This window comes from Bradyrhizobium sp. 139 (assembly GCF_023074175.1).
GTDB lineage: Bacteria > Pseudomonadota > Alphaproteobacteria > Rhizobiales > Xanthobacteraceae > Bradyrhizobium.
The window spans coordinates 1-57,671 of sequence record NZ_JADPKS010000038.1; the positions used below are offsets into that span (position 1 = coordinate 1).

The 57,671-nt window shown below is 58.8% G+C and carries 48 protein-coding genes and 6 pseudogenes (1 of these 54 running past the window's edge); 23 read left to right on the plus strand and 31 right to left on the minus strand.

Going from position 1 to position 57,671, the window contains the following annotated elements; translation table 11 throughout:
• Positions 1-310: 310 nt before the first annotated feature.
• On the plus strand, positions 311-571 hold the full coding sequence (locus IVA80_RS10215) for a helix-turn-helix domain-containing protein (RefSeq protein WP_247428761.1): 261 nt from the start codon (positions 311-313) through the stop codon (positions 569-571).
• Positions 572-625: 54 nt separating this feature from the next.
• On the opposite strand, the gene IVA80_RS10220 is transcribed toward IVA80_RS10215, so the two are convergent.
• Positions 626-1,009, minus strand: a complete 384-nt coding sequence (locus IVA80_RS10220; protein WP_247428763.1) for a hypothetical protein — start codon at positions 1,007-1,009, stop codon at positions 626-628.
• Between the two features lie 59 nt (positions 1,010-1,068).
• Here IVA80_RS10220 and IVA80_RS10225 point away from each other — a divergent pair, with 59 nt between their 5' ends.
• Together IVA80_RS10225 and IVA80_RS10230 are read left to right on the plus strand one after the other, a co-directional pair.
• On the plus strand, positions 1,069-1,557 hold the full coding sequence (locus tag IVA80_RS10225; protein WP_256467360.1) for an IS3 family transposase: 489 nt from the start codon (positions 1,069-1,071) through the stop codon (positions 1,555-1,557).
• A gap of 622 nt (positions 1,558-2,179) precedes the next feature.
• The gene (locus IVA80_RS10230; RefSeq protein ID WP_247428767.1) at positions 2,180-4,297 is read left to right on the plus strand and encodes an MASE1 domain-containing protein; all 2,118 of its coding nucleotides are present in this window, start codon (positions 2,180-2,182) and stop codon (positions 4,295-4,297) included.
• Here IVA80_RS10230 and IVA80_RS10235 read toward each other — a convergent pair.
• On the minus strand, positions 4,292-4,948 hold the full coding sequence (locus tag IVA80_RS10235; protein WP_247428770.1) for a response regulator transcription factor: 657 nt from the start codon (positions 4,946-4,948) through the stop codon (positions 4,292-4,294). The two genes, IVA80_RS10230 and IVA80_RS10235, sit on opposite strands and share 6 nt — an antisense overlap.
• A 462-nt stretch (positions 4,949-5,410) precedes the next feature.
• Here IVA80_RS10235 and opgC point away from each other — a divergent pair, with 462 nt between their 5' ends.
• The 3 genes from opgC (at position 5,411) to IVA80_RS10250 (ending at position 8,331) form a co-directional block, all read left to right on the plus strand.
• Entirely contained in the window at positions 5,411-6,856 is a 1,446-nt protein-coding gene (opgC, locus tag IVA80_RS10240) for an OpgC domain-containing protein (protein WP_247428773.1), read from the plus strand.
• Positions 6,857-7,202: 346 nt separating this feature from the next.
• Entirely contained in the window at positions 7,203-7,463 is a 261-nt protein-coding gene (locus tag IVA80_RS10245) for a pyocin activator PrtN family protein (protein ID WP_247428775.1), read from the plus strand.
• Between the two features lie 592 nt (positions 7,464-8,055).
• A complete protein-coding gene (locus IVA80_RS10250) occupies positions 8,056-8,331 on the plus strand; it encodes a DUF5334 family protein (protein WP_247428960.1) in 276 nt (91 codons plus the stop codon).
• Between the two features lie 58 nt (positions 8,332-8,389).
• Here the strand turns inward: IVA80_RS10250 and IVA80_RS10255 are convergent, their stop codons facing one another.
• The 3 genes from IVA80_RS10255 to IVA80_RS10265 all read right to left on the minus strand — a co-directional run bounded on the left by IVA80_RS10255 (position 8,390) and on the right by IVA80_RS10265 (position 11,118).
• The gene (locus IVA80_RS10255) at positions 8,390-9,049 is read right to left on the minus strand and encodes a hypothetical protein (protein WP_247428778.1); all 660 of its coding nucleotides are present in this window, start codon (positions 9,047-9,049) and stop codon (positions 8,390-8,392) included.
• Positions 9,050-9,199: 150 nt separating this feature from the next.
• Entirely contained in the window at positions 9,200-10,825 is a 1,626-nt protein-coding gene (locus IVA80_RS10260) for a recombinase family protein (RefSeq protein ID WP_247428780.1), read from the minus strand.
• A 71-nt stretch (positions 10,826-10,896) separates the two neighbouring features.
• Entirely contained in the window at positions 10,897-11,118 is a 222-nt protein-coding gene (locus tag IVA80_RS10265; protein ID WP_247428782.1) for a hypothetical protein, read from the minus strand.
• A gap of 1,047 nt (positions 11,119-12,165) precedes the next feature.
• Between IVA80_RS10265 and IVA80_RS10275 the strand changes: the two genes are divergently transcribed.
• The 3 genes from IVA80_RS10275 (at position 12,166) to IVA80_RS10285 (ending at position 12,790) form a co-directional block, all read left to right on the plus strand.
• Positions 12,166-12,345, plus strand: a complete 180-nt coding sequence (locus tag IVA80_RS10275) for a hypothetical protein (protein WP_247428784.1) — start codon at positions 12,166-12,168, stop codon at positions 12,343-12,345.
• Between the two features lie 137 nt (positions 12,346-12,482).
• A complete protein-coding gene (locus IVA80_RS10280) occupies positions 12,483-12,638 on the plus strand; it encodes a hypothetical protein (protein ID WP_247428786.1) in 156 nt (51 codons plus the stop codon).
• Positions 12,635-12,790: a hypothetical protein gene (locus IVA80_RS10285; protein WP_247428788.1), complete on the plus strand. Its 156-nt coding sequence runs from the start codon at positions 12,635-12,637 to the stop codon at positions 12,788-12,790. The genes IVA80_RS10280 and IVA80_RS10285 overlap by 4 nt, the downstream gene beginning before the upstream one ends.
• A gap of 584 nt (positions 12,791-13,374) precedes the next feature.
• On the opposite strand, the gene IVA80_RS10290 is transcribed toward IVA80_RS10285, so the two are convergent.
• The 9 genes from IVA80_RS10290 to IVA80_RS10330 form a co-directional block, all read right to left on the minus strand.
• Positions 13,375-13,911: a hypothetical protein gene (locus IVA80_RS10290; protein ID WP_247428790.1), complete on the minus strand. Its 537-nt coding sequence runs from the start codon at positions 13,909-13,911 to the stop codon at positions 13,375-13,377.
• 88 nt (positions 13,912-13,999) lie between these two features.
• Entirely contained in the window at positions 14,000-14,581 is a 582-nt protein-coding gene (locus IVA80_RS10295) for a hypothetical protein (RefSeq protein WP_247428791.1), read from the minus strand.
• Between the two features lie 207 nt (positions 14,582-14,788).
• Positions 14,789-15,025 (minus strand): hypothetical protein, encoded by a 237-nt coding sequence (locus tag IVA80_RS10300; RefSeq protein WP_247428972.1) that lies wholly within the window; start codon positions 15,023-15,025, stop codon positions 14,789-14,791.
• 140 nt (positions 15,026-15,165) lie between these two features.
• A complete protein-coding gene (locus IVA80_RS10305) occupies positions 15,166-15,564 on the minus strand; it encodes a hypothetical protein (RefSeq protein ID WP_247428792.1) in 399 nt (132 codons plus the stop codon).
• Positions 15,565-16,281: 717 nt separating this feature from the next.
• On the minus strand, positions 16,282-17,646 hold the full coding sequence (locus tag IVA80_RS10310; protein ID WP_247428793.1) for an HlyD family type I secretion periplasmic adaptor subunit: 1,365 nt from the start codon (positions 17,644-17,646) through the stop codon (positions 16,282-16,284).
• A gap of 18 nt (positions 17,647-17,664) precedes the next feature.
• Entirely contained in the window at positions 17,665-19,485 is a 1,821-nt protein-coding gene (locus IVA80_RS10315; RefSeq protein WP_247428794.1) for a type I secretion system permease/ATPase, read from the minus strand.
• 12 nt (positions 19,486-19,497) lie between these two features.
• Positions 19,498-23,232: a hypothetical protein gene (locus tag IVA80_RS10320; protein WP_247428795.1), complete on the minus strand. Its 3,735-nt coding sequence runs from the start codon at positions 23,230-23,232 to the stop codon at positions 19,498-19,500.
• 73 nt (positions 23,233-23,305) lie between these two features.
• On the minus strand, positions 23,306-23,848 hold the full coding sequence (locus IVA80_RS10325; protein ID WP_247428796.1) for a hypothetical protein: 543 nt from the start codon (positions 23,846-23,848) through the stop codon (positions 23,306-23,308).
• Positions 23,849-23,975: 127 nt separating this feature from the next.
• The gene (locus IVA80_RS10330) at positions 23,976-24,593 is read right to left on the minus strand and encodes a sigma-70 family RNA polymerase sigma factor (protein WP_247428797.1); all 618 of its coding nucleotides are present in this window, start codon (positions 24,591-24,593) and stop codon (positions 23,976-23,978) included.
• An 871-nt stretch (positions 24,594-25,464) separates the two neighbouring features.
• Between IVA80_RS10330 and IVA80_RS10335 the strand changes: the two genes are divergently transcribed.
• The 5 genes and pseudogenes from IVA80_RS10335 (at position 25,465) to IVA80_RS10355 (ending at position 31,060) form a co-directional block, all read left to right on the plus strand.
• Entirely contained in the window at positions 25,465-25,665 is a 201-nt protein-coding gene (locus tag IVA80_RS10335; protein ID WP_247428798.1) for a hypothetical protein, read from the plus strand.
• A gap of 116 nt (positions 25,666-25,781) precedes the next feature.
• On the plus strand, positions 25,782-27,032 hold the full coding sequence (locus tag IVA80_RS10340) for an HlyD family efflux transporter periplasmic adaptor subunit (protein WP_247428799.1): 1,251 nt from the start codon (positions 25,782-25,784) through the stop codon (positions 27,030-27,032).
• 3 nt (positions 27,033-27,035) lie between these two features.
• Entirely contained in the window at positions 27,036-29,426 is a 2,391-nt protein-coding gene (locus IVA80_RS10345) for a peptidase domain-containing ABC transporter (RefSeq protein ID WP_247428800.1), read from the plus strand.
• Positions 29,427-29,983: 557 nt separating this feature from the next.
• Positions 29,984-30,181, plus strand: a pseudogene (locus IVA80_RS10350) (integrase); the annotation flags it as partial.
• A 423-nt stretch (positions 30,182-30,604) separates the two neighbouring features.
• A complete protein-coding gene (locus IVA80_RS10355) occupies positions 30,605-31,060 on the plus strand; it encodes a hypothetical protein (RefSeq protein ID WP_247428801.1) in 456 nt (151 codons plus the stop codon).
• Here the strand turns inward: IVA80_RS10355 and IVA80_RS10360 are convergent.
• The 3 genes from IVA80_RS10360 to IVA80_RS10370 form a co-directional block, all read right to left on the minus strand.
• Positions 31,023-32,084 (minus strand): type IIL restriction-modification enzyme MmeI, encoded by a 1,062-nt coding sequence (locus IVA80_RS10360; RefSeq protein ID WP_247428802.1) that lies wholly within the window; start codon positions 32,082-32,084, stop codon positions 31,023-31,025. The genes IVA80_RS10355 and IVA80_RS10360 overlap by 38 nt on opposite strands.
• A 420-nt stretch (positions 32,085-32,504) precedes the next feature.
• Positions 32,505-32,822: a DNA methyltransferase gene (locus IVA80_RS10365; protein ID WP_247428803.1), complete on the minus strand. Its 318-nt coding sequence runs from the start codon at positions 32,820-32,822 to the stop codon at positions 32,505-32,507.
• A gap of 41 nt (positions 32,823-32,863) precedes the next feature.
• Positions 32,864-33,211, minus strand: a complete 348-nt coding sequence (locus IVA80_RS10370) for a type IIL restriction-modification enzyme MmeI (protein WP_247428804.1) — start codon at positions 33,209-33,211, stop codon at positions 32,864-32,866.
• Positions 33,212-33,586: 375 nt separating this feature from the next.
• On the opposite strand from IVA80_RS10370, the gene tcmP reads away from it, so the two are divergent.
• Entirely contained in the window at positions 33,587-34,141 is a 555-nt protein-coding gene (gene tcmP, locus IVA80_RS10375; protein WP_247428805.1) for a three-Cys-motif partner protein TcmP, read from the plus strand.
• Here the strand turns inward: tcmP and IVA80_RS10380 are convergent.
• Positions 34,121-34,672 (minus strand): annotated as a pseudogene (locus IVA80_RS10380) (ATP-binding protein); the annotation flags it as partial. The gene tcmP and the pseudogene IVA80_RS10380 sit on opposite strands and share 21 nt — an antisense overlap.
• Positions 34,673-34,711: 39 nt before the next feature.
• Between IVA80_RS10380 and IVA80_RS10385 the strand changes: the two are divergent.
• Positions 34,712-35,494 (plus strand): tetratricopeptide repeat protein, encoded by a 783-nt coding sequence (locus IVA80_RS10385; RefSeq protein ID WP_247428807.1) that lies wholly within the window; start codon positions 34,712-34,714, stop codon positions 35,492-35,494.
• A gap of 396 nt (positions 35,495-35,890) precedes the next feature.
• Positions 35,891-36,208 carry an erythromycin esterase family protein gene (locus IVA80_RS10390; protein WP_256467361.1) on the plus strand — a complete coding sequence of 106 codons (318 nt, stop codon included), beginning with the start codon at positions 35,891-35,893 and terminating at the stop codon, positions 36,206-36,208.
• Between the two features lie 521 nt (positions 36,209-36,729).
• On the opposite strand, the gene IVA80_RS10395 is transcribed toward IVA80_RS10390, so the two are convergent.
• The 5 genes and pseudogenes from IVA80_RS10395 to IVA80_RS10415 all read right to left on the minus strand — a co-directional run.
• Positions 36,730-36,954: a hypothetical protein gene (locus tag IVA80_RS10395; protein WP_247428809.1), complete on the minus strand. Its 225-nt coding sequence runs from the start codon at positions 36,952-36,954 to the stop codon at positions 36,730-36,732.
• 226 nt (positions 36,955-37,180) lie between these two features.
• Positions 37,181-37,882: pseudogene (locus tag IVA80_RS10400) on the minus strand (response regulator); the annotation flags it as partial.
• A 117-nt stretch (positions 37,883-37,999) separates the two neighbouring features.
• Entirely contained in the window at positions 38,000-39,247 is a 1,248-nt protein-coding gene (locus IVA80_RS10405; protein ID WP_247428810.1) for a hypothetical protein, read from the minus strand.
• Positions 39,248-39,254: 7 nt separating this feature from the next.
• On the minus strand, positions 39,255-39,434 hold the full coding sequence (locus IVA80_RS10410) for a hypothetical protein (RefSeq protein ID WP_247428812.1): 180 nt from the start codon (positions 39,432-39,434) through the stop codon (positions 39,255-39,257).
• A 601-nt stretch (positions 39,435-40,035) separates the two neighbouring features.
• Positions 40,036-40,467: pseudogene (locus tag IVA80_RS10415) on the minus strand (hypothetical protein); the annotation flags it as partial.
• A gap of 164 nt (positions 40,468-40,631) precedes the next feature.
• Here IVA80_RS10415 and IVA80_RS10420 point away from each other — a divergent pair.
• From IVA80_RS10420 to IVA80_RS10430, 3 genes are read left to right on the plus strand one after another with little or no spacing between them, the layout of a single operon-like run.
• Positions 40,632-41,141, plus strand: coding sequence for a hypothetical protein (locus IVA80_RS10420; protein WP_247428815.1), 510 nt, complete (start codon positions 40,632-40,634; stop codon positions 41,139-41,141).
• 3 nt (positions 41,142-41,144) lie between these two features.
• A complete protein-coding gene (locus tag IVA80_RS10425; RefSeq protein ID WP_247428816.1) occupies positions 41,145-41,666 on the plus strand; it encodes a hypothetical protein in 522 nt (173 codons plus the stop codon).
• On the plus strand, positions 41,651-42,472 hold the full coding sequence (locus tag IVA80_RS10430) for a hypothetical protein (RefSeq protein WP_247428817.1): 822 nt from the start codon (positions 41,651-41,653) through the stop codon (positions 42,470-42,472). Before IVA80_RS10425 ends, IVA80_RS10430 begins: the two co-directional genes overlap by 16 nt.
• A 2,728-nt stretch (positions 42,473-45,200) precedes the next feature.
• On the opposite strand, the gene IVA80_RS10435 is transcribed toward IVA80_RS10430, so the two are convergent.
• The 5 genes from IVA80_RS10435 to IVA80_RS10455 are packed head-to-tail and all read right to left on the minus strand — an operon-like array spanning position 45,201 to position 52,665.
• Complete coding sequence (locus IVA80_RS10435; RefSeq protein WP_247428819.1) at positions 45,201-47,141, minus strand: alpha amylase C-terminal domain-containing protein; 1,941 nt, start codon at positions 47,139-47,141, stop codon at positions 45,201-45,203.
• Between the two features lie 8 nt (positions 47,142-47,149).
• Positions 47,150-48,451: a cupin domain-containing protein gene (locus IVA80_RS10440; RefSeq protein WP_247428821.1), complete on the minus strand. Its 1,302-nt coding sequence runs from the start codon at positions 48,449-48,451 to the stop codon at positions 47,150-47,152.
• A 15-nt stretch (positions 48,452-48,466) separates the two neighbouring features.
• Positions 48,467-49,699 carry a cupin domain-containing protein gene (locus tag IVA80_RS10445; RefSeq protein ID WP_247428823.1) on the minus strand — a complete coding sequence of 411 codons (1,233 nt, stop codon included), beginning with the start codon at positions 49,697-49,699 and terminating at the stop codon, positions 48,467-48,469.
• Positions 49,700-49,703: 4 nt separating this feature from the next.
• Entirely contained in the window at positions 49,704-51,554 is a 1,851-nt protein-coding gene (locus IVA80_RS10450) for a GMC family oxidoreductase (RefSeq protein WP_247428825.1), read from the minus strand.
• 37 nt (positions 51,555-51,591) lie between these two features.
• Positions 51,592-52,665 carry a gluconate 2-dehydrogenase subunit 3 family protein gene (locus IVA80_RS10455; protein WP_247428827.1) on the minus strand — a complete coding sequence of 358 codons (1,074 nt, stop codon included), beginning with the start codon at positions 52,663-52,665 and terminating at the stop codon, positions 51,592-51,594.
• Positions 52,666-53,058: 393 nt separating this feature from the next.
• On the opposite strand from IVA80_RS10455, the gene IVA80_RS10460 reads away from it, so the two are divergent.
• Positions 53,059-54,138 (plus strand): hypothetical protein, encoded by a 1,080-nt coding sequence (locus IVA80_RS10460; RefSeq protein ID WP_247428829.1) that lies wholly within the window; start codon positions 53,059-53,061, stop codon positions 54,136-54,138.
• A gap of 2 nt (positions 54,139-54,140) precedes the next feature.
• Positions 54,141-54,551: a hypothetical protein gene (locus tag IVA80_RS10465; protein ID WP_247428831.1), complete on the plus strand. Its 411-nt coding sequence runs from the start codon at positions 54,141-54,143 to the stop codon at positions 54,549-54,551.
• 439 nt (positions 54,552-54,990) lie between these two features.
• On the opposite strand, the pseudogene IVA80_RS10470 reads toward IVA80_RS10465, so the two are convergent.
• Positions 54,991-55,244 (minus strand): annotated as a pseudogene (locus IVA80_RS10470) (GDCCVxC domain-containing (seleno)protein).
• A 391-nt stretch (positions 55,245-55,635) separates the two neighbouring features.
• On the opposite strand from IVA80_RS10470, the pseudogene IVA80_RS10475 reads away from it, so the two are divergent.
• A pseudogene (locus IVA80_RS10475) lies at positions 55,636-56,265 on the plus strand (YihY/virulence factor BrkB family protein); the annotation flags it as partial.
• Between the two features lie 381 nt (positions 56,266-56,646).
• Here IVA80_RS10475 and IVA80_RS10480 read toward each other — a convergent pair.
• Positions 56,647-56,835: a hypothetical protein gene (locus tag IVA80_RS10480; protein ID WP_247428833.1), complete on the minus strand. Its 189-nt coding sequence runs from the start codon at positions 56,833-56,835 to the stop codon at positions 56,647-56,649.
• A gap of 519 nt (positions 56,836-57,354) precedes the next feature.
• Positions 57,355-57,671, minus strand: the 3' portion of a protein-coding gene (locus tag IVA80_RS10485; protein WP_247428835.1) for a hypothetical protein. The gene runs 199 nt beyond the window's last position; 317 of the gene's 516 nt are visible here — the last part of the coding sequence; its start codon lies off the right edge, out of view — the gene reads right to left on this strand; it ends in the stop codon at positions 57,355-57,357.

Here is a 57,671-nt window from a genome sequence, read left to right on the forward strand (position 1 = left end):
GCTCTGGACCGGATAGAACCGTTACCGTCGTCACGTTTGCTCATTTGTTTGCAAATTAATGAGCAAAGCATCTCACGCTTGAGCACGATCCGGGAAGGCGGCCTTCACCGGGGGCTTACGACGCAAATAATCACGGAGGTTACGAGAAGTCTAATTAGCAGATGTGCGGAAGATGTGAGTTCCGCTAATTAAAAAGTCGCCGGTAGTTTTACTGACATGACACAGACAATCAGATTGTAGGATTCCACGTCACTGGACTGCACCCCCGTAAGTGAGACACGGTAATTTCTGTGACAGGATATCCCTGGGGATGACCGATGACAGACAAGATGGCGATCCGAACGTTTCCGACGGCCTACAAACTGAAGGCGATCAAGGCGTTCTGCCTGTGGCCCACAAGCGTGGGATATCGCGCAAGCTTCTGCATGACTGGATCAAGGCGTGGAAGGCCGATGGGCCTGCTGGGTTGAATCGCAAACGCGGCCCCAAACCCGGCCCCCGCAAGTTACGTCCGCTGGCTGACGCGGCTGCAAAGGGCAGCAGCGGCGAACTGGCCAAAGGCGCGTGGTAAGATTGCCGAACTTGAACGCAAGATCGGGCAACAGGCGCTCGATATCGATCTTTTTCACAGAGCCGTGCGCGCCTTGGACGCAGCGGATCGGCAAGGCTCAATCGCGCGCGTCTCACGGAAGTCATCGAAGCCATGACTGCATCTGACGCCGGCAAAGTGGAGGTTCAACATCTCTGCAAGCTCGCAGGCGTTTCCCGCGCGAGTTATTATCGCCGCTTCGAGGCCCGCGCCCCGCGCGAAGCCGATGTCGAACTGACGAGCCATATCCAGTTGCTCTGCCTGCGCCACCGGTTCTATGACTACCGCCGGATCACGGCCCTGCTCAGGCGTTCGGGCGTGGTTGTAAATGCCAAGCGGGTTCAGCGGCTGATGCGCGAAGACAACCTCATCGGGATGCGCAGCAAGCCCTTTGCTCCACCTACCTCGGACAGCCGCCACGGCTTTCTCGTTGTGCCCGATCTGTTGCGTGGCCTGGTGCCTTCGGGACCGGACCAGATCTGGGTGGCGGATATCACTTACATTCGTCTGCGCGAGACCTTCGCCTATCTCGCGTCATTCTCGACGGCGTCTCGCGCAAGGTGGTGGGCTGGGCGTTGGCTCCCCATCTCGATGCCTCGCTTGCCGTGGAAGGGCTGGATCAGGCGCTTGCCGATCGCAAGCCCAAGCCCACCAGTCTCATTCATCATTCCGATCGTGGCGTGCAATATGCTTCGACCGAATATCGCCAGCGCCTCGCCGGCCATGTTATCACCGTCAGCATGAGCAGGCCCGGCAATCCTTACGACAATGCCAAAGTCGAGAGTTTCATGAAGACACTCAAAACCGAGGAGGTCGATGGCCGAAGCTTCAAGGGCATCGAAGATGCAAGACGCTCCATCGCGGTCTTCATCGAAATCGTCTATAACGCCGAGCGCCTCCACTCCGCCCTCAGTTACCGCCCGCCACTCGAATTCGAAACCAACTTCGCGCTAGCCCATAACTCCTAAACCCAACATGCAAAACGCCCTGTCACAGAAATTACCGTGTCTCACTTATGGGGTGCAGTCCAGTGCACTCAATGGCTTCAAAGTTGCAGACACGATCACCTAAAAGGCGAGTTCGAGCTGGCGATCGTTCGATTAGAGGAGAATTGTGCCGCTCATCGCAAATGCCACCGCCACCGCGACGGACTGATCGCCTCGTCGGTCATGGGGACGCTCCTGTTTTGAGCGAAGGTTGCGTTCCTCTCGTCCCACTGCAGAAAGCTATCGTGCAGGTCGTTTAGTCCGGAGACCCCAACGAGAGATAGGGCTTTTTTCGAACACTACGCGGCTGACCGGATTTAAATCCGGTCTTTCGGAGAGCCTATCTTCGTCGTACGATGCATCCTCTCGAAAGCTCTTGTGCGGCCAAACATCCGGTTCGCGGAGATGAAGAGCTGAACAGCAGGCGGCCTGATGCTCCATCGCACGCGCCGTCTCTTAGTTCGTCAGCAGACTACGGTAATAATCCGATCTGAGCGCATTGCCGTATCGACCGGTTGGTAAACGGGAACGTAGCGATCTCTGATTTTAGGAGATCAAAAGTCAGTCATTTGGACGATGCAATTGCCTGGTCCAGGCGTCGACAATGTCCCATCCACGATCAGTAGCTCCCGAGATAGATTTTTACCGCGGCGTTAGCTACGTCGGCGGTCTGGTCGCAATTGGAGCGATCTATTTCGCCTCGGCAAAGGGAGGCCTTGCTCTCGCTTCTATTCATCCCAGCGCAACGCCAATTTGGCCACCGACAGGTGTCGCGCTGGCGGCGGTGCTGTTGCGGGGATATTGGATTTGGCCCGCAATTTTTACGGCGGCGATGATCGCCAATGCGACGACGGCGGGGTCGGTTGCCAGCGCAATAGCGATTGCAACCGGGAACTCTCTCGAAGCGCTTGCTGGCGCATATCTCATCAATCGATGGTCGAGCGGATGCAGCACGTTTGCAAGGCCGAATTCCGTCGCAAAGTTTGCTCTGATTTGCGTCGTGATTGCGGCGCCGATCAGCGCCAGCATTGGACTGACCAGCCTGTCAATCTTCGGGTACATCGAACCCAGGAATTTCGCGGACGCGTGGGTCACCTGGTGGCTGGGAGATGTGACCGGCGCACTGGTCATTGCTCCCGTTATCGTGCTTTGGGCATCGGACCACCATCATGTTTTCAACCGCCATGAATTTTTGGAGACGGTCGGCGTCCTCGCGACAGCGGCGGCAGTGGGACTCATTGCTTTCAGCCCCCTGATCGAGCAAACGCCAGGCCGAGATCCACTGGGTTTTCTTGCGATCTTGCCAATGTTATGGGCGGCGCTGCGCCGCGGTCCACGCGATACCGCAACGGTTGCGCTCGTGCTTGCGGGCATTACGATTTGGGGGACGCTCACGGGCGGCGGCCCCTTCACGACCACGAATCCCAACGCTTCATTCCTGCCAGTGTTGATGTTCTTGATCAGTATTACCGTCCCAAGCTTGCTACTGAGCGCCGATGTGGCGGTACGTAAGAAAGCGGAGGAAAGCCTGCGCCGCGCGCAGATCGAACTCGAACGCAAGGTTGCAGAGCGCACGCAAGAACTGGAACTCGCCAACGCAGCAAAATCACGCTTTTTTGCCATGGCAAGCCATGATCTGCGGCAGCCATTACATGCACTGGGCCTGTTCGTTGCACAGTTGCGGATGCCCCTAAAAACGAGAGAAAGGACAAAGACTGTCGAGCGGATCGACGCAACGCGCAAAGAAATGGATGAAATGTTCAATTCGCTCCTGGATATTTCCAGACTCGATGCTGGGACGCTTATCCCCAAAATTACCGAATTCCCGATCGTGCGCCTGTTGCAAAAAGTCGAGACGACGTTTCGTCAGGCGACGCGAGAAAAAGGCCTACGGCTACGCGTTAGGCCAAGTAATGCCTGGGTGCGGAGCGACGCCATGCTGCTCGAGCGCATTCTAATCAATCTGGTATCGAATGCCGTACGCTATACGTTGCAGGGAGGGATCCTGGTCGGATGTCGCCGGCGCGGTGACATGCTGCGTATCGAAGTATGGGATAGCGGTCCCGGCATTCCAGAGGATCAAAAGCAGAATATCTTCGGCGAGTTTTTTCAAGTTTCTGCCCCAGTCCGGAACCGGACCGGCGGCCTGGGGCTTGGCCTGTTCATTGTCGAAAGGCTTCGCCTACTTCTCAACCATCAAATCGACTTGGCTTCGACTGTGGGTCGAGGCTCTCGATTCGCGATCCTGATTCCGACGGTCGATGAATGCGTCACGTCCACTCCGCCCGTTGACTCACCTCACCCCGGAGCCTTTGCGGTCGAAGGCAAGGTAATTCTTGTTATTGCCGATGCTGCAATCGTGCAGGAGGGAACGGGCGGATTGCTCGACAAATGGGGATGCTCCGTCCTTGCCGCCGGATCCGACGAAGCTGCACTTGTCCGACTTGCTAAGCGCGAACAACGCCCCGATCTAATAATCTCGGACTATCATCTCGCGAGCGGAAAGACCGGGATCCGAGCAATTGAACAAATTAATGCGGCGTTTGGCTCCTCAATTCCAGCTATTCTCATCAGCGGCGATACGGCAGCTGAACCATTGCGGGATGCGAGGGATAAAGGATACATTTTGCTGCACAAGCCTGTCGACCCAATGCGGCTCCGCGCTGTCATGCACGAGCTCTTTAGGGATCATGAGGGTAGAGATACCGGGAGGGCGTTATGATTCAGGCGGTAATTCCCACCCCATTTTTCCTACCTTTATTACCGCCTCGGTGCGCGTCGTTACGCTGAGCGCCTTGAGAACGACCGTGATGTGATTCTTCACTGTCGGCACTGCCATGTTGAGCGTCTTGGCAATGACCTTGTTGCTTTTTCCCTTCATCAGGAGCGCAAGTACGTCAATCTGCCGATCGGTCAACCCGAGATCCTTGAGAGAATCGCGCGCCACTGGCTCATTCGCAAGCCGCGGACACGCTGTTTCCTCCAGAATCTCCGAGGGAATGTAAACTCCGCCTGAGAACACCAACTTAATAGCGTTGATCATAACTTCACGTTCCGTGGTTTTCGGGATGAAACCCAAAGCACCAAGTTTGAAAGCGCGCCTGACTGTCTCTTGATCGTCCGATGACGAAAGAATGACGACAGCAATCGTCGCATAGCGGTCACGCAGTTCGCCAAGGACAGAGAAACCATCTCGATCAGGCAAATTGATATCAAGCAAGATGAGACTGATGTCGGGATGTTCCTCGACGATGCGCATTGCCTGACGGCTGTTCGAAGCTTCGAATATGACTGCTTCTCGGTTCAGTTGTTTCAGGACAGCGTGCAACGCTCCGCGAATCAATGTGTGATCGTCAACAACAAGCACCTTCATAAAGAGCTCTCCGTCATCCCGGAGATTCAATAAAAAGTCATACACCCACCTTCGGGTCTTGGCGACGAAGAAGCGGACGGAGGACTGGTTCCCGAAGCTGTCCATCCCCTATCGCTGGTCCACCAGCGGTTTGCCGTCAGGCACTCAAAAGTCGGAGCTGGACGTTGTTTTGTGCGATAGTTACAATCGCCACACAATTGATGCCGAGACCTGTACGGTACCTTAGTCATAGGACCTAGGAACCTCTCTATGTGGACCTCCGGCCGATTTACATGCTGTGGCGATTGAACAATGATGTCGACGGACGGCCTCTCCGCCGGCAGATTCTACGCCGCCATATGATCGTTGTCGCATTAGCCGGCGCAGCCGGGTCGGTGTGAAGCAGCTCTAGACTGCGGCGTTGTCACGGTCCCCAGTGTGGCCGAGCTTGCTGTCAAATTGGGTCCCTCTTGATCGTTCCTCTTGAAGCGTGCGCACACGCGGAACGCGGGCAACCAGATGCATGATCGAACCGCAACTCTGAAGCCATCAGTAGGCGCACTGCCGGAGCTGAAGGGCTACGGCCGCGATCTGCGCATTGATGCCTGCCGCGGCATCGCGCTCTGGTGCATCTTTCTTGATCATGTCCCCAACAACATTGGAAGTTGGCTGACGCTGCGGAACTACGGCTTCAGCGACGCGGCGGAAGTGTTCATGTTCGTCTCGGGTATAACCTGCGCACTGGCCTACGGAAAGATACGGCGCAGCGAGGGCTGGACCAGCGTGATCCGCCGGACGCTGCGGCGAAGCTGGGACATTTATGTCGCATTTCTGCTTCTCACGCTCGCCTGCGCCATCGTGGTTCACCTCGCAGGCGGGGACCGTCTTGCTGACGAGAGCAATACGCGCATTCTGTTGGACCAGCCGGGCGCGTCGCTCGCGCACGCGGCGATCCTGCAATACCGTCCGGTCAATACCGACGTGTTGCCGATCTTCGTGCTTCTCCATCTCTTGTTCGCGCCATTGCTGTGGTTGCTGCTGCGATTGCCGAACGTCACGCTTGGCGCCTCGCTGGCGCTTTATGCACTGGTGCATCTGTTCGGCTGGACTATTCCGGCGTGGCCGAACGGCCACTGGGCCTTCAATCCGCTGGCTTGGCAGCTGCTGGTGGTACTTGGCGCATGGTTGATGATCGAGGGCGAGAGAGTGCGACTCTGGGTGACATCACGCATGGTGCTTGTGCCTGCCGTTCTCTATCTGGTGTTCAGCCTCATCATCGCATTGAGCTTAAGGATCGAGTCGCTGGAAGCGCTGGTCCCGCAAGGTCTGCTGAAGCTATTTTACCCGATGGACAAATCGAATCTCGATCCATTGCGCCTATTGCATTTTCTGGCTCTTGCGGTTTTGACGGTATGGTTCGTCCCTCCCAATCGGCGAGGACTGACGACTGCGGTGATGCGCGGCGCCATTCTCTGTGGCAAGCACTCGTTACCAATCTACTGCCTCGGCGTTCTGCTTACGCTCGCTAGCCTCCTGGCTCTGCTCGACATCTCGGAAGGGCTGGCGATGCAGATCACGCTCAGCGTTGGTGGCGTCCTGATGATGATCATGGCGGCGACGCTGTTGAACTTGATCAAGATCAAACCCAGGCAGCAGCCGACCGTTGCATCGCCTATGGGTGTGCGGGCCCAGCAGGAAGCCCGGGGCGCCGTTGCCTGGTGCCTCGGACTGCGCGAGTTCGGACGGGCCGGCCGCCAGAATCCCGTCATCGATTGCCGGTTCGCGGAGGGGCAATCCCACCTGCTGCCCGGCCTGGCGGACGAATTCGTCCGACTCAAGGCGGATGCCGTCGCGGTGTCGCCGAAGCCGGCAGCTATGGCGGCCAAGAATGCAACCGCGACGGTTCCATCGTCGGAATACTGCTTTTGACATGTCGGCCCCGAAATTTCTGCACCAGTTTCGCACCAGAAACAGCCGGAACGAAACGCAATAAAGGCGATCGAATGTCGACGAAAATGCAGAAAAATCAACGAAGCCGACTTATCCTTCCGCTCACAACCGTCTGCTTGTAGATTCGAACTCAAAGAAGAAAACCTATTGAGTTGTCCAAGGTAGCCGCGTCATATACGGCACCTACTTGGCGGTGCACTGAGCCGCACGCGCCGAGCGCTCCCTTTACGCTAGGCAAGCCAAATTCCGCCGACGACGGAAATAGATCTCACAGGCCGGAAAATCTCAAGCTAGATAGAATAGCGATCGCTTGAGACCTGGACCAATGAACACTTCATTCCTTTTCATAGCGCAGTACGGAGGTAAGGCGATCATCCCGATTGAAGACGTGTGTCGGGATTACTTCTCACACCTCAATCCAACCAAGCTGGTGCAGAAGATCAGCGCAGGTGAAATAGCGATCCCTCTGGTGCGAATGGAAGCAAGCCAGAAATGCGCTAAAGGCATCCACCTTCTGGATCTAGCCAAATACCTTAATGCGAGAGTCGAGGCCGCCAGAAAAGAAATGGCAGCTTTGACGACCTAGGCGGCGAACCGCCTTTCTTTTTTGGCATCCGCAGGCGCGTTGCTTGAAACTCGCTGCGCGCCTTCGTCCACGCGCAGGCTAAAGCTCCGAGCAGAATGATCGCTGCAGAACGCTGCAAGCGGCGACGCAGGCGGATATCACGCGCTGGCGCGCGCAGCTACGCCGCGCTACGCTATAGCCGCGGGACGGGGCACGACAGCGCTTGCTTGTCGAGCTCCGAACCAGCGGCAGTACTACAACGAGCTCGTGCAGTACCGCGCTAGTTTCCGACCCTCTCTATCAATCCCGTTTGCCGCAGCCGCAAAGTAACCTGCTGCTTCGGCCAAGCCTAGGATCGAGAAAGTGCCATCGTAGCTCTGGCGGCGATAGAGCTAGGAAGCGTACGGCGGCAATCCCGAGGTTGCGTTTGCGCTATCAGAACCGCAGGTTTGCGAAAGCTTCGACCCGTATTGGGCTCAAGAATGAGCGCTGCCCTCCGAAGCCAAAGGTCACACGTTCGAATCGTGCGCCAGGGAAAACGAAGACTTACTGGATATTTCGTCCCGGGCGTATCCGTTGGGTAAGCGCTGGGTAAGCAGGAGATTGCCTCGTGATGCTTCGAAGCATGTTGCTCGTTGTTATGACCGCCTCTCTCGTCGGCACGCAAGCGCTCGCCTGGGACGGCACCAACACAACCAGCGGTTCGAGCATCGAGATCGAGCGAGGTCAACTCGTTCGATCCGGCCGGACCATAGAGGTGTACGACAGCGAGCGCGGCTACAAGGAATACGATGTGGACAGCATCCGCAGATACGGCCGATCTGTCGAGATCGAGGCAACGGATACTGAGACTGGTAAAAGCACCACGCTAGAGATGGATGGTGACTGAGTAAAAACTCGTGCGACTCGTCACCTAGGGCGAGAACATATCACCCCGGTGTCGCAGGCTACACGCGCGCAAACCTGAATTGCTGAGTGCCGCGCTCGGTAGGATCAGGGTTTCGCTCAGTGATGCGAAATCCCTCATGAGCCTGGATGAATGCTTGCTCGGAGATCCAATTTCGCTCGTACCTGACGAGCTTCTCCTTGGGAGTCAGCGACGACCCTGGGCCGTTGTCGCTTAGGTACGATGTCTGGACCTCTCGCCTGTTCGCCTCGCTCGTCGGAACTCGGTACCAAGCCAACTTTGCTGGCCGAACCGAGCACAGCGTTCTGACGGTTTCCAATGCGTCCGGGACGTACTGGATGGCACCATTCGAGTGGACCAGATCGACACTCCCGAGCCAGTCGGCGGCTTGCTCGATGCGCTCGAAAAACATCAGCCTATCGGTGCCAAGCTCCTTGGCGCGCTGCACCATTGCTGGCGTCTCAACCACCGCCCATCGAATGTCCGGGGATTGCTGGCGCGCCATCTTGTAGTGTAGGCCTGCACCCCCGCCGAAATCCAGAACCGTGTTTATGTCCGCGACCAACGGCCAGTCGCCGCCCGGGTTGTAGCTGATTGTCTTGAGGAAAATCGTCTCAACCAGGTCCGGGTTCTCGTACCCCTGAATAACCTCCTGCGGCGGCAACAGCTTACGCTTCACTCTCTGGACAAAGGTCAACACGGGCGGACTCGGCACACCTTTTGATACGTGCCGAGCGTCTACCACAATCACAAACATTTGGAAACAATAGCAACCCCGCATCCACCGCGGTGGCCGGGACAAGTCTTGCTTGTCGCGCTCCCGCCCCTCCAAAAGACGCAATGCGGTCAGTCAGACTTCCGCGAGCTGCGGACCGTCGAGAGTGATCCGCGCCTGCCTTGCCAAGCGGGTAAGATTGCTCAAGCGTCTTTTTATCGTTTCGATTATTCCGCCGGTGGTCCCATATCGCTGCAAGCCGAAGCGTTCGCGATTCCTCTCACTGAACCTCAGGTCCCTCCCAACTATCCCGGACGCAGGCATCACGAGATAGTCTCTGATCTCCCGATTGCCCTCCTTCAATCTGATTACGACAACAAGGCCCGGTGGAAGCTGCCGGCCACGTATAACAACCCAGCTGGGATTTTTTGTCCTGCAAGCACGCCGACTGCGTGCCACACGAAAGGATATTGCGATGGCGTGAACCCTGAGGATCTGATGAACTTGATCGACCCTGACATCCTCTCCGGACTTTGCAAGGGCTCCAGCCACCTTCAAGACCAGAGCCTTGATCATATCGCGGCGAACAGTACGAGACTCAACGTACTCGTACTTTCGTTTCGGAGTGTAGCCGATCAGCCGATAAGCGGCCCTCAGGCTGCCAAATCGCGTTAGGTAGGCTACTGAGCTGGGAATACCCTGCGTCTCGTTAATGACGTCCCTGCTCAGCCGCCCTCTACGGTGAAGCAAGACCCTCAGTCGCTTCAGCATTTCCTCGTCTGACACTCCCCAGCAGTGTCGTCGATCATCGAGTATCTGCTGTGCCTTCGCGAAAATTGTCTTGTCCACTATAGGCTCGAATGCCCCCTCCTTCTTGATCCAATCGGCCGGAGGATTTTCCTTTCGAACTGTTCGCAGCCTGCAACTGTGGCGGTTGTAACGATTGGTACCGATGTAGTTATCGTTTTGCAGCAGGTAATGGATTTTGCAGAACGTCCACGGCCGCCCCTGATTGAGAGCACCTCCAAGATTGAGCTCTCGCGCAATCTTGGTCTCGGTAAGATGACCTTTTACGAAACGGTCAAATATTGACCTCACGGTTTCGATTTCATGTTCCGGTCCTGGACGTAGGATAACGCGATCGGTTTGAAGTGACTTCCATTGTCCACTCTCCATTATTCCTCTGGATCGCCCGCTCTCATCAATCAGTTCTCTGCGAAGCCCGAAGCAAGGGTGCCCCCCTTGTCGAAAGCCAAGCCTCGACAGATGGCACGCGCCGGTGTGCACCTTGACCCCCAGCTCACGACTGTATTCGGCTGCCATCACTCGCTTGATGTTCTTCACGATGCCTGAGATCAGACTTCCATCGTTCTCGAATTGCTCCGCACAATAAGAAACGGCGATGCCTGCTTCCCGGCAGAGAAATTCATAGTGGGCACTTTCATCGATGTCCTGAAACCGCCCCCACCGGCTGACGTCATAAATGAGAATGTGATTGAAATTGACCCGGCCTTGGCGAACGTCGGCGATCAATCCGGTCAGACCCGGCCTGTTTTTTATCCCGAGACCACTCTCACCTTCGTCCCGATAGGTTCGAACAATTTCAAGCCCGCGTACTTGTGCGTAAGCGGCGATCACAGCAGCTTGGTTCTCGATCGAATACCGCTGGTGGTCGGTCGACATGCGGACGTATTGGGCAGCGCCGAGCGTCCGCTGCGCTTTGGGCAAAGAGATTTTGTGCGGAACGAGCGCATTGATCATCGGCCCGAGGCTCCAACGCATCGCGCTCGCACAATCTAAAACGGCTAGGCCAGATCAAGAAATTCACGTCTTCATGATGGGCTCCATGCCCACCCATACTTCTTCGCCATCCAGGTCAGAATGACTGTCGCAAAAGCCACGATCGATCTGCCCCAGTGGGACGCCCTCCGCGCTGCGCTAATCGATCGCAGATAAAGAATTGCGCCAAGCAATGCGCCGTAGTTCCTCTTGAAGTCTCCGTTGAGCTTGGCAATCTTCGTCAGTTCGGAAGACACCTCGGCTTCATCGTCCATAGCGCTGGTCCTCTTGTCACGTTGGAGCAGCACCTTATGAACCACTGTTTTGCCCGACGGGACAAGAGGAAACTTCGGTATATCGAAAGTTGAATCGAATTGAAATCAGGGAGCGTGATTTTCCACACCCACGACGCACAGTAGCTCACGCGCGTTCCGAGCCCCAAGGATTGATAATTTGTCAGCCTTCAGACTCGGCGGAATCCTCCACCATGAGCGCCAAGTCACGAGAGGTTATCTGGGCGGTCAGATAATGGGCGCGGCATCATGGCCCCGACGAGGCGAGCGCTACCGTCAAAACCCGCCGCTCAAAGGGTCAAAATTGACAAGTGAGGCCGCCTGGGTTGACGCCGCGCACTCGGCAGTTGGGCATCGGACAGGAACGACTCTTCAACCGACAGGTTGAAAAAACTGGTCTGTGGCGCGATCCTTGGAGCCGTCCCGGTTCGCGCCATCCACCCGGGAACGGCCCATGGTCCGACGCGCGTTTGGCGATGGCCCCGTTCTCGTAAGGCCGTCTCGCTCCAGCGGCTTACTCCGGGGATTGCAGACCAGGCGAGTTCAGCCAATCGCTCAGATGCGCGCCCGTCCCAGCTAAGCGCGCCTTCCTGAGAAGCCGCTCGCGCTCAGCACCAGGGGGAGCTGGGCAGCTTGTTCTTTGAGCTGAGTGGCGTGCTCTCCCAATCGTTCTTCAAGGGACCGGTTGTGCTTCACTCTGCGGCGTCGCTGAGACATGGAGCCATTCCTTGTGCCATTAACGACGACTCCAAAAACCGAAAAAGGTAAGTTCGGTTCCGGCCTGCGGCACGCGCGGGGCCGATATGCGGCCGGTCTTCAGTTGGCTATGACGGTCGCCCTACGGGGTATCGCGAGCGGGGCAAAGACGGCCCCGGCCAGGGGGCTTTTAAGGTGTGGGACCGGGGCCGCTGGAGGTGCTTAGATCTTGGGAAGTCGAAGCATCCTGAGCCTAGGAGAAATCGGCAATCAGCACTGTTCGCTTCCGCACGTTGGCTATAGGTTCCATCGGCGGGAACGGAAGTAGCTGCAATGAAAGACATGCAGGCTCAGTTGGAAAAGCTCCGCACGGAGGCGGCCGAGTGCGCGCTGATCCGGGATCTGGCGACCGATCCGAAGAAACGAGAGCTGTTCACGAGGCTGGCTGACCACTTGACGGTCCTTGCCTCAGAAGTTGAACGCGCAATCGCGGACAGTGTGAAGCGCACCTGACGAAGGCAGGCTGGCGGCCACCTTTCGAGGATCCAGTCAGGATTGGCGATCGCGCTCTGGCGACGCTGCTTGAAGCAGGCGAGTACATCGCCGCGCTCCCGAAGGAAGAGCACGCCGCGCCGGAGTGGCAAGTGGCGATGCAGGCGCTGATCCCGGTAGCGGAAGGCGGCGGCCCGACGATGTTCGCCCGGATCGGCATCATGCGAGCTGTGAACTGTCACCACGTCCCGGAGTTCAACCCAAAGGGAAAAGAGCCGCATTGGGGCCGGCGCAAGCTGAAGAGGGATCGATGACCGTCTTCGTCTACCTGAACACCGCCAAGCAGGTTGGCGACATCGATCACATCAGGGTCTTCGCCACGGTTGACGCCGCGGAAACGTGGTTCGAGGAGAACGATCGCGATGGAGTGGCGTTCGAGTACGACGTGATACGCCCGCCAGCTTGATCGATACGCGCTGGCGGAGGCACCGCGGTACACGCGCGATGAGCTATTCCTTCGAAGCGCCAGAAGGTAACCGAGTCAGTTGCTCCGCAACGAGCGCACGTCAAGCGCTCTTCGCCGAGCATGTAGCGTGCGCGATTTGCGGGTGAGGCGTTTTTGCAGGACGGGCAAACCAACAAAAACCTGCGCATATGCCAGCGCATCAGCAGATCACCCAAAGCACCCATGGGCCCCTTCGTGAATCAGGTATCTCGCAACGTGGAGCTTAGCCCAACCATGGGCCGCCTGAATGTTCGAATCCCGACAAAGGAAGCGTGTTTTTGGGCAATAGAGGCGAGCCACAAGCCGTGTGCCGTTGTCCGCAAGCAACAGTCGGCCCTGTTCCGTTAACGGAAACACAGCTTTTAATTTGAGTTGCCAATCCGTGGGGACGTAACCTTCGATGCACCGGGGCTGGCGAATATTTCACCTATTTTTTTGACCCGGTTTTTTTGATCAGCGGGGCCGCAGCGACGAAAGCCGCTGCGGCCTTCTTGCAATTTGCAGGCGCGCCAGTGTGAACCGGAGGGCCATCGCTGACGGTTAAACTAGGCGAATTGGTCCTGGAGCTGCTTCGCAGGCTCGCCGCCAACCATCTCGATCATTAGATCGCGCGCCATCCGTCTGTGCCAGTCCGTTGGTTCGTCGACAAGGCACCATTCGTTACCCATGATGCAGCTAAGAAGCACCAGAAACTTCGCCCGCCGGCCTTCCGCCGTCTGAGCCCGAATCGGCCAAAGCTCGCTAATCAAGGCCTCCACCTTGCGGTGATGGGGGTCGGTGAGTTTCACCAGGCGCGTCTGTTCGATGCTCTCAGGCAAGGCCTTTACTCGCTGCCAGATCTCGTCTCTCGTCAGACTGCTCATATCCGCGTCTAGTTCGTCGTGCAGCCTCTTCAGCTCTCCGGCGTACACGTTTTGCAACCTTATTATTTGCAACCTTATTATCTCCTCGTCGTGGGAGGTTGCCAGTTCATGCTCCTGAAAGATTTGCTCCTCAAGAGCGAGGATCCTACTGTCATCAACGATCTCGACGGCGGTGGCGGGGGCGGCAACAAGAGCCGCGGAACTAACAACGAAATTCATGATGGTCCTCCGGTTGATCTGTGCCCCGGTCGATCGAATCGCCTTGGAGCAGGAAGGTTCTGGCTCTTTTTTAGCTCCCTGACCCGCGTCAGCAGGGCTGGTCGGAATCAAATGAGGCAAGGAAAATCGATCGGCGCCGGGGGCGCTGATGCTGAGGCTCGTGATTTGCGAGTTGTCTACCGCGTTGCTCATGTCGTCTCTCGAATTTGTGGATTGATGGATTGACTGAGCACCGCCCGTGCTCTGTCTGGTGACGGCACGCAAGCTTATGGTTCTTCACCTCCCTTCGGGCTTGCCAGCCGAATAGTTGGGGCCAAAGGGGATCAAAGTGTTCGCAGAGCGCTTCGAATGCCGCGCGCGCTGCGCTTTCGACCAACTCGATATGCAGGCGCGGCCAAACCGATGTCGCCTGAACCTGAGGCGTCCAATGGCTCGAGTTGAAGCCCTTGCGAACGCCTTCAATGTTCTCGTGGAAGTAGCCTTCGCACTGCCCTATCGTCCCGAAGCCGAGAGTGATGACGCCAATTTCCCGCTGTTGCTCAGGCGACAGCCGGTCCCACGCTTTGCTGGTGTCGAACGAGGCGAGTTCGTGGAATGTGGGCAGGCGATCAGACAGCGGTATCTCGGCGCCCGCGTTTTCGTTCGTGGCAGTGTGGCTGTCAGGGCGCACGACATGATTGTCCCGGCGTTCCAGACCGCCACGCGGCCGAAATGGCCCTTGCTCAGGGAAACCTCGATCTTGCCGCGCGGCGTAGCAACGTCAGTGCTCACACCAAGGACGGTCTCGCCCGAGCTGGTGACGTCGCCGCTCATGAGGGCGCGGGCCGGTACGCGGACACGCTGGGCATTTGGGGTGATGGACAGCATGAGTTGCTCCTCAGAAGGCCGAGCGGCGCACGCCATCGCGGGCGGTGCCATAGGGGTGATGGTGGACATTGCGACGGGCAGGCCGTGGCGCTGGCGCCAAGCGCACTGCATCTCTGACCTTGCGGACCACCTTGCGCGATACGCCAAGCTCCCGGCAGATCGCCTTGATGGACCGACCATGAACAAAATAGGCGCGACGGATCTTCGCAATCGTCTCCACCACCAGCATCCCAACCTCGGCTTCCATGACTTGATGGAAGCCACTGTGGACCCTTGTCCCGGGGTCCCGATTAGATGCCGATTACCCCGAATACGGGATCCTTATTCCATGCCGAGACACAGTCAGGGTCTGGATGAACGAGCCAGCCACCGACGTGCCGCCATGAGCTACCATATCAACCTCGCAGAAGCCGGGCGGCGGCTGTTCCAGTCATTGAACGTGCGGATCGGGACCTCGCGCCGGATTGCCGAATAGAATCCGGCTCGGCGCCGCCTGCCGCCGCTCGCCGCGATCTTCACGTCGATGAGCAGGCGATCGATGATTGCGGCGCTGATGGCCAGAACACGATTACGGTCCGCCTGGCCAAGCCGCAATCGGCCATGTTGCTCGAGCGCCGGCAGCAAGGTCGGGACCATCACCTTGAGCCCCTTGCCGCACACCCGATCCGACGCCTCCCACAGCGCCGTCATCGCGTCCTTGATCGTCGCACCATATCTACGCTTGCGCTCTTGCGGTGCCTCGACCTCGCTCGGCCCAATCGTCGCGCGTCGCCGGAGCGCGCGCACCGCCAGCTTGCGATGCCAGCCCGTCGTCGCGCACAGCGCGTCGAGTATCCGCCCCCTTCTCCGCCCGTCTGGCCGACCGGTAACGCTCCATCACGGCCGACACCACCTCGCTCCGCGCGACCATGCTGATCTTTCCCGCGGAATGCATCTTGGCGAATGTTACCGCGCGGTGGCGTCACCAATGCATATTTCCCGGTAACCCGCCGTTGGGCTGCGTGGCAGTACAAGTTGAGGCGCCGTCGGAGACTGCGATGGTTCGCAAGCTATCCCATCCCGGTCGCGATCGTGGCACCTTCAATAGCCCGGCTCCCCTCGTCTCGCGGGTGCCAAGCCGACCAAGCGAGCAAAATCACAGTTTGGGGGCGGACGCCATATCTTTGAGCTTGTCGTCGCCGGCCAACGGCTCGACGCCAGAGCCCAAACGATGGCACGGGCACGGCAAAAGAAACGATTGCGGCCGCTAGGCGAAGCTTATTAGCGCGATCATGGCGCGCCGATACCGCACGGAAGCGACGCCGTAAGTCGCGCAGTCGCTGTTCAGGACCTGAGACCGGAACGAGTAGAATGGAGTTCGGGGCTATCCTGCTGCCGCCATGAAAAAGCGAACGCGAGAAGGGCTGAGCGAAGTAGCGCCGTTTTAGCAAACCTTAGACCGAAAGGCTTGAGCTCACCGTACTCGCGAGAGCTCAGCATTGACCTCCAAAATGCTCGCTTCCTTCAGGTTTCGCGGAACGCGCGGGAGAAGCTATCCAGGACAGGCTTCATGATGTACTCGAAAAACGTACGCTCTCCGGTCTTGATGTAAATGTCCGCGGGCATCCCGGGCGTCGGGATGAATTCAGGCATTCGCCTGAGAATATCGTCCTGGTCCAGGCGCACCCGAACGACATAGAATTCCCGACGCGTGTCACCATCGGGACGGGTTTCGGTCTTCCCCTGCACTTGCTCCGCCAAGGCGTCCGCTGACACGTAGATGACGCTCGCCCCGACCATGGGCGTGATGCGCTGGTTGAGTGCCGACAGTCGCACCAGCGCTTCCTGACCTACGCTCACATGCGAAATGTCCTTGGGATTTACATGTGCCTCGATGATGCGCTCGTCGCCAATCGGGAGGAGCTCTAGGATCACGGCACCAGGAGAGACGACGCCACCCGGCGTATGGAAGTTGTTCTTCACCACAATGCCGCGAACCGGCGAACGGACATCGATCCGGTCGACCACGTCCTGAGCGGCGCGAATCTGCTCCTCCCCGTCGTCCAGCTCCGCCTCGGTCTCGCGCAACTCCTTGATCCCGTCCCGGAGCGCCGTCGCGTGCAGCTGCGCTATTCTTTCGTTCGCCTGAGCGATCCGCTCCTTCGAATCGGCGATGCGGCCGAGATACTCGCCGAGGTCGCCCCCGACACTCGCCTCTGAGCGTCGCAAAGCTAGAACATCTGACTTGCGGACCAACTGCTGGCCAAGAAGGGAATTCTTGTCCTTCAGCTCTTCGGCGAACAAGGCAATACGCTCTTTGGTCGACTGAACTTGCGCCTGATATCCGCGGATGCTTTCCTCCAGCCCAGCGATTTGCTTCAAGAGCACGCTTTCCTCGGTCACAAGACTAGCCCGGCGCGCCTGAAGCTCGGCACGTTGCCGCTCAAGAATCGCTTTGATTTCTGGATCACGAGCGTTCTCGCTGAATTCGGCCGGAGTTTCGATTGCATCCGAAGAGCTCAGTTCAGCTTCTAGACGGGCCTTCATGGCGAGCAGTCGATACTTCTTCAAAACCAGCCGTTTCAGCTTGGCGTTGGCAGCGGTATCGTCCATGCGAACGAGGACCTGGTTGGCCTCGACGACATCCCCGTCCTTGACCGCAATCTCGCGGATGATGCCGCCCTCGAAGTGCTGGACTAACTTGTTCTGCCCCGTAGCCACGAACGTGCCTGAAGCCACGACCGCACTGTTGAGTGGAGCGACTGCGGCCCAAACGCCGAAACACCCGAGCCAAACAACCAGGATGGCGAGGCCGGTGAAGATGGGCCATTTGGCGCTCAACGGAACACCCCGGTACCACTCGCCGGTATCGTCCTTTACCGCTCTCATGCTGTCCTCCCGCGCTGGTCACCCGCCCGAGGATTCGATGCGTTGCGGCTGCTCCGGCTCATCACCGCCGGCCCTGCCGGGCGACCGAACCAGGCGATGCAACACCTCGCTCGGAGAGCCGAACGCTTCCGCGCGTCCGGCCCGCAGTATGAGCACTTTGTCAACACTGTTCAGTAGCGCCGGGCGCAGGGTTACGACGACCGCGGTGACCCCCCGCCTCTTGGCGCGCTGCAGGGTCTCGGTCAGAGCCTGCTCCCCCGCCGCGTCGAGATTCGAATTGGGCTCGTCGAGCACGACAAGGGACGGATTACCGAAGAAAGCCCGGGCGAGCGCGATGCGCTGCTTCTGTCCTCCCGAGAGCGGCCCGCCACTGCGGTCGAGCACGGTCTCGTATCCTTGCTTCAACTGGCAGACCATGTCGTGAATTCCCGACAACATCGCCGCCTCATAGATGCTCTCGTCGGGCAAGTCGTCGCGCATGCGGCAGATGTTCTGCTTGATGGTCCCGGGAAATAACTCGACCTCCTGGGGCAGGTAACCGCTATATTCCCCGAACTGGCGGCGATCCCAGTTGCGCAGCTCCGTTCCGTCCAGCCTGACCTTGCCGGCTGTCGGCACCAGACAACCCACCAGAATGCGCGCGAGAGTCGACTTGCCCGATCCGGACGGTCCGACAATGGCCAAAGACTCTCCGGGCGCGAGCTCGAGCGACACACCATTGAGCACCGGCTCCTTCGAGCCGGGCGGCAGATACAAGACCCGATCAACGCTCAGGCGCCCTTGCGGTCTGGGCAAGCGCAGCTTGGGCGCCTCGCGCTGGAATGACTCGACCGCCTGCTTTACGCGGGCATAGGCCGATCGCGCCTGAACGCAGCTGCGCCATCCCTCAATCAAGCCCTCGAGCGGCTGCAGGGCGCGGCCGGCAATGATCGAAGCCGCGATCATCATGCCGCCCGTGATCTCGGCGTGGAGGGCCAGATAGGCCCCGGTGCCGAGGATCGTGATCTGGGCCACGAGCCGGACGAACTTCGACGCACCGCTGATCCAGAAATTCCGGTCAAGGGCCTGGCTCTGCACCGTCAGTGCCGGCGCCTGCCGGCGCCCCCAGTGGAGAATGCTTTCGCTCAGCATTCCCATCGCATTGATCACCTGCGAATTTCGCGCCAGCGACTCGGCCGCCGCATCGGCCTCCGCGGCATGCAGGCCTGCCTCGCTCAGACGCTCCGAGGTCGCTTTCTGGTTGATCAGCGCAATCAGTGCGAGGACCAAGCCCGATACGACTGCGATCCAGCCCAGATGTCGGTGAACGAGGAATATGACTGCGAAGTAGAGGGGCGAGAGTGGCGCGTCCATCAGTAGAAGCATGATAGGGCTCGAGATGAAGCCCCGCACCTGGTGAAGGCTGCGGATCGCCTGGATGGTTCCTCCCTCGCCGGCCCTGGCGTTGTTGATGCTGCTCGCCAACACTGCGCCGCCAAGCACCGCTTCCATCTTGGTCGCAAGACGCCCCAGTACCTGCCGACGCAGAATGTCCACGATCGAGAGGATACCGATGAACGTCAGCGCGAGAGCCGAGAGCATCAGCAGTGTCTCGAGACTACGGCTCGTCAGCACGCGATCGGATATTTGAAAGAGGTAGATCGGCAACGTGAGCATCAGCAGATTCACGACGACCGAAAATGCTGCGACCGCTATGAGGTTGGTGCGCGCGACCGAACGCCAGGCGGCCAGCGCGTTGACAGGTCCGACATAGTCGCGGGCCTCGCCGCCGCGTGCGACGCGAAGTTGAACTCCGGAGTGGTTGCGCGGCGGAGCGTCCAGTGTCTCGACAGCTGCCATGTTTGCCTCCCACTAGAGGATGGCATCTTGAGTTCCAACATGATCGATCGGAATATTATCCACAATGTCGGGAGGCGGCGGCGCGGGTTTTTGGACGTCGGCAGCCACCGGCGCCGAAACGTCTTGAGCCGATGCAGCGTCCGCCTGAGACACGGCAGTCTGGGAGGGCGCGATGTCGCTGCTGAGCGTGACGCCATAGTCTGTATACTGGGTTCCGTTGAACAGCGAATCTGCCGGAGGCGGTGGCGCATCGTTCAACGCGATCACATCGCCCGCGACAGCGGTCGTCGCCGCGGCATTTGATGTGTCCGCCACGACGTTCTCCGGGGCAGTGGTCGCGGATCCCGAACTCTCGATCGGTGCGTCAGCGGTGGTGGCGAGCGCAAGAAGCGTGTCGGCCGATCCAGGAGTTTGAGCGCTGCTGGTGTCCGGCACGGCCGGCTCTACCGGTTCGATCGCCGGGTTGCTGAGCGAGTCTCCGGCGCTGGTGAGCACCAGCTCGGTCGTGTCAGCGACGGGTGCCGCACTCGCCAAAGCATCGCCAGCCACGCTGCCCGTGTCGGCCGGTTGCGACACGTCGCTCGACGCATCGGTCGGAGCCGTAGCTGTTGTGGTGAGCACCGGCTCGCTCGTGTCCGCCACCGGCGCCGCACTTGCCAAAGCATCGCCAGCCACGCTGCCCGTGTCGGCCGGTTGCGACACGTCGCTCGGCGCATCGCTCGGAGCCGTAGCTGTTGTGGTGAGCACCGGCTCGCTCGTGTCCGCGACCGGCGCCGCACTTGCCAAAGCATCGCCAGCCACGCTGCCCGTATCGGTCGGTTGCGACATGTCGCTCGGCGCATCGGTCGGAGCCGCAGCCGTTGTGGTGAGCACCGGCTCGCTCGTGTCCGCGACCGGCGCCGCACTGGCCAAAGCATCGCCAGCCACACTGCCCGTGTCGGCCGGTTGCGACATGTCGCTCGGCGCATCGGTCAGAGCGGCAGCCGTTGTGGTGAGCACCGGCTCGCTCGTGTCCAGGACCGGTGCCGCACTCGCCAGAGCGTCGCTTGCGACATTCTCAGTGTCGGCCGGCTGCGACAGCTCGCTCGGCGGATCGGTCGAAGCGGCAGCTGTTGAGGTGAGCACAGGCTCCCTTGTGTCCAGGACCGACGCGGCACTCGCAAGACCATCGCCAGCAACATCGGTGGGCTGTGATACATCACCAGGCGCACCGTTACCCATGGTCAGTGCCGACCCCGCGATCTCAAGGGGGGGTGCTGAACTATCAAAGGTGTGAGTTCCCGTGCTGTCCCATGCAACCGTTTGCGACAACGCGGTCGACTGAGCGTCGGGACCCGTCGTCTGGCCAACCACCTCGTTGCTCACCGTGCTCACGGTGTCGGTAGCCGTCGCGAGCGCCGGAGGCACCGTCGCCGCGACCGGCGCAATTGCGCCAACCACGTCGTTGGGTAGCGTGCTCACGGTATCGGTCGCCGTAGCGAGTGCCGGAATCACGGCCGCCTCGACTGGCGCAATCGTACCAACCACATCGTTGGGCAGCGTGCCCGCGGTGTCGGCCAGAGTCGATAGCGTCGGCTGCGCCGCCGCGTCGACCGGCGCAATCCCGCCAACCACGTCGTTAGGTAGCGCGCTGACGGTGTCGTTCGCCGTGGTGAGTGCCGGCATCACCGCCGCCTCGAGCGGCGCAATCGCGCCAACCACGTCGTTGGGCAGCGCGCTGACGATGTCGGTCGCCGTAGCGAGTGCCGGCATCACGGCCGCCTCGACTGGCGCAATCGTACCAACCACATCGTTGGGCAGCGTGCCCGCGGTGTCGGCCAGAGTCGATAGCGTCGGCTGCGCCGCCGCGTCGACCGGCGCAATCCCGCCAACCACGTCGTTGGGCAGCGTGCTGACGGTGTCGCTCGCTGGCGCGAGTGCCGGCGGCACCGCCGTCTCGACCGGCGCAATCGCGCCAACCACGTCGTTGGATAGCGTGCCCGCAGTGTCGGCCAGGGTCGTGAGCGTCGGCTGCGCCGCCGCCTCGAGCGGCGCGATCGCGCTGGCCACGTCGTTGGGCAGCACGCTGACGGTGTCGCTCGCCGTCGCGAGTGCTGGCGGCACTGCCGCCTCGACCGGCACAATTGCGCCAACCACGTCGTTAGGTAGCGCGCTGACGGTGTCGTTCGCCGTGGCGAGTGCCGGCATCACAGCCGCATCGACCGGCGCAATTGCGCCAACCACGTCGTTGGGTAGCGTGCCCGCAGTGTCGGCCAGGGTCGTGAGCGTCGGCTGCGCGGTTGCCTCGAGCGGCACGATCGCGCCGGCCACGCCGTTGGGCAGCACGCTGACGGTGTCGCTCGCCGTGGCGAGTGCCGGCATCACAGCCGCATCGACCGGCGCAATTGCGCCAACCACGTCGTTGGGTAGCGTGCCCGCGGCGTCGGCCAGAGTCGATAGCGTCGGCTGCGCCGCCGCCTCGAGCGGCGCAATTGCGCCAACCACGTCGTTGGATAGCGTGCTCACTGTGTCGGGCAGAGTCGATAGCGTCGGCTGCGCCGCCGCCTCGAGCGGCGCGATCGCGCCAGCCACGTCGTTGGGCAGCATGCTGACGGTGTCGCTCGACGTCGCGAGTGCCGGCGGCACTGCCGCCTCAACCGCCGCAATTGCGCCAACCACGTCGTTGGATAGCGTGCTGACGGTGTCGGTCGCCGTGGCGAATGCCGGCTTCACTGCCGCCTCGACCGGTGCAATCGTGCCGGTCACGCCATGGCTCAACATGCTGAGGGTGTCAGTCGTCGTCGCGAGCGCCGGCACCATCGTCTCGACCGGCGCGATCGCGCCAACCACGTCGTTGGGCAGCGTGCCCGCGGTGTCGGCCAGGGTCGTGAGCGTCGGCTGCGCCGTTGCCTCGAGCGGCACGATCGCGCCGGCCTCGTCATCGCATAGCGTGCTGACGGAGTCGCTCGTCGTCGGGAGCGCCGGCGGCACCATCGCCGGGACCGACGCAATCGTGCCGGCCACGTCGTTGGGCACCGTGATGACGGTGTCGCTCGCCGTCGCGAGCGTCGGCGGCACCGCCGCCTCGACCGGCGCAATCCCTACCACCGCGTCATTGCTCAGATCGCTGAGCATTCCAAGCGGGGGAAAGGAGCTGACGATCGACGGGCTGAACGAGTCGCAAAGCACATTAGACCGAACGGATTCGAGCGTTGACTCACCGGGCAATTGAGGACTTCCGAGGTCGGAATCCGCTAACAGCGAGTTGACGCAACTGACGCAACTAACGTCGGCTGAGGTGTGAGCATGGTGCTTGCAAAAATCGACCTCGTCGCCACTCCCACGCCCACCCACAGAGCTCGCAGTAGCGACTGCTTCGCCACGAGCGGTGCTCGGTCTGGGCGCGTCTTCATGCGGCTCCGCCAGGAGCCCGGTCGGATCGAGCTGAGCCACATGCGTGTCCGGCAAGGCGGCCGGCCCTTTGGGCCTCTCATCCTCCGCGCCCGGTTTCGCGGGATCGCTCGCAGGCAGCTCGTCGTTTGTCCCTTGCGGCCCCGCACCTGCCTGAGCGGCTGTCGCGTCTTCTTGCTTGGCCAGCGCGGATTTGAACGGGGCGGCAAGAAACTCCTCGCAGGCAACTAGCTGGGCAATAAAGAACGACCGGGTCAAGAAACTGAAAGAGCCGGATCGCTTGTCGGCACGCTGCACTCCGGCTTCGAAAATCTTCCGCTCTTGTTCGAACAATTCGCGCTTTTCCACCTGGTGCATGACCGCCGCCTTTCTTGTTCAAAAACCACCCTCGCCCGGCAGCATTCACCGCCAGGCGAGTCTCTTCGGCATGTCAGGCGTCCGTGTCGTGCGACGTATCCGTCGCCGTGCCGAAATGCCCTACGTCGAAGTGATCCATTGGGCCCATCAAACCGATGGCGTATTCGAGCGCATCATCGGAAGACATCGAAGCGAGCGCGCCATGTATGTCACCCGAATGATCTGGACCGTGCGAGCTGAAATCACCCGCGAACTCACCATGGGAGAAGTCGAACTTGGCCAGCGCGTCACCCGGACTGCGATCGGTCTCGCCCCTGCTGCCATCGTCAGCCGGTTCGTGATCGCAATGGTCCTTGGGCTGGTATTCGCCGTCCTTGGCGTCCTTCCAGCCCCCATCGTGCACTGGGTAGTCGCCCCTGGGGTAGGCGCCGCTAAGCTTGGAATAATTGTCCTCGCCGTCACCGTTCTTCGAGCAGTCGTCATAAGCGCTGTGATCGTCGTTCCATTTTGACTGCCTGCCGTCGCCACAGTCGTCGGGCTTGGTTGACGTGCATTGCTCGGGTGGGGCGCTCTTTATCAGCCCGAGAATGCTCGTAACACTGCTCAGGATAGACATGGCTTTGCTCCTCGCTTCAGCTTTGCGACGGGCACGTGCGCGTGCCCTGCCCGGATCACCGCGCCGTCACTCCTACTGTCGCCGAAGCACGCCTATGGATGCAGCGGCGAAAAAATAAACTCACGCCTCATTCGAGCTGCCGGCGCATGGCCACGAGCTCTCTCCGGATCCACGCCTTGACGGTTCCGACAGGAACCCGGAGGTATTCGGAAATCTCCTCGTGCGTGCGCCCGTCGACGATCGCCAGAAGCAGGCTCGCGCGGCGCTGTGGCTCGAGTTGATCGAGCATGGTTCGCAGCGTCATGCTGTCTGGGATACAAGCCGCAGGGTTCGGAGCGGTCTGTTCCCGCGCACAGATGGCATTCAATGCATCGTCCTCGAGCGCGAATTCGCGCCTGGCGTTCTGCCGCATCTTGAGCGCCGTGTTGCGGACAATCGTGTAGATCCAGCCCCGGGCGGATCCGCGCGCAGGATCGAAGTTCTTCGCATATCGGAGAATCTGCGCGAATGCGTCGTGGATGACGTCTTCCGAACGCGATCTGTCGTGCACGATACGGTGTGCCATCGCGCGCAACTGCTCCTTCTCCCGCGCGTAGATCTTGCCGACGGCGGACTGCGATCCGGAGGCGCACTCAAGCAGAGCTGTTTCGTAATTAAGAGCCGTCTCGCCAGTGAGATAGCTGTCATGGCGCGCTGCGCCTGAGCGAGACTTTGCCTTCGTTAAATCGAGGCACTGATGGGGCATGGTCGAAGTCACCCCTCATAAGGCAGAGCAGATGCGTGACTGCTTTCACGCACAGGGCCATCTGCGGCATTTAATGCCGCTCATTTAATTTTATTTAAATGATCTATTTTAAAACGATATGAAATCGGCTGTCGGCGAACTCAAGTCAGCAAGCATCGACTTCGTTCCCGGAAGTTTTCAAAAATGTTTTTCCCCAATCCCCAAAGGGCGACGTCGTCGTCGGTGTGCAGGCGGACCATAGCGCGTCGTGCTCGCCGGCCAGGTGAGCCGCTGCGAGCAGCAACGTAAGTCCTCGGGCCAACTTCGAAAGTGGGCAGCGTCAACATCGTCGCTAGTCGCGTTTATAACTTCAGAGCACGCATCGGATCCGACTACCGTGTAACACCATCGAGGGTCTTTCGAAGTACCTTCAAGAAAACTATGTCCCAATCCGTCACATTCACGCCTCTATCCAATCTGCCTGCAACGCGATCAGCTGCGACGGCTCTGAGCCTTGTCGTGCCCAACGGGCGCTGCGACTTGCGCAGCTGTCGCGATGAGTGCCGCCATCGAAACAAGCAGGCGCTTCTCGGGCCGAGCGCGCCACATGGCGCGTTAACGCGCTTTCCTGCGGAAGGCGCGATGTCGCATCTCAGCCGCGCAGAACATCCAGCAGACCAGAACGCCAAACTCACTGTGACGAAGCCGCCACTGACTCCCACTTTAAAGCGCCTTGCATACGACGTTGCAAAAATCACGATACAACAAGTGTCAAACACGTGCCGCTCACAAAATTTGCGGGACCGTGCATCCAGATTGGCGTCTCGCACCTAGTGATGACGTGGCAACAGTTACATCAATGTTCCGCCACTTAAATCGAAAGGAGACCAACATGCTAGAGATGACCAATCTTGCTCACCCCGTCGAACTGTCTGATGAAGAGCTCGACCTCGTGGCCGCCGGCACCGGCGGCTGTGGCTGCCATGATGGCGGATCACTGATCCGCACTGGCGACATCAATGTTCTCAGCGGAAACCAAGTTCAGGTTGGCGTGCTGTCCAAGCAGTACCAGTCCCAAATCTTTGTTGGGTAAAGCCAGGATGCGTCGGCGAACCGCTTCTCCATAAGGGGAAGCGGTTCTCCGGTATCCATCTGCAGTCTTGCTATGGCGGAAAGATGCTCCGCGGAGCGCTTCAGCAAGGTGCGTCCATGTCGACTCGGCCGGCTCTATTTCGCAAGGAAGCTGTCGATTTTTTGCATCAGCGCCACACCTGGGGTGAGGTCGTATTGCTGCAGCCGCTGTCGAGCACGCTCCTTAGCTGGAGCCTTGCGGCGCTCGTTGCACTCATTTTGTGTTTTCTCTCCATCGCGCAATACGCGCGCAAGGAGACCGTCTCCGGGTATCTGACGCCGACCTCCGGCACAGCTAAGATTTTCGTACCACAACAGGGCTTCATCAAAGCGATACACGTGAAGGAGGGGCAAGAGGTTGCGGAGGGTGACCTGCTCCTGACCGTAGTCACTTCCCAAATCACCGCCAATGGCGATGACGTCAATGCCACCGTGCTTGCGGTGCTGACGCAGCAACGCAATGTGGTCGAGCGACAGATCGATTCGGAGGATCGCCGAACCGTCTCGGAACAGGATCGCCTGGGTTCCACGATCAAGGGGATTGAAGGAGAGATTGCCCAACTCGAGGACCAGCGGAACATCCAAAACGAGCGACTGAAGCTTTCCGAGAGCTTCGTATCAACGGGCGCTAAGCTAACCGCGAGCGGCGCATTGCCAACGATTGAGCTCAAGCGCCGCGAGCAGGCCGCACTTGAGCAAAAGCAGAGCGTGGTGTCGCTCGATCAGCAGATCACCGCCCGACGCACCCAGTTGACAGACGCTCGGCATACACTCGAGCAACTCCCAACGATCGCCGCAGAGAGGATCCGAGGACTGCGTAATGAACTCTCCTCGATCGAACAGCGCGTGGCCGAGGTGAACGGGCGGCAGGCTTACGTTACCAGGGCGCCAACGAGTGGGCGCGTGTCTACGCTGCAGGCGACTGTTGGCCAGATCGCTGATCCGAGGCATATGCAGCTCGAAATCATTCCCCTTGATGCGCACTTGCAGGCGGAGCTGTTCTTTCCGACACGCGCATTTGGTTTTGTGCGCCCCGGCCAGCAGGTTAGGATACTTTACGATGCATTTCCTTATCAGAAATTCGGCACCTACCGCGGCAGCGTGACAAAAGTCTCTCACACGATTCTGACCGGCAACGAAACCACCGGCCCGATCGCCCTCAAGGAACCGGCTTACCGTGTGACTGCGGCTCTCGAGCGGCCCGACATCGACGCCTATGGCCGTAAGATGCCGCTTCAGCCGGACATGCTGCTCAGGGCCGACGTTATCCTTGAGCAGCGCTCCCTGATGAGGTGGCTGCTTGATCCGGTGTTAAGCGCAAGGATGTAGCGCATGCAAGGACTATTGAATTTCAGCGGACGCAGATTCCTCCCGGTCATTCGGCAGACGGAGGCGACGGAATGCGGGCTCGCGTGCCTAGCCATGGTAGCGGCTTATCATGGTCATCGAACTGACTTGAACAGCCTGCGGCGCCGGCATCCAGTGTCCCTAAAAGGCGTCACTCTCCGCGACCTCATGGAAATAGCAGCTCGCCTGGGGCTGGCGTGTCGGCCGCTGCGAATCGAGATCGGCCATCTCTGCCAATTGCGTCTGCCGGCTATTCTGCACTGGGACATGGCTCATTTCGTTGTTCTGAAAGCATACAGGAAGAAGGGGATCGTGGTGCACGATCCGGCAGCCGGCGAGAAATGGCTTCCCCTCACTGAAGCATCTAGACATCTCACCGGGGTCGCGCTCGAGCTCTCGCCTACTGAAGAGTTCTGCCGCACAGACGACAGAGCGAGATTGCCGTTCTCGGTATTCTGGAGCGGAATGAACGGAAACACTTGTGCCCTCGCCCAAATATTAGTTCTGTCAGTAGTCATCGAAATTCTTCTCCTCGCCGCCCCTTTCTATATGCAGCTCACCGTTGACGAGGTCATCGCCAGAGGCGATGTCGATCTCCTGGTCGTCCTCGGGCTGGGATTCGCGCTCCTTCTCCTAATACGGGTCGGGTCGACCGCGACCCGCTCGTTCATTATTCTTGTTCTGCAAAACACGTTGAGTTTTCAGATCGGCGCCCGGCTGTTTCATCATCTGGTGCGCTTGCCACTCTCATTCTTCGAAAAGCGGCACATCGGCGACATCCTGTCTCGCTTCAACTCGATCGAGCCCATCCGCAACGTGCTCGCGGAGGGATTGATCACCGGCTTAATTGACGGTCTCATGTCGGTGTTGATGTTGGTGCTAATGTTCACCTACAGTGTCCAACTCGGACTTATCGTCCTGCTGGCGTTCGCGTTGTATGCCGCCCTGCGGCTCGCTCTATTCAGAATGTTCCGACAACGGAGCGAAGCGGCCATTCACAGTAAGGCCGACGAGAACTCCACTTTCATCGAAACCGTGCGAGCGGTGCAAAGCCTGAAGTTGCTCAACCGAGAAAACGAACGGGAGAGCCAGTGGCTGAACCGCTATGCCGCGTATATAACTGCCAACGTGCGGCTAGGTCGGGCGAGGATCAGCTTCAAAGCGATTAACGACACGATATTCGGCTTGGAGAACGTAATCACAATCTACCTCGCCGCTCGCCTCGCACTGGACAATCTCATCACCGTTGGCATGATATTCGCGTTCGTCAGCTACAAGCTGCAGTTCGCTGAGCGGACAGCGCTGCTGATCGAGAAGCTGGTGGATGTCCGCATTCTCGGACTGCACCTGGAACGTCTCGCCGACATTGCGCTCACCCCGCTCGAGCGGGGGCACGACCGAGACCTGTCGTATATCCGACAGATTCGCGGCGAGATCGAACTGCGCAACGTGTGCTTCCGGTATGCAGAAGGAGAGTCGCTGATTCTTAACAACGTCAATCTGTGCGTTGCTCCCGGACAATTCGTGACGATCATGGGACCATCGGGCTGCGGCAAGTCTAGTCTTGTCAAGATTATGCTTGGGCTGCTCGAGCCAACGAGCGGAGAGGTTCTGATCGATGGCCTTCCGCTGGGCCAGATTGGACCGCGCGCTTATCGCGAGCAGATTGGCGCAGTGATGCAGGAGGATCAATTGCTGTCGGGATCGATTGCCGACAATATCTGCTTTTTTGATACCGCATTCGATCTGCAAGCGATGATCGATTGCGCGCGGATTGCAGGCATCCACGAGGACATCATGGCAATGCCCATGAGCTACAACAGCCTCATCGGTGACATGGGAAGCTCGTTGTCTAGCGGGCAGAAACAGCGAGTATTGCTTGCGCGCGCGCTCTATCGCCGACCAAAGATCCTGTTTCTGGACGAGGGCACGGCACATCTCGACACCGAGAAGGAAAGGGAAATCAATGCGAATCTCCGGCACCTTAGTATGACGCGCGTGAGCGTAGCGCACCGACCGGAAATTACCCACGGAGCAGATATGATCATCCATCTTGCCGCGGCGGCCAGACCGTTTCGGGTCGGAATGACGAGCCTCAGACGAGAAGCGGGGCCTGCGCAAGATGTCGGTGTCACCGGGTTTGCCTCCGAAGGTGCGAAATCGGCCGAGAACGGCCACGATGACTGCCCCGGTGACGCCACGGGCGATTGCTCGAAGCGCGATAGTGACTGGAAAGACGCCAAGGACGACGACTGCCATTCACAGAAGGACTGCTGTCAGCCGCGGAAAGACTGCAACCCCAAGCCGTCCGACGACTGTGGCAAAGACGACAACCCGGGTGAAGCGCTGGCCAGGATCGACTTCTCACGATGCTGATTCGGCTCGCGCAGTCCGGATCATTCGCATGCAAGGCGCACTCGCTTCGATGACGTCCGACGACCCGCTCGGATACGCCGTCGGCTGGCCAAACGCCTGCTGAAGTCGCACGAGGACGTCCTGGCCGGATAGGAACCAAGCCGATTCTTCGCTCTTTTATTGTTGCCTGGATTCCGATGTAAGGCCGGGCTCAACTTTCCCCCAGCCTTGAGCCTGGGTCGCTCAGAACCTCATGGAATTGGTGTCGATGGTCACGCTCCGGTTGGCTGCTGCCGCCATCAAGGCATTCGAAGAACGTCTCGAACAAACCAGTTGCGGTCCCGCCTGTTCACGCTGGCGGGGCGCCATCAATATGCGAAACAGCGACGTTTTCGCAGATTGAGACGAACGCCCTCTTCGCCTCAGCGTCCTCAAAGCAAAATCGTGTGCCTTGGACTCCGCGCTCGATCCACCAGTCGATTTTGTTTGCCCGCGAAATGCGGGATGCCTCTCCGCGCAATTGATCCACTTGCCTTCCATAGACCCGAACGGTCACACAATTTGTCATTCTCTTAAGCGGCCTTAGGTTTCATGACCTGCGCGGCACGGCAGTGGTTCGGCTGGCGGTCGGCGGTGCGAATGTACCGCAGATCGCTGCCGTAACCGGCCACTCGTTAAAGGACGTCGAAGCCATTCTCGACGCGCATTACTTGGGTCGCCATATTCAGCTCGCCGAAGCTGCGGTGCTGAAGCTCGAAGCAAGAACAAAACTGTAAAATGACCTGTAAAATGAGGCCACCTTACCACGCCGCGCCTACTGCTAAGCATTTGATTTATATGGTGGTGGAAGCAGTCCCGCGAAACCGGTCTCCAGCTCGATTTCCTTGCAAACAGAGGATTTTTCAGGGAATTCTGCAAAATTCCGCTCACAGGCCCCGCTACGACGTCGCAAGCAGTTGAGTTATAACAACTTATTCCCACATTCCCTACCAAGGTTAACAGGGAAATTTTCTAGCAAGTTAGGGATTTCAGCATGGCGAACAAGGGGCCGGACGCAGCTCAAGGTATCGTTGAACAGCTCACCACCCTTCGCGGGTCGTACGCATGCGACGAAGACCGCCTGATTGACGCATGTCCAACAAAAGCTGTCAGCTCATCAATCCCACAAAACTCTGACCAGGCAAAAATCCGATCACCTCTTGAAGGATCTGCTGTTCGACGATGCCGGTCATCGCATGATCGCAACCCACGACGTGAACTTTGGTACGGCCGTTCTGCATGTCCCATTCACCAAGACGGACAAAGCCCGCACGATACCGCTCACTGACCGGGCCGTGGACATTCTGAGAGAGCGTAAAGCGGCATCCGCGTCGGACGCTGAGTACGCTTTTTTGTCAGTGCGAACGCATTCCGGCTGGCATGGGAACGGTGCAAGCGTCGCGCCGAGAACGCCGGGTGCTTTGGTGTACAGGAGCTTCGCTTTCATGATCTACGGCACGAAGCCGTTAGCCGGTTTCTTTGAGAAGGGACTAAACACGGCTGAGCTTGCGTCTATCAGCGGACACAGAGACCTACGGACCCTGTTCCGCTACACCCACCTGAGGCCAGAGGACCTCGTTAAGAAGCTGCGCATTGGCAAGGCGCTGGCCGCATGAATAGCGGCGGCACGTCACAGCCATGCTCCAGTTCGCGTATCCGCTCCAGCATGTTGTAGAGGCCGGTCATAGTCAGAAAGGGATGTTCGGCCAAACGCTGCTTCAAGGCGTCGAGGCGCTCGCCAAGCTCCCGAAGCCGCTCTTGCTGGGCATAAAGAGCATTGTTGGCCGTCAGCTTCGGATCGAGCGCCAGCGGAAGCGGATACTGCATGAACGCCGTATCGTGTTGATACCGGGGTCGATCCTCAAGCCTTCCGGCGACTGCCAATGCCCACCGAACATGGGAGCGCGATGACAAGACGGCCAAGCATTCCGCACGGTCGATCGCGATGCCGATGACCGAGCCGTCGATCAAGTTTTGTGGCCACTCAAGAAAGCTAAACAACTGGTGCTTGGCCACCTCGCTCGTAACGATCACCCGGGAAAGCGCCGTGAAGGCATCTCGCATTTCGGGACGGCGACGTCCATAGAGCCACCAATATTCTTGAAAACCTTGGTCACGGTTTGATAGGCGCTCTGGCCGAACGAAATCATGGACGTGCTGATACAATGCAGGAAACTGTTCGCGAGCTTGGCTTTCTGAAAGACCAGTTAAATCGACCGCATACCTACCTTGCGGCCTTCGGGTCAGATCACTCCCGGCTATATAGATAGGCATACGAAGCAGCGCGTCGCCATTGCCGCGAGACAGCGTTTGCCTCTGGGCAGAGGAAACCAAGAATCCCGATCCCACCAACTTGCATCCTTGCCAAGCCATCAAATCATTCCCGGCAAGTACGCTCAGCAACTGCAAATTCGCGCTTGAACTAAGTCTTGCTGAAATTTTCACCTCTTGCGTACTGAGCAACACTTCAGGAGTGTCCGTGTTTAAACCCGCCTCCGACAAGACAACCGCCAATACGCCGCCGTGATCACCCCTTTCAGCCACTGTCATCGAGATACGGACTGCGGCTTTGTCGGATGCTTTCAGCCACGGATGGTCCGGCACCGCGAACACAAGTGATAGCGGGTGCTTAGCAGCCATGTGCTGCTCTATGACACGCCGCGAGAAAGTTTGCGTAACGGAGTTTGTCGTGATGAACCCGAAGCGTCTTAGAGAGTTCGTCTGCCCTTGCAACGGCTTCCGAAGAAGACGCGTTGCGGCCTCATCCCAGAAGTGCATTACGAAATCCGCTCCCCCGGGGGATGTGCGGACGTGCTGCCCAGACAGCTTCCGCATAGCCATCGCCCAGTTCCGAGCGCATATTTCGACTACCGATGAAAGGCGGATTTCCTACGATGAACTCGACCTCAGGCAGCGCGCTTCGGGTTTACGTAAGTATATAGCGGCATGTGCGCGTCGGGATCGGGAATTTCTTCTCCGGTGATCGGATGGAGTTTTTTGGTCAACCCATCCCAACGCGACAAAGGGCGCCCACTAACATCACGCAACAACTCCTGCCTATCATACTTGATAACGGCATCCTGCTGTTTGACGGTGCCATATGCATTCAGGATCGGTTCGGTAATCGACGCAAGCCCGGCAGTTGAGCTGCCACTTCAAATAGCCAATCCAGAGCACGAGATCGGCGATCGGCACGGCGCGGGGGTTCAGCTCTAGTCCATAGAATTGGCGTGGATTGACTGTCTCGCCTTCCATCGCAAAGCGAGCCTGATCTTCCCCCAGATCGTCAAGCGCCTCCAGCACCTCGCCTTCAAGTCGCTTCATCAACTCAAGACTTACATAGAGAAAGTTCCCGGTGCCGCAGGCAGGGTCCAGCACGCGGGTCGTGCACAACTTGTGATGGTACGCCTTCACAACTGCTAGCGCCCAACATGATCGCCCTTGTCGCGCAGTTTCTTCACCTGCCCTTGAACCAGCTCCCAATCGGTGCGCAATGGTTCGATGATGCTGGGGACAACCAGACGCTCCACATAGGCGCGCGGCGTATAATGCGCGCCTAGCTTTGACCGCTCACGCGGATCGAGTGCTCGTTCCAGCAAGGTACCGAAAATCGCTGGCTCTACATCCGACCAGTCCTTGCCCGCCGCGATCCAGAGTTCGTTAATGTCGTCCCTATCGAGTGGGAGCGCAACTCGCTTCTTGAAAAGGGAGCCGTTAAACTTCTTCAAAGTGGCGTTGAGGTGCGGGGCGTACCCCCCTTCATACACGCTAAGGTCCAGTATAAGAGTGGCTGAAGGTGCTTTAGCGATGCCTCATCACGTCAAACGCTAGGCTCGCAAGCTTCGGACGTACCAAGTTGAATGTCAATTTTGACGGAATTTTTCGTGGGGGCATCCTATAAGTTGGGCGCGCGAAACTCCCCTGTGCCCCCGCTTATGTCGGAGCATCTTGGTCACGGCTAGGTCACAGAGGTCACAGCAATTCGGCTTACCTCGACTTGACCTTAGGGAGGGCATTCCCTTAACCTGTCGACGGTGATCGCCTGTGTTTTCAGGGATTTTTGAGACTTAGCATCAAAGAGACGTCAAGCCCACCGAACCGGTCGAGTTGCCCTCCGAAGGCAAAGGTCACACGTTCGAATCGTGTCGGGTGCGCCACTACGAACTTGGAGGCCAGCACACCGACCTGAAGCTCGCGATCGTCGAAAGCTATTTGACGGCGTTCGCGATCGCGCTCCGCCCCATTTTAATCAGCTTTGGTACATCGATGCGTTCGCTGGCACTGGCTTCCGCACCATCAAGCACGTAGAACGCCGCGAAAATCTATTGGAGGCCGCCGAGCCGCAGCGCATCGAGCAGCGGCGCGGGTCCGCGCAGATCGCCCTCGGTGTTAAGCCGCGGTTTGACTTCACGGTCTTTATTGACGCGAAGCCGTCCCATGCCGCCGCGTTAATGGATCTTAGAGCGAAAAATCCGCAACGGCATATCGAAGTCGTCAACAGCGACGCGAACCAAGCGTTGCGATCAATCGTAGAGGCAAACTCGTGGGCCTCGACGCGGGCGGTGCTATTCCTCGATCCGTACGGAATGGAGGTCGAGTGGCAGACGCTCGAAGCAGTGGCCTCGACCAAGGCTATTGATGTGTGGTTCCTGTTTCCGCTATCTGGCCTTTACCTGTCAATCGGCTTGCAAATTTGACCGCTCATCGGCGTCCAATTTTGACCCCTTTGCGCGGCGAGGTTTGCTGGTAGCGCTCGTCTCGTCGGAGCTGGCCGGGATAGCGGAGGCGAGACGAGCGCGGGTGGCGTGATCGTCGTCGCGGCTTTTGAACCGCCAGCTGTCGTTGCCGGTCTCGACAATATCGCAGTGGTGAGTCAACCGGTCGAGCAACGCAGTGGTCATCTTGGCGTCGCCGAACACGCTCGGCCATTCGCCGAAGGCGAGATTGGTGGTCACGATGACGGAAGCGCGCTCATAGAGCCGGCTGACGAGGTGGAAGAGAAGCTGGCCACCGGACTGAGCAAAGGGCAAATAGCCGAGTTCATCCAGCACGATGAAGTCCATTCGGGTCAGATGCTCGGCGAGCCGTCCTTGCCGTCCGTTGCGGGTCTCGGCCTCGAGGCGATTGACGAGATCGACCACGTTGAAGAAGCGGCCGCGGGCACCAGATCGGATGCAGCTTCTGGCGATGGCAATGGCCAAGTGGGTTTTGCCGGTACCGGTGCCGCCGGCCTGCGCGTAACGGATCGTTTCGATGAGGCCTTTGCAATGTTGAACAAGGCCGCAACCACAGCGGCTATCGACGACCTCGCGGCGGAGCGCGCGCGGATCCACCACCTGCGTGGCAATCTCTACTTCCCGCTCGGAAGGCTCGTCGATTGCCTGCAGGAGCATGAGCGGGCGCTCGACTGCGCCCGAAGAGCCAATTCATCAGAGATGCAGGCGCGTGCGCTTGGCGGCTTGGGGGATGCCGAATATGCGCGCGGTCGGATGGCCAGTGCCCATCGGCACTTCAGCCGGTGCGCGGAGCTGTCGCGCGCGTCCGGCGCCGGGCGCATCGAAGTCGCCAATCTTAGCATGGTCGCGCATACCCAAGTGTACCTCAATGATTTCTCCGACGCGCTCGCGACGGCCCAGATGGCGGTCGAGTTGGCGGCGCGGGTGGGGCATCAGCGGGCGGAAATCATCGCCCACAACGCGGCATGCACCGTGTTCCGTACGACCGGCGAGTTTGCACGTGGGAAGGTGCATGCCGAGCGGGCCTTGATCCTCGCTCGGCAGCTTGGCGCCAAAAGGTTCGAGGCGACCAGCCTCCGCGATCTGGCCATGGTCGCTCGCGCAGAGGCGAGTAGCTCGGAGGCGATGGACCTGCTGTACCGTGCCTTGGCGATCAGCCGCGAGACAGGGGTCAATTTTGTGGGCCCGTGGATCCTCGGCCAGCTTGCGGTCACGACTGAAAATCAGAGTGAACGTCAAACAGCGCTGACGGAAGGCCAGGAGATCCTCCGCAAAGGCGCGGTGAGCCACAATCATTTGTGGTTCTTCCGGTAGGCGATCGATGCGTCGCTAGACTCTGAGGATTGGGACGGCGCGCTGCGTTACAGCGCAGCGCTCGAGGATTATACGCGGTCAGAACCGTTACCTTGGGCCAACTTCTTCGTCCGATATGGACGCGCTGTTGGTGCATATGGTCACTGCCAACCCGGACAGGATACGACCAGCGACCTTGCCGACCTGGTAGCTGAGGCCGAGCGCCTTGGCATCGGTCCGGCGCTTGGGGCCTTGCGCTATCGCACCAGAAACGTGACATGATTGTAGACTGGGTTTTCTAACGGAGGACCGCTCCAAATCAAGAGCGTCATTTCTGCGGGGCAGATCTTGTCGATCGGTAACGACATCCGCAGCCCCCCCATTTCTGTAAGTCGGGCAGGTCCGCTAAGGGTTCAATTGCGTCGCTTCGCCCCTCCGCCGAGCGCTTCCGGTCTTCCCCCAACAGCGGACGTCACGCATCAAAGCAGCCACTTCCGAAAAGGCACAATGAACGAAACCGCTCGCCTTCGCCGTCGCCTGCTCGAGCCGCGCCTGGAACGTTTCATCGGCGTTATCTACCGCCCGATCACCGAGCTGCAAAGCCACTACGCGGAAGCTTCGCTGCCTCAGCAGTTCGACGCGTTCTTGTGGTTCGACGAGACTCACGCAGTTGGTCCCTTGGGACCGGAGCATCGCCCTATCGGCGTCCCGGACACCTATCCGTTCGGACTCTGAGAGCGACGCCGCGGACCAGACCGCTGCCGCGAGGTCTTGCTGGAAGGAACCATCGCCAAGGTCCTGCAGCTCGCGGGCGATCTTTGCACCGACGGACCCGAGAAACCTCTGCCTTATCGGTCCGTGCTCGATCACATCCGGCGCCTTCTCGCAGCTCGCGAGCAAAGATCCTCCTCATAGCGGCCTTCACTCAGAAGATTCCGAGAAGGGCGAACAGCGCGACCTCGGCCAAGAAGGCGACGGTCATGATCACGATCGTGCCGAACACATCGCCTATCGGCATGAGGGGCATGGCGGGTCTCATGTCCTGCGCCCCTGTCGTGAACCGCAAAGCCACGCAAAAGTTTCGGTTCCGGCTGCCGAGTTCCAGGCATAAGGTCGGCAGCCGGGCAGGCCGTTCACAGAGGGCGCATCATGCGGGTCCTTGAATTGGCGTGCTGGTGCGTGACCGCGGCAGGCCTGGTCATTGTCCTGGCCGTAGTGGCGCTGCTGTGACGGTCATCCTTGGCACCTGCCACCGGTCACTCCTTGAGGTCGAACTGACCGCGCAATCGGTCGGCAATTGCTTCGATCATGTCTGAACGGTCCGCGTCCTGCTGCGACCAGTCACTCATAACTTCGACTTTCCAGAAATCTTCGTGTGGCACGACCGAGATGGCCAGGTTCGTCGGCCAGTCGCTGGCATCCTCCATCTCCAACCTGATCGCGGCCTCAAGTTCTTCGCGGGTTCTCGCTGGCTTCTTCAAGTGTCCATCCGCTGTTGCGCCGGCAGAACGGGACCACCGCTATTTGGCTATTCCTGCGAGCGCATGCTCAGAAGCGCTGTACGCTATCATCGGTGGGCGGTGGTCCACCGAGTCAAAGGCTTTGCCGGAATAATGTTCCGAATACCAGTTACTTCGGGCAGGAGCCAATCGAGACTGCACACGTTCCCGCCGGCGCCATGTCGCGCCAGCAGCACGTCGGCGCAAACTATTTTTCGAGCTGGTCCAGCACGTCGCGAATCTTGACGGCCAATTCATTGAAGCTGAAGGGCTTCACGATCAACTGAACGCCCTTATCGAGACGGCCGTGATGGATAATCGAGTTGCGGGCATATCCGGTAGTGAACAGGACTTTCAACGACGGACGGATGGCTCTGGCCTGAGCGGCGACCTGGGCGCCCGTCATACCGCCCGGAAGCACCACATCGGTAAACAGGAGATCGACTCGGCGTTGGCGGTCGAGAATCCGTAGAGCCGCCGGCCCATCATGAGCCTCCAGCACGCGATAGCCCAGCTCGCGGAGACTGTCGACCGAGTAGCCTCTGACGTCCTCGTCATCCTCGACTACTAGGATGGTTTCTTCCTGTGTCGCCTCCGGATTGAGCATCTCATCAGGTGCAGAATCATTCGATGCTTCACCCGCCAGGCGAGGCAGGTACAGTCTGACGGTGGTACCTTGGCCCACCTCCGAATAGATTTTTACATGGCCGCCCGATTGCTTGACGAAGCCATAAACCTGACTGAGGCCGAGCCTCGTGCCCTTGCCGACGGGTTTGGTCGTGAAGAACGGCTCAAACGCCTGGGCCACGGTTTTTCCGTCCATGCCGACGCCGGTGTCGGAGACCGAGATGACGACATATTGGCCCGCCACCACTTCGCTGTGAGCCGCCACATAGGCTTCGTCGATGTGACCCGCCGCGTCATGGCATGCCCGAAGGTCATCTGCCCGTGCGCAAAGAGCAACGAAGCGACGGCGTACTGACGGTCGGCGTTCATGCGCGCATCTCCCATTCGGTTGTCCGCTGAGCTATGACCCCTGATAAAGACCAGTAAAATGTGGATTAAGGTTGTTTGCAATTTCAGGTTCGATGTGCTCGCCGATGCTACCTTCGCGCAAATTGTCCAGGGTCGGAACCAGCTTTTCCCAGAAAACTTCGAGAATGCGAAGCAATCCAAGCCTGAACTTCATCGCTCGAGCCGTTTCCTCCTGGTTGTAGATCTGACCCATTATGTCGAAAGCATAGTGCTCTCTTATAAGAGTTGGAGGGTGCCTCACGTAAATCAGATCATTCGGAAGAGGCTCGTGCTTTAATTGCAATCGCCACACACAACGACACACAAGATGCCAGACTTGAAAGAAAAGGAAAATTCCAGCATAGCCAAATTCGGGCTCGAGTTCCGTCGCCTTTGCGAACATGATCGCGTATTCCACGCCGATCATGTCGCAATTGATCTCGATATTATATGCGCGGCGAGTTTGATCGCGAAGAGTGATCATCATTTGCGGAATTACGTCGACAACATCGAGCGCGCCTCGATTGAGCAGGATATGACAAAATTCGTGCCCAAAAAGAAAACGGAAACATTGATCGTCAAACTTTCGCGCGCTGAAACTACGGTCAAGTTCTTTCCAGTGCACTTCCCGTTCCTCCATTGGAAAATGCTTTGGCGGGTCGAATTTTGATGGGAGACGCAGCTCTCTACGTAGCTCATCACTTTCTTTTTTGATGATCAGATCAAGTATCGCAGTTTGAAAAGCCTCAGAAGCCGATTCACAGCTCGGCATGTGAGCCCACTGTTCAACGTCGCAGTTCGCCGCCTCCTCCAAGTCGAAGCCAGAGGAATCGAAAGGATAAGCTTCTGCTACAATGGAAAATACACGAGCGAAGAACGAAAATGCTCCCTCTGTGAACAATAATATCGCTCGACCGCTTTCAGGTAGGTCTCCGTACAGGCCCCCTGGGACCTTTCCCGGCCAAATGCCAAGGATCGGAATCTCTACCTTGTCCTTTGCGATGGAACATCCTTGAAGGAATTCATTACAGATCCGAGACAATTTCTTTCTATAAGCAGGACGATCATATTTTGAGCCGGGATAAGGCTCGGGTTCGACGCCATCAAGCGCCTGAAAAAACCCCTCCAAATCCGATGCGAGGAAAGTCCTATCGTACGAACCTCCGCTATAATCTACTGGCTCGATTCCAAGATCCTCGAAACGGCCGAGTTGTTGCTCTTCAAGCTCCTCAATTTCCTCAATGGAAATATCATTCTCCATCGCGTTGTCAGCCGCGCGGAATGAATTTTACTTCGATTGCACCTTTCGTTGCAGCGCTTGCCTTAAAAACCCCCAAAACTGAAACTGACCCTGATGCGTCCATCGCCAGAGACACCTTAACTTCTGCCACCGAAAAATTTGTCACGTGCTTCGAGGCCTCGGACAGCAATGTGTCGAGCTTGGACATGATTGAATTTAAGCTGTCCTGCAGCCTTTCGCCATCTACGTTTACCACTCCGTTGGACGAAGTCTCGCCCGTGTTTGTAGATCCATGGAGAACCAACTTTTCTCCGAATGCCACCGGTAGCTTCCAATTCTGCTCCATCAATACCTCTCTAAGATTGGTGATACTTGCGAACCCAACGTTTTGCCGAATCCCTCGCAACCCAGCAGAAGGTTGAACTTAGACTGAGCATTGTTTGTCTTAAGTATGCTACGTGCTCGGGCTGTGCGTGTCGACTGCAGAAAAAATTGCTTTCGGAAACGTCCAAACGATAGACGCCACCTCTTACCGTCATGCTCGCCTAAAAGTATTGGCACTCTACCTGCCGCAACTCGTCATTTCAGGCCCTTAGCCTGCTTTACCTGCCCGAACATCACTCACGCCGGAATCTAGCCACCGCTAACCAGCGGAAAGCTTACCAGCAAACCGAGGGGAAGCTGTTTATCGGTGCCGGTCCATGTGAAATCCCACTTGCCCCACTCGACCTCGACCCAGGTGTTCGATGATTCCTTCTTGGGCGTCCCCGCAGCGAACTCGAAGGCCGGCTGTATTGGCTTGAGGGAATCTAGTCGTGCCAATTGGACCTCGGTCGGCTGGCCGGTCGACATTGAGAAATAGGGAAGCCGGTTCTCCAATCCATCAAGAGAGAGCAAGCGTTTGGAGTCCTCGTAGCGATGAAACGGTGCCACTCGGCCGGGAACTCATCCTTGATAACAAATAGCCGATGGGTGATCGGCTCCGGATCTCCCTTCAGATAGCCCTTTAGCTTGTCGCGTCGAGTGGTCTCGAACTGCTTGCTGCCTCGCCGCGACGTGTATTTCAGATGCATGATCACGTCGGTACGAGTGTCGAAGTCGAGTTGCAGGTTGTCTTGCCGATCCAGCTGCAGGGTCCAGGTGCTGGTTGCGCCAGCCCCCTCAAATGGCAGGTAGCGCTCATCGCGGAAATTGACCTCGAACATGCCGCTGTCGTTCTGTCCCGTGCTGGTTGCGATCGACGGATGCGCGAGAAGTTGTGCAGCAGGTTATCCGAGCAACTTAACCGCCACCTTTGTAGGCGGTCGCATATTTCAGCCCTCAGCGCCCAGTTGTCCACGCTCGCTGCTTCTGATACAGAAGCTAGGGAGCAACACGGACTGGTCTCCGTAGGATATCGACCGCCATGATCGATAGACGCACATTGTGCGTTGGCGCCACTGTCAGTGCTTTCGTTGCGCGCGGTGACGCTGCGGCCGCCATGCCGAGCGGCCCGCCTCGGCAGCCCATTGAAGCCGGATGGACCTACGCGCAGCTTGTGCCGCCCGCTCGTCAGCCGCGTCGCGAGGATTTCGCGGATCCGAAAGCGTTCGATCAGTATTTAACCGAGAACGCTTATAAACGCTTCGGCGAAGCCAGCATCTCGATCGACAGCGATGCAAGGGCCGAGATTCAGCAAGCGATCGGGCGATCCGTTGAAGCAGCCTTCCGTCCGCAGAAAGGCGAAATACGCAAAGGCGAGACCTTGGATGCGCTTCCGCTCGAATATCGTCGCGTCGTTGTGCTCCGAAACTTCAACACCTTCGTCGAAGTACTGATTGTCGTCGCGCTAAAAGAGGGCAATCGGCTCATAAAGGAAACCGTTAATCGGGTCCAAGGGTTCCTTTGCCCACTCTACCCCATCTGCACCGGGTGATCCATGAGTTACGCAGAACTCTCATTCCAGTTCGCAAAAGAAATTGCCACGCAACTTATCACCTTGTCCTCTGCATTGATCGCCGTGTCCGTCACGTTCCTCAAGGACTTCCGGTCGGATAACCTCAAGCCGCTGCGGATCAGTTGGGGCTTGTATATAGCGGCGATCGTTTGCGGCGTTTGGACGCTCATGACATTAACCGGCACGCTTGAGGGATTATCGGCACCCGGCAAGACATTTGCGGCTTTCGCCGACTCCACGCGCGTGGCGGCCGCTGCTCAGATTATCTTCTTCATCGCTGGGACGATCTCACTTGTCGTGTTCGGCTGGTCGCATGCGTTGGAGCGGCAAGCACCCGGGGGTGGCGCCGCAATAATACCGCCAGGGCGATCCGGTGCCGCCGGCTGTGCCCGTCGATCCAGCCGCAGCGCCCCCGGTGGCCGCTCCAGAAGGACCGCCCGCTCCTTAGCGATGGTGACCGCAATCGGCGTTGCTTGTTGGGAGGTGTCATGCCTCGAAAGGTGATCATCGGTGTTATCGGCGCAACGCATCGAGATGACGAGCCTGTTGCTTCGGAGGTGCTGGGTCTTGCTCGGTCTATTGGCCACGAGATCGGGACCAGAGATGCCATTTTGCTGACCGGTGGCGAGCCAAATGAGGAGGACCGCTCGGTCAAAAGCTTTGCCATGCTGGGATGCCAAGAGGCGAAGCTCGATGAGCACCCATCCGGCCGCATGATCAGCGTCGTGCCCGGACGCACTTCAAATCGTGTCGATCCAGCGCCCGGTACTCGTCGAGTAGTGCTTCAAACAAAGCTTTCATCGATGGGACGAAACCCGATTACCGGCGGCACACCTGATAGATTAATCGTGCTCCGCCACGGCAGAGCAGGTACCCTCGTCGAACTTGCGTTTGCGTTGAGGTGGAACGATCTAGTTGCACCCGTGTTTGTTCGCTCGATCGCGCATTTGCGGGCGGCGAACACGACTCAACAAGAAAAAAAGGAAAAGGATAAGATCCTCGCCGGTATCCGCGAGGCCATAGCCGAATTTCGCGCGGACGGTACATGTGGCATCCCCGAAATCGATCCCGCAGCCTTGCGGCATGCGCTTAGCCAGTGCCTCAATACAACTCAGAACGCGGCGCAAGGTGATGTCGCCATTGCAAAAGTGGCTGTTGATGCCGCCATGGCTGGACTGCCGGATCAGTTCAAGCTTACCCGATTTGAGGGACTGCCCTGCACGACGAACAAATGTGAGAGAGTGCAGAAGGACGTGTTTGAAAAGTCCGTCGAAGAATTGTCCAATCTGCAGCCCGGCGCTGTATTCTAGATATTTATCCACACTGCTGGACATTCGGCCACTTGATTGGATGTTTCGACTGAGGGCTCAAAGCTCATTGCCAAGCAACCGAGCGTGCTAACTTTTCGGCGACCTCCGTTCACGACCTGGCCGGTGACCAGCTGATCGTGAACATATACCCCTACCGGGCAAACTTCACTTCTATCTGACGGACCCTCGCATTGCAGAGTTCACGCGGTGTGCTGAAGGGAATGCGGTGTACGACGCCGACCTTGATGCCGTGTTTATTGACCGAAGTTTGTTCAATCCGTCCGAGTTGGGAATAGTAGGAAAGGCGCTGCACTGGGAGCGATGGGCTCCCAGCCGGTTGCGTTCATAAACACGTTTATCATGTTGATCGTACTTCACTAACTTGGCCATCGAAAGCTCCACCGCTTCCAGCGAGGTATCTTCGATGCCTCAGAGCGCCGCCACAGGGAAATTGAAGCTGATGGGTTTGCCGCAAGCGCGCTCCACCAAGCCTACATTAGGAGCCTCATTACCGCCGATTCAGAGGTCCTGACGGAACTCGCCCAAGCAGGGGTTGGCGATCACCCTGAGCCCGGGCAGAGCAACTCGTTGCACTAGTCTTTTTCGCGGCCGCGCAAATGAGTGTTGGGCTGCTTTTTATGGAACGTATTCGTCCGTTTACGAGGATGCCAGCCATCCGTCGTTTCGAGACAGGATCCGAAGAATTTCGGAGATCTTTGCCAACCTCGCTGGCGACGACGCAACGCTAACAAGCTATCTCCAGTACTTCGTGTCGTCTCAGGCCGCATCGATGCACTGCGGAAGGCCGCGTTGCTCGAGGTGCATAGCGAGAGGCCGCTGTCCGCGGCACAGTTTGACGATGATGGATTAGTGTTAGTCAGCCGGTCTTGGACCGCGTACCGTGTGAGGCCGATGATCTTGGCAAGCTTGCGAAACCGAGCGGTTAACTGCCTTGACGGCTTCAGCGGACGAAACCCTTTTAAGTCAATTGGGCCAAAGCCAATGGCTGAAGGCTGCGGCGACGAGCGCGGCTCCTAATACACCCACGATTAATGCACCCGCATTCTTTACGCGCATCGAAATGAACAGAAGGACGAACCCGACAGCTCCGGCCAGATAGAACGGAAACGAGCCTTGATCTATCGATGGCTTGACGACGTCCCTGGCGCCTCGCATCGCGCAAGAGGCCATCTGATAGACCAGGAGCAAGAGGCCGGCTATCCCACAAAATTGCACGGTCCGTATCACTATTACCAAAGCTGTGTCCGAAACGCGAAAACTAAACGCCGAGGGGAAAACCAATCTATCCCGACGATTGCCAGTGAGCTGAGAAACACGAGAACCCAAACCAACAAGAGGATGGCGAGCACGACATCCATCGGTTCCCCCCTTTTGCCGTTTGCTCCGGCGGTGCGGCTAGTCAGACGCTCGTAGCGGTTGATGAAACTATGTAATGCTCTCCAATAGCTTTCCAGATGCCAAGATTACTAGCAGAAGGGCACAATCCGCTAGTAGCAAGATCGCATGACCCGCCGAATTTCTGAGTAGGCCCATTTGGCGTCTCGCTGCAGGGGACGGATGATGGTGAAGGTGCGGGGGTCCGATGCGCTCCTGCATGCTGAGACTCGGTTCATTGATGCTTTCCTCGCCCGTGTCCGTGCTGAACAGACCAAGTGTGCCAAACGGCTCTGGCAAAGCGAAGGGGAAGACGTCGTGGGCGAAGGGGCGGACTTGGCTAGGGCGTCGCACCGAGTTTCCCCGTCGGCCTCGGCTTATCGCCGTCGCGGCGGAGCAAGTGACGGACGGAAGATAGCTCATAGCCCATCTCCTGCCACTCGCAGAGCGAGGGCGGAAGGAGAGAAGCGAAGCCTTCAGGAACGCAGCCCAGAGGGGCGGCTTGCACACGAGGTCTAGAGAGCATTTTCCGACCTGGCAGAATCGGAAGGGAACCTGCGGGCGCAAAGCGTGATTCGCCCTGAGGGCTGGTGATGGAAGCCAGCCCCCGTGGCTAAACCCCTCTCGCCGGATCTTCGCGTTTGCTGCATCGGAATCAACTCCATTGATGTGTTAAATCATATGAAGCGCACAACGAGGATCCGCCGCTGCACTGGCAACGTATTGGTAGGTCAGAGCTGGACGTGAGTATTAGTTCGGGACGGCGCGACATCCGGTGGATGCGCGAAGCCCGCGTTCAACGCAGCCTTGCTGATTTTAAAGGCTGCGCCGGACATACTGGTCGAGGATACCTGCTTCGCCACCGGCCGACAGTGGCGGCAATTCCGGTTCCTTCTGCAACGCGAATATTTGTGCTCGGCATCGAGGGATCTCTGGTCTGTGCGCGCCCTCCAAAATCGGCGAACGAAAGCCGGTATCGTGCCAAGCACGGCACCTTTCGAAGGGTGGATGGCGCTCCGAGCAGACTTGCGACTGCAGCCAGCCGTGTCTTCTGACCGGCTCAGGTTGGTCGGTCCGTCGATTCGGCATTGAAGCCCTCCGTCACGCGTCGTCCATATGACAATTTACGCAGCGTTCAAGACACGCGGATCGGCAGTTTCTCAGGAGGCGCTCCGGCCAGCGCGTAAAGACAGGGCGATTGCGTGGAATGCTCATCGAAAATGACTGGTCACCCGGACCTCATCAAGCCGCCTACGCTGGGGTCGGTCCCCCGACCAATGCCTCGTTGCGCAAGTCATAAGACAGCCATTCCTCGGCCGCCGTTCGAGGCCTCTCAATGCCGAGCCAAGACAATCAGTCCGTTGGCAGGAATCACCATCTCGGCTGACGTAGGCATTCCGTGCAGGGGTGGCCCTGCGGCAAGCACGCCACCGCCGTTCCCTGCCACAATCGGATTAACCCAGTTGTCGTAGACGTCACTGTTGAAGACTTCGTGCCACGTCCCCGTACGGGGAAGCCCGAGACGATAGCCGAAGTGAGTTGTCTCCGACAGGCTCGACACGACGACTACGTCCTCGCCTAGGTCGTCGAGCCAACGATGGAAAGCGAGCACCCTGGTGGGATTGTGGTAATGAAAGACATTGATACGTCCACGGCGCAGGGCTATCAGGCGCCGTCTTAGCTCAATCAGTTCGCGCGTGAAGCGCAAGTGATTACTCATCGCTTGATCGTGGCCGAGCCCGTCCCACCAAATCCTAAGGTTCGGATCGTGGGGAGAGTCACTCCAAAGCTTGTCCTCGAGGAACTCCTGGCCCATGAACAGCATTGGCACACCGGGGCCGGTCAGCAAAATACCATTGGCGACGCGGGCGCGAGAGCGCGCGTACCATGACCGTGCATCGGACGGATCGGAGATGTAGGCTATGCGTGGCTTTTGATCCTTCGGATCGTGGTTTGTCAGCAGCACGTCATGGTTCTCGAGCATCTGCACGGCACGCCAAGCCCCATCGAATCCAGCCGGAGGCATGAGTGCATCGCGTATCCGTTCGAGACTAATCGGCGCGGATGCACCATGCGCAGCCTGCTCGACGACGCTGCGTATGCCATCGCGCATGCGGTCCGACCAAACCATGTCGAAACCAGCACCGCCGGCGCTACTCGGCCGTACAACCGAGTCCGGTCCTGGGTTCCAGAATTCAGCGATCTGCACCGCTGATGGCTTCGCTGCCTTCACGGTGCTGGTCAAGTCTTGGCAGAAGCGCCAACCGCCGAAGCGGTCGATCACGCTCACTTCGTCGTATCGGAAGCCGTCAACATGAAACTCGTGCATCATTGCCACGGCATTGTCGATCAGGAACTGGCGCACGGAAGCATTCCAGTACGCGAAAACAAGGCCGCCAGCCCAGCCCTGATCGGTGAAATACAGGCTGTCATTGTTGCTGCCGGGGCGGGCGCGATCAAAAAAATGCAGACTTTCATTGCCAAAATCTCCGCCTGCATGGTTGTAGACCACGTCGAGGATCACTGCGATGCCATAGACGTGCAGAATGTCGACAAGGAGCCGGAGCTGGTCGTCGGCGCCGCGGACGTCACTGACCGACACCGGCGCTTGACCGCGGGCGGTGAGCAGTGCGTTGGCGCGATTCAAATAGCGTGGCAGCTCCGTCGGCGGCACACCGTAGTCGAACTCCGGCGAAAAATAGTCGACGCCGTTGTAGCCGAGGCTAAAGGCTGTCGGAAATTCGACGATGGGCAGCGGCTGCACGGCGTTGATCCCGAGATCCGCGAGATAGGGCACCCGATCGAGGACGTCCAGGAATTTGGCGACGCGAACGCCACGACGATCGAAGCCAGCTGCGTCGATAGCGTGGAAGGTGCCTATATGGAGCTGATAGATGACCAGGTCCTCGTAAGCTGGCGGACGGAAGCCGACGTCGTGCCAAGGATAGCGGGCGGAATCAGAAACGACGCAGTTCCAATCGGGTGCCACCAGCTCTCGGGCATAAGGATCGCGCTTGTAACCCGGTCCGTCGGCTCCGACGACGTAGAACTTGTACTGTGCTCCCTCGGCTACACCGGGGATGAAGCCAGCCCAATAGTCGCCGGTATCGCGAACGAGCCGGCAGTTCTCGTCTGGTGCGATCCAGCGGTTGAACGATCCTGAAACGTAAACGGCGGTGGCGCGCGGCGCCCAGGCGCGGAACGTCGCTCCGCCGGGGACGAGGTTCGCGCCCATGGGGGCGTGCGGCCCGACGTGACTCGTATCAGCCGGCATGCTGGCTCCTAGTCGTAACCGCCAAACATCAAGAGATGGATGTCACTGTCGGTGGCGTTCATCATCCCGTGCAAGCCTCCGGGTTTGAGCAGAACGAAATGACCAGCGCGCAAGGTGCGGAGCTCAAAGCATCGTTCGCGGTCGGGGAATTTGTACCAGTCGCCCGTCACCATTACAGCTTGTCCCTGCAGGAGGAAAAAGATCTCCTGGTTATCTCGATGACGGTGTAATCCTATGCCGCAATTGTTCTTGAGGATGTGCAGGTCGATATAGTCGATGGCCAAGAAACTTTCGTGGCGTTCGCCGTCGGGCTTGCGGCCCATGGAATCGAACTGCCACGGCTCGACGATCCGGCCCAGCTCGCCGCTGTCGGAAAAACCGAAATAGTTGGACATGAGGTTGCGATAGTGCAGGACGCCGACGCCCCCGTGAGGATTGGCGCTGATCCCGGCCTTCAGATGGGAATTCCAGCCGCGCAACATCATATTGAACTCGTAGTGATAGTTGCTGCCCCCATTGGAATCCCAGCTATGGCCGCTCTCGTCTGCCCAAGCGACTTCGATGCGGGCCGGCAGAAGCGGGTGCATGAGGCAATCAGGCGATACGGTACGTACGTCCACGTCGTCCTTGCCTTCGCGGTCGAAGTCGCTGCGCTGCCCAAGGATAAGATCGGGACGTGTGATGAGCTCCCCCCTGTCAAGCGACGAAAGGCCGATGGCATCGCCGCCGGCGGAAAAGACCGCCTGCAGGTCATGGCCGTGGTCCCCCCACAGCTCGATCTCGTACCGATCAGTCGCCTCGTTGTATGGAACGGTGATTAGACCGCCGGCATCGCGGCCATTGACTTTCAGGAACAGGCGAATGCTGGTGCCGGGCAAGCCTCCCATTGCATCCGCGAGCTTGGAATCGGGCCCAGCTCGGTAAGATAATTTGAGAAACGGCACGATGCGGTCTGGCACCGGCTCAACGGCTTCGAGATCCTTCCATGCGCGCACCGTCACCCAACCACGAAGCAGATAGGTGTCGGTAACCAGGAAGTCGCGCACGTTCTGCTTCTGGAAATCGGTTTTGTTGTCCTGCCGGGTCGGATCGAGGATCGCTGCATCGGCGCCCTGCGGGCCAGCGAGGTCGAGATGGCTAAACGGCACCAAAGCCTGTAGATGATCAGTGAGATAGAAATGCCGCTCGGCGGCGAGATGATGCGTCTCTGCAACCCCCAGCAGCTTCATCAGAGGATTGCGGCTATTGTAGTCAGGTGTTTCACCGGGCGGCACCCGCAGCACGGTGTCAGGGGGGATGACGATTGGCATTCGGGACCTGCGCAATCAGGAGGAGTGATAACCGAACGCGACGAATTTGAGTGGGGCGGCGTTGCGTTTCGGGTTTCGTACGCCGTGGATGCCACCGCTTTTGGTGAAGAGTGTAATGCCAGGACGGACCGGGATTTCCCGGCACGGTTTAGGGCCGAGCCCGTAGATGTCTGGCATCGGGTCGACGAGAGGAAACTGGGCGTCCACAGCCGGATCGTCGCCGTCGCCCAGATAGGCAAGGCCCTCGCCCTCGATGAAATAATATAGCTCCTCGGAACCGACATGCTGGTGGGTGCCCTCGACAGCCCCAGGCGGCAACTCGACCTCGTGAAAGTACACGATCGTGCCGCCGAGCTCGCGCTGGATGATCCAGCGCATTCCCATGACGTTCTTATTGCCATCGAACTTGCCGGGAGTCGGCGGATCGCCGCGGAAGTAGTCGGCGCTGGTCGGCTCCATCATTGCGTTCTGATAGAACACCGGCGTTACCTCCCGTGCGTCCCGGATCCAGCCGCGCTGGAATGAGACGACGTAGTTCTTATCCTCAATGGTATTGTCACCCGAGTTCGGTGCCGGCTTGTTGGGCTCTTGGTGCGAGTGGGCGTAGTCATTGTCGAAACCCGGATCGACGATGCGGTAGTTGAGCGGCCGGTCGAGATCGGGCTCACGGAATGAGAGCTGCACGCGGTTAACACCTCGGATGTTGGCCAGCGCTGGTTTGAAGCCCGGGATCGCAGTAATCGGCTTGTGCAGCCCCATCTGGTCGAGCACCTTGAACGAGTGCGACACGGTCGGCGGCGGCTCCAGCGTTTCCCAGATCTCGACCTGGTAGGCGTTGACATACCTGTCGAAGAACATCTTGAGGTAGCGCTTGAGGCCGCCTTGGAGGGCGGGATCGGCGTGGCTGATCTCGACCCAAGCAAGAACCTCATCGCCGAGTAGGCGGCCGCGCTCGCGCGTTTGCTCGGCGAGCCGCCCAGCGCGATACTCGATCCGCAGTGCATTGCACAGGAACTTGCCGTCCAAGTAGACCTCGCATTTGAGCACGATGAAGTCGGCGCGCCCCCGCACCTCCAAGACGTTGTACTGATAGCGCGGGCTACGGGTCGCGTTGAGATACTGAGCATGATAGATGCGGTCGGGGTAGAAGACGATCTTGAAAACCTGATTCCACGGCGGCGTCACGTTTTCGTTGAAGGCCGGCCGAATGACGGCATCCTCATCAATCACTTTGAGCCGGGGGTCCATAGGGCTAAATCCTGGTTAGCAGATGGTCAGCCACGCGGAACGAATTCGCCTGGATGGTGAGGGTAGGGTTGGCGCCGCCGGAGGTAGGCATAAAGGCGCCGTCGGTGACATAAAGATTATCGAATTCCCAGACCCGGCACTGCGGATCCAAGACCGAGTCGTTCGGGTCACTACCGAAGCGCGCCCCGCCGAGAATGTGATTGGCCATGCGGGCGAGCGCGTTCTCCGCCATGTAAATCGAGCCTTGCCCCTCAATCTGATAGTCGTGGCCGACCGGATCGCCGCCGTAGCGCAGCACGTCTCCGCACTGCTTCGCCATCACATCCATCAGATAGCGGTCGTGTTCGTGCCAGCCCTTGATTACATACGCAACCGGACGGCCCCATTTGTCCTCGATCTGTGGATGCAGCTCGATGCGGTTATCGAACTGGGGCACTTGGTTGGCCATGAAGCTGATTGACAGGCCGCGGCCGAACTCTGCGTCGAGGAAGTCGATGAAGCGGTCGCCGCGCATGTCGGTAGCCCCCATAAAGCCGTTCCACAACGTATCGAGGTCCTGGCTCCCATAGGTGCGGAACAACGATAGCGGCAGGGCCTGGTCCGATGTGTTGTTGTAGATGGCCGCGCCTGCCCAGAGGCCGTTCTCCTCCAGGAACTCCTCGGTGGCGCAGCAGTCGGTTGCCCAGTCGGCGTCGAGGGCCTTCGACTTGTCGAAGCGTTTGGGCATCAAGGCGCGCGCTCCGCCGAAGCAATGGGTGAGGAAATAGCGTCCAAGGAGTGGGTTGCGATTGATGCGCCGGTCGAACTCGGCGTCGGCCATCGCCGACAATTTGAGTAGACGCACGCTTTCTATGGCCGAGCAGGCCACCACCACGATCTCTGCCTTAACGAACCGCTCGACGCCGCCGGGGTCGAGCAGTCGGACCCCAGTCACCTTGGCTCCTTCACTGACGACATGGGTCACGACACAATTCGGCCAGATGGCAAAGTTCGGCTTGTCCTTGATTGGGCTCAGCAGTGCCACCCAGGTGCTGGACTTCAACCCGAGTGGATCGCCGTAGCGGTTCACGTAGCTAGTCTTGCCGGCTTCAGGATCGGGCTCACCCTTGGCATTGCGCGGAATCTGCCGACCGCTCCAGGGATGGTCCTCGGTAATGACCGCGAGCGGCGTGCGATAGGGCGCGATGCCCGGACCGAGGCGTTTTCCGAGCTCAACCATGCCATCATGCGCGTAACTGCTGATCGGATTAGGCGCCAGCGGCTTTTGGTATTTGACGGCGCTGAACGGCTTCTGCTGATTCTCGCGCGTGCCGTTGATGCCCACCATCTCCTCGGCCATGACGTAATAGGGCTCGAGCGCTCGGTAGTCGATCGGCCAGTCGCGCGCCTCGCGGCGGATGTCGCCGTTTGGATCGTGGGCGATCGGCTTGCGGCGATTGTCGTTGAAGCTTTTCAGCCTGAGGTCGGTCGGAGTAAAACGCAGCGAAACGGCGCCGTATAGTTGCGTGCCACCACCAACCACCTGGGCAGTGTAACCCTCGATCGTGCCGTAGTCGCGGCCGTCCGGTCCCTTATAGACGTGCGGCTCGTCATTGATATCAGGCTCGACGTGGCTGCTGTAATAGGACACGCCGGTATTGGCGAGGCCGGGTACGTGCAGGATCTTCTCGGTGCTCGAGGCATAGATCTCGTCGCGCCGGAAGTCGCTACGCTCGCCCGGGACCTCATAGTGCGGCCGCAGCAGTGGTCCCTTGTCGACGACGAGGACGTTATGCCCTGCTTGGACGAGACGGTGCGCTATCGGAGCGCCGCCTGCGCCGCTGCCGACCACGATCACATCGAACGAGTCCTGCATCACTTAGGTCCTCATCGCTGGGGTCAGCACGAGCGCGTCATCGATAATAGGCGCTGGTACCAATGGGCCTTTCAATGGCCGGCCGCCAGTCGAACAGCGTGCCTGCCGCGGGATCGGAATAGCGCTCTGACAAATAGGCCCAGCCGGCGGCGCCGACATTGCCGGCGTATTTTGGGTGGGCGAACGCCGCCGTCACTGCATGCCGGCGTAGTATGTAGAGGAAGAAAGAAGGATTCCCATATTCGTCGTAGTTCCAGCCCGGGATCGGGTTGTCGCCGCTGCCATGGCTTTTCGCCATTTTCTCGTATAACTCGACGAAGTCCTGCGCCGGCATGTCGGCGGGCTCGAGTACCGGGTTTTGCCGACGCAGCGCTCGGTCGATCTGCCGCAGGCACAGTTGGTAATCAGCCAGCCGGTGCGCTTCCTCCCGCGCCAAGAACTTGTCGATGGCGTTGACCTCACCGACGGAGTCGTCCAGCCTGAAGGCCTTCGGCATGTCGGTCTTGCGTTGCTCGCGGTTAAGGCCGAAATAGTAGCGCTTCAGGAAATTCTCCGCCTCCTTGCCGCGAAACGGCAGGATTTGCTCAACCAGTCGATAGAGCAGACGTATTTCCCAGGGCTCGAGCACAAGCGGCTGCAGATAACCGTCGGTGAAGAAGCGCGACCACGGCCTTCCATTCCCGAGAATGACACGCTGCGGGTTGATGGGGTCCAGAACGTAGCGACCGTCTACCACGTATTTGTAGGTGTGCACCTGCGCCTTCGGTATGCCAACGGAGAGAGCGCGGTAGCCGGTATCTTGGTCCTCAAACCGGACGGGTGCGAGAGAGATAGAACGATAGAGCTCGCTGAACGTCCCTAGGACCTGTACTTGGCGTGGGTCGCCGGGAGATGTCTTGTACACAAACGTTACGAGATTCAAATCCGGATCTGCATCGGCGTCGCGCATGAAACCGATGATTGGAAACCGCCAAGCCTCAGCAATTCTTGCGCGGAAGCTCTCGTTTCTCGCGTCGTCTCCAGGTGCCGGCGGCAAACCCGCGCGCGAAAGATACTTCGTGCAATGATTGAGCACGTAGTCATCGCCTGGCTCAAAAATACGAACGGCCATGGCAAAAGCTCGCGCTAGGTTGTTTCGCGAATAGAGCCGAGCCCACAACTGAGAGGAGCTTGTCAGAGCAGACCAAAGTTGTCCACGAAAAAAATACTCGCAGTTCCGCCTCACGCCATTGTATACTAATCACGATCCGCTCGGCGCGCAGAGAGACTAGTGCCTCTGTCGCTTCAAATATTCGGTCGCTGCGGGAATTTTGAAATAGGCGGTTGGCTAGATCTGTAACAGGGCGCGCAACTTGATTGCCCAGCTCAGCAATCGGGTTGCTACCGGAATGCCGCAAGCTTCGTTCCTTCAGAGGCAGGCAGAGGTTGTTTACAGGTAAGTCGACGTGAAGCACGTTGAGGAAGCGGACGCGCGTGCAAGCTTTTGCTTTGGCGACAGCTCGCGATGTTGAGGATCGTTTGGGGTATAATCTCATTTCTACTTGAGCCAGCCTTCGTTGAGGTAAAGGCGGCGCTCGTTGCTTATTTTCTTGCTCATCCAGATTATGGTTCCGCACTGACCGCGATAATTGGTGTTGTACTTTGCCTCGCCATCATGAATGGGCTCGCCTACTTCGAAGGGCTAAAATCGCTTTGGTCGGTCCACGTGATTGTAAGGACCTTGACCGAGAGTAGTCTCCAGATCGCCGATACGATACCTGCTGCGATGCTCGAGTCCCGATACGGCTTTGCACATACAGCGTTTCGGTTTGGACCCTTCGCTCAGGAAGCGGGCAATTTGACTGTTCTCTACGATAGGTCTGGAAAATTCATGGACTACCAGTGCGCCTTCAACATGCTGGGAAATTCTTACTTGTTTGTTCCCAGCAACATGAATTTGGAGGTCATGCCGCTCTACCAGAAATACCTAGCTCTGCACGAACTGGGACACGGCTCGTTGATGGGCGGCGTCATATGGATCCGCGCCAAGTCGATCATCGCAAGTGGAGCATTGGCATGCGCGATTGGATTGGTAACTGTCAACGTAAGTGTTCTCGGAATAAGTGCAGTAATGACCGGGATCCTGGCGGCGTTTCTTTCATCGAGGAAGGTAGTTGTTGAATCTGAGGCCGAGGTCTATGCGGACAGCTATGCGATTCGGCATATGGCTGCAGAGGACACCCCGGGTGCGATCGCTGTTGTGAAGAAACTTATAGAACGTTTAACTGACGTCAATCATCAGCTGATCCGGTATGACCAGCTGATTAACAAGTCACGCCTTCGCAATCTCAAACTATTTCAGAGGCAGTTTGAGGCCGGGAAGTCTCTCAACGTCGTAGTGCACCCTTCGATCCGTTGGTTGCATTACGTGGCCGCAATACTTTTCTTCTGCTGGATAGTTCGCGATGCGAGGCCGGAATCGTACGACTGGTTGCTATCTGTGTGCTTCGCTGCGTTGATCATCGTAAGTATCATTTTCCGTAATCACACGATACGGAAGATGTTCGTGCTAGATCGCTTCATCGGAAGAGCAATCGGGAGATAGCTATGGAACCGGACGTCGAACGATGTATCCAGATTATTCGGACGTTAGCTCCAGAGGAAGCAAATGCAATATCGCACCGGTCACTCGAAGCGTTAGCGCAGCAAATTTATCGTAAGGATCCCGATCTCGCTGAGCAGGTAAAGGCCAAGTCAGATAGATTCAATCCGCGCGCGCCGATTTATCTGTTCATCCAAGAGATCGTTACGTACTGCTGTGTAATCTATTCCACTATTGAAGTGATTGGGAAAATAGATCATGCCGCGACATTGCTTCTTGACCGAGAAGCACAAGTCAAAATTGTCGATTGTGCCATCGAGAAGCTGCGACTGATTGGCCTTGAGTATCCCGCGCAGAAAATTGAGGAATTACGAGACAGGGTCCTGGACTACTTGACGAAGCCACAGTCGAAATAGGTTGTCGGAGAGCCTAGAGCGCGGGTGGCCTCCGGAAGCGGGTGGCCTTCGGAATCAGTGTCGGCATGTCGCGTATCCGATCGGTTGCCGGGGCCGCAATTTGCTGCGCGGTCATCCAACTCGGCTTCGGCTTCACGCTGCTCGCGGTCGGCGGCCTGCCCGGCCTCAACCGGTCGATGGTGTTCCAGGCGCTTATCGACGGAGCTGCTGGATGGACAAGCTGTTGGCGCCGGTGTTCAGCGACGAGGCGGTCTATTTTTTAGACGGCAGTTGGCCAATCTAGCCGAGCTACCCCCATCTAGGGAGGATCAGGCGTAGAGAGTATCGTACGCAATGGCTTGTGCCCCTTTTCGCGCGCTGCACGGTTTGAAAGAACAATGTTGTCGGCTTGGATTGCCCTCTTCGAGCCACCTGAAAGGACTTTATTTCAAACTAGGTTTCAGCTTTGCACGGAATGCCAAGGCTTTTTCCGCCGAAAAGTAAGGACTATTTTGTACATCGACAACGCGCCCTTGCCGTTCTCTTGGATCGGCGGGCACGGCACGGTGCCGTAGGAGCAGAACACGCAGCAATCGCCCCGCCTTGGCTTGAGCCTGCCTCCGCAGCCTTTGCAGTCGTAAAAGAACTGGCAGGCATCGGCTCAGTGGCTTGGTGGCCGCAGCCGGGGCAAGTCAAGGTCGATTGGAGTTGCATCCGGTATCGATACCCGATCCCTCAAATTAGGCCAGCCCACATTTCTTCTGAACGCCGGCGGACCGCCAGCATAGCTGTCGGGTCGGACGAGCGGGAACGTTTCGCCACGGCGGCTGTTGCCCGACCGGGCAGGCTTGGGTCAGCAGCCGAGCCAATCCATGACGACCGCAGCCAAGATTGGACGACACGTTGCAGCCGCCGAGCGAGAGCGGTCGGCTCCGCCGGACGAGTGGACGGTCATCTCGGGGGTGGCTCTCCTGATGGCAGCGGCCCTGACCGCCGTACTGCTCCCGGAAGAACGTCGCCATGTCGACAGCCCCGGTGGAAGAAACCCCTTGCGAGACGGGTCCCGCGACACGGCTGCTCCTGAGGCGCTAGGCGAAATCGACCTGGCCGGCAGGCGAGCTCGCGCTCCGAGATCCCGGCGCGCGGGTGGAAGGACATTCTGCTGCGGGTCTACTCCAACATCTCCGAGCACCGGGTCCTGGCTCTCGCCGCCGGCATGACCTATTATAGCCTTCTGGCGATCTTTCCCGCGCTTGCGGCCCTGGTCGCGATCTACGGCCTGTTCTCCGATCCGACCGCCATCGCCAGGCATCTGGACCAGGTCTCCGGAGTCCTGCCCGGTGGCGCGGTGGACGTCGCCCGGGACCAGCTCACGCGGGTCGCCTCGAAGGGTGGCGGGACGCTCGGGGCGACCTTCGTCATCGGGCTCGGGATTTCGCTTTGGAGTGCCAACGCCGCGATGAAGTCGCTGTTCGACACCCTGAACATCGTCTACGGCGAGCAGGAGAAGCGAGGATTTCTGGCGCTGAACGCCATGTCGCTGTCCTTCACGCTCGCCGGGATTCTGTTCGTGCTCACGGCCCTGGGCGCGGTCGTAGTCATTCCAGTCGTGCTCAACTTCATCGGGCTGTCGAACTTCGCCGACCTCATGCTGCGCATCGCCCGCTGGCCGGCGATGTTCATCGCGGTCGCGCTGGCGCTGGCCCTGATCTATCGCCACGGGCCGAGCCGCGAGGCCTGCGTGAGCCGGCGGGGCTGCCTCCTCATCACCGGCGCGAAGCCATTTCGCACCCCGGCGAAATCTTCTTGAAACATAGCAGGTCGAAGCTGGCGGCATCGAATACGGGGATGCCACATGCTAGTCCTAATGAACCTGATTTGGCGCCGGCTTGCCTACACAATGCTGATCGGTATGCGCTCTAAGCTCGTCCGGCAGTAAGGGTGAAGGCGGCTTTCGTCAGGAGGCCACCACCATGCCCAAAGAGATCGCTATAGCGCTCTGGTCCTTGGCAGCTGCCTGCGTAGTCGCATTCAGTATGGCAGCTCTGGTTGCGCCTCACTAGAAGAGAGACCCGCGAGCGTGAACCTCGGCAGAAGTGGGCGCCGACCCGGGTGCCTACTGTCTCTGTGCAGCGCCCCACTCGCTCCGCAGCAAAAGGCCCATGTCTCCGGCCACACGTTTGACCGAAGCGATATACCTTCCAAGCTCGGCGGCGATTTCGATCGCGGTCGAGGCCGCGTTGATCATTTTGATCAGCGTCTGTACCTCGTCCTCAGTCCACTGCTTAGGTTTGTGATTTCGCACGCGCCACGCTCCGATTCGCGCGCGAGGATAGCAAAATTGATCCCGTTCTCGGAACTAAATGCCCATCAAATGGATTTCGGTTCTGCCGAAATTGTGTTTGCAAACGAGACAAAGCCAGGGCAGAATTTTTGTACCGGGCTGCATATTTCACTTAGATGTTTTCACCCGGATACATTTTCGACCATGCGCGGGCCGCAGCGATGTTCTCGCTGCGGCCCTTCGTCGTATGGCCCTGCAGCGTGAACCGCCGGGCCCATCTTTCGTCACCGCTTCAGCCGTCGGCGGTGCGTCATCAGCCGCTGCCGGTCGCGCTTCCTTTGCGTTCGACGCCGCCTTGCAGTGCCTAGCGCTTGCGCTTCCTCATCCTCGCGCCAGCGCTCCCGCCGTTCTCCGGGATGAACTCGACGCCGGCTTTAGGCGCGTCCGCAGCCACCCGGGGGAGCGCGGGGGTCGTTCCCGCTCGCTCCTTCTAGAAGACCCAGGGCCGAGACGAGGTCGCCCGGCATGCCCGATCAAAGCTTAGGTCCAGAGCCCCTGACGTTCGCTGATCCTCTCGATCAGCGGCACGTTTCCAGCCCGGAATGCCGGCGCGTCGAGCGAGATGAAGCGACGATCAACGGCGTCCTCTTTCCATGCGGCGTTGACAAACATCTTCGCTACCCGACCCGCGTCTTCCGGCGTAACCTCCTTTAGCCACAGGGCCGCAGCGAGCGAACTCACCGCCGGCCTGCGAATATGGGGCGGCAGGTTGCGTGAGATGACCTGATCGGCGAGCGTAAACAGCGGATCAGCCGGCGCCGCGATGATTCCGGTCAGCGTCGGCTCGCGCAGGCTCG

Coding starts and splice junctions, on each gene's coding strand:
- IVA80_RS10215 (WP_247428761.1), top strand. CDS start 311: ATGACCGATGACAGACAAGATGGCGATCCGAACGTTTCCGACGGCCTA.
- IVA80_RS10230 (WP_247428767.1), top strand. CDS start 2,180: ATGTCCCATCCACGATCAGTAGCTCCCGAGATAGATTTTTACCGCGGC.
- IVA80_RS10235 (WP_247428770.1), bottom strand. CDS start 4,948: ATGAAGGTGCTTGTTGTTGACGATCACACATTGATTCGCGGAGCGTTG.
- IVA80_RS10245 (WP_247428775.1), top strand. CDS start 7,203: ATGAACACTTCATTCCTTTTCATAGCGCAGTACGGAGGTAAGGCGATC.
- IVA80_RS10250 (WP_247428960.1), top strand. CDS start 8,056: ATGCTTCGAAGCATGTTGCTCGTTGTTATGACCGCCTCTCTCGTCGGC.
- IVA80_RS10260 (WP_247428780.1), bottom strand. CDS start 10,825: ATGATCAATGCGCTCGTTCCGCACAAAATCTCTTTGCCCAAAGCGCAG.
- IVA80_RS10265 (WP_247428782.1), bottom strand. CDS start 11,118: ATGGACGATGAAGCCGAGGTGTCTTCCGAACTGACGAAGATTGCCAAG.
- IVA80_RS10275 (WP_247428784.1), top strand. CDS start 12,166: ATGAAAGACATGCAGGCTCAGTTGGAAAAGCTCCGCACGGAGGCGGCC.
- IVA80_RS10280 (WP_247428786.1), top strand. CDS start 12,483: ATGCAGGCGCTGATCCCGGTAGCGGAAGGCGGCGGCCCGACGATGTTC.
- IVA80_RS10285 (WP_247428788.1), top strand. CDS start 12,635: ATGACCGTCTTCGTCTACCTGAACACCGCCAAGCAGGTTGGCGACATC.
- IVA80_RS10290 (WP_247428790.1), bottom strand. CDS start 13,911: ATGAATTTCGTTGTTAGTTCCGCGGCTCTTGTTGCCGCCCCCGCCACC.
- IVA80_RS10300 (WP_247428972.1), bottom strand. CDS start 15,025: ATGGAAGCCGAGGTTGGGATGCTGGTGGTGGAGACGATTGCGAAGATC.
- IVA80_RS10310 (WP_247428793.1), bottom strand. CDS start 17,646: ATGAGAGCGGTAAAGGACGATACCGGCGAGTGGTACCGGGGTGTTCCG.
- IVA80_RS10315 (WP_247428794.1), bottom strand. CDS start 19,485: ATGGCAGCTGTCGAGACACTGGACGCTCCGCCGCGCAACCACTCCGGA.
- IVA80_RS10320 (WP_247428795.1), bottom strand. CDS start 23,232: ATGCACCAGGTGGAAAAGCGCGAATTGTTCGAACAAGAGCGGAAGATT.
- IVA80_RS10325 (WP_247428796.1), bottom strand. CDS start 23,848: ATGTCTATCCTGAGCAGTGTTACGAGCATTCTCGGGCTGATAAAGAGC.
- IVA80_RS10330 (WP_247428797.1), bottom strand. CDS start 24,593: ATGCCCCATCAGTGCCTCGATTTAACGAAGGCAAAGTCTCGCTCAGGC.
- IVA80_RS10335 (WP_247428798.1), top strand. CDS start 25,465: ATGCTAGAGATGACCAATCTTGCTCACCCCGTCGAACTGTCTGATGAA.
- IVA80_RS10340 (WP_247428799.1), top strand. CDS start 25,782: ATGTCGACTCGGCCGGCTCTATTTCGCAAGGAAGCTGTCGATTTTTTG.
- IVA80_RS10345 (WP_247428800.1), top strand. CDS start 27,036: ATGCAAGGACTATTGAATTTCAGCGGACGCAGATTCCTCCCGGTCATT.
- IVA80_RS10360 (WP_247428802.1), bottom strand. CDS start 32,084: ATGGCTGCTAAGCACCCGCTATCACTTGTGTTCGCGGTGCCGGACCAT.
- IVA80_RS10385 (WP_247428807.1), top strand. CDS start 34,712: ATGTTGAACAAGGCCGCAACCACAGCGGCTATCGACGACCTCGCGGCG.
- IVA80_RS10405 (WP_247428810.1), bottom strand. CDS start 39,247: ATGGAGAATGATATTTCCATTGAGGAAATTGAGGAGCTTGAAGAGCAA.
- IVA80_RS10410 (WP_247428812.1), bottom strand. CDS start 39,434: ATGTCCAAGCTCGACACATTGCTGTCCGAGGCCTCGAAGCACGTGACA.
- IVA80_RS10420 (WP_247428815.1), top strand. CDS start 40,632: ATGATCGATAGACGCACATTGTGCGTTGGCGCCACTGTCAGTGCTTTC.
- IVA80_RS10425 (WP_247428816.1), top strand. CDS start 41,145: ATGAGTTACGCAGAACTCTCATTCCAGTTCGCAAAAGAAATTGCCACG.
- IVA80_RS10430 (WP_247428817.1), top strand. CDS start 41,651: ATGCCTCGAAAGGTGATCATCGGTGTTATCGGCGCAACGCATCGAGAT.
- IVA80_RS10435 (WP_247428819.1), bottom strand. CDS start 47,141: ATGCCGGCTGATACGAGTCACGTCGGGCCGCACGCCCCCATGGGCGCG.
- IVA80_RS10440 (WP_247428821.1), bottom strand. CDS start 48,451: ATGCCAATCGTCATCCCCCCTGACACCGTGCTGCGGGTGCCGCCCGGT.
- IVA80_RS10445 (WP_247428823.1), bottom strand. CDS start 49,699: ATGGACCCCCGGCTCAAAGTGATTGATGAGGATGCCGTCATTCGGCCG.
- IVA80_RS10450 (WP_247428825.1), bottom strand. CDS start 51,554: ATGCAGGACTCGTTCGATGTGATCGTGGTCGGCAGCGGCGCAGGCGGC.
- IVA80_RS10455 (WP_247428827.1), bottom strand. CDS start 52,665: ATGGCCGTTCGTATTTTTGAGCCAGGCGATGACTACGTGCTCAATCAT.
- IVA80_RS10460 (WP_247428829.1), top strand. CDS start 53,059: ATGTTGAGGATCGTTTGGGGTATAATCTCATTTCTACTTGAGCCAGCC.
- IVA80_RS10465 (WP_247428831.1), top strand. CDS start 54,141: ATGGAACCGGACGTCGAACGATGTATCCAGATTATTCGGACGTTAGCT.